At 42.9% G+C, this 57,671-nt stretch carries 43 protein-coding genes and 3 tRNA genes (1 of these 46 running past the window's edge); 35 read left to right on the forward strand and 11 right to left on the reverse strand.

Features of this window, described 5'->3' with window-relative positions:
- Nucleotides 1-189: 189 nt before the first annotated feature.
- A complete protein-coding gene (locus DKT75_RS04755; protein WP_109821425.1) occupies nt 190-501 on the reverse strand; it encodes a transposase in 312 nt (103 codons plus the stop codon).
- Nucleotides 502-571: 70 nt separating this feature from the next.
- Between DKT75_RS04755 and DKT75_RS04760 the strand changes: the two genes are divergently transcribed.
- The 13 genes from DKT75_RS04760 to DKT75_RS04820 all read left to right on the forward strand — a co-directional run bounded on the left by DKT75_RS04760 (nt 572) and on the right by DKT75_RS04820 (nt 11,858).
- Nucleotides 572-2,704: an ATP-binding protein gene (locus DKT75_RS04760; protein WP_109822295.1), complete on the forward strand. Its 2,133-nt coding sequence runs from the start codon at nt 572-574 to the stop codon at nt 2,702-2,704.
- Between the two features lies 1 nt (nt 2,705).
- A complete protein-coding gene (locus DKT75_RS04765) occupies nt 2,706-3,344 on the forward strand; it encodes a condensin complex protein MksE (protein WP_109822296.1) in 639 nt (212 codons plus the stop codon).
- Complete coding sequence (locus DKT75_RS04770) at nt 3,334-4,551, forward strand: hypothetical protein (RefSeq protein ID WP_109822297.1); 1,218 nt, start codon at nt 3,334-3,336, stop codon at nt 4,549-4,551. The genes DKT75_RS04765 and DKT75_RS04770 overlap by 11 nt, the downstream gene beginning before the upstream one ends.
- A complete protein-coding gene (locus tag DKT75_RS04775) occupies nt 4,548-5,402 on the forward strand; it encodes a DUF7281 domain-containing protein (protein WP_109822298.1) in 855 nt (284 codons plus the stop codon). Before DKT75_RS04770 ends, DKT75_RS04775 begins: the two co-directional genes overlap by 4 nt.
- A gap of 184 nt (nt 5,403-5,586) precedes the next feature.
- Complete coding sequence (locus tag DKT75_RS04780) at nt 5,587-5,907, forward strand: VOC family protein (protein WP_109822299.1); 321 nt, start codon at nt 5,587-5,589, stop codon at nt 5,905-5,907.
- Between the two features lie 80 nt (nt 5,908-5,987).
- A complete protein-coding gene (locus DKT75_RS04785) occupies nt 5,988-6,350 on the forward strand; it encodes a hypothetical protein (protein ID WP_109822300.1) in 363 nt (120 codons plus the stop codon).
- Nucleotides 6,351-6,939: 589 nt separating this feature from the next.
- The gene (locus tag DKT75_RS04790) at nt 6,940-7,245 is read left to right on the forward strand and encodes a hypothetical protein (protein ID WP_146201321.1); all 306 of its coding nucleotides are present in this window, start codon (nt 6,940-6,942) and stop codon (nt 7,243-7,245) included.
- 397 nt (nt 7,246-7,642) lie between these two features.
- Nucleotides 7,643-9,028 (forward strand): TldD/PmbA family protein, encoded by a 1,386-nt coding sequence (locus tag DKT75_RS04795; protein ID WP_109822302.1) that lies wholly within the window; start codon nt 7,643-7,645, stop codon nt 9,026-9,028.
- Nucleotides 9,028-10,377, forward strand: a complete 1,350-nt coding sequence (locus DKT75_RS04800) for a TldD/PmbA family protein (protein ID WP_109822303.1) — start codon at nt 9,028-9,030, stop codon at nt 10,375-10,377. Before DKT75_RS04795 ends, DKT75_RS04800 begins: the two co-directional genes overlap by 1 nt.
- A 3-nt stretch (nt 10,378-10,380) precedes the next feature.
- Nucleotides 10,381-11,409, forward strand: a complete 1,029-nt coding sequence (locus tag DKT75_RS04805; protein ID WP_109822304.1) for a potassium channel family protein — start codon at nt 10,381-10,383, stop codon at nt 11,407-11,409.
- Between the two features lie 64 nt (nt 11,410-11,473).
- Nucleotides 11,474-11,550 (forward strand) — tRNA-Met (locus tag DKT75_RS04810).
- Between the two features lie 78 nt (nt 11,551-11,628).
- Nucleotides 11,629-11,705: transfer RNA gene (locus DKT75_RS04815), tRNA-Met, on the forward strand.
- A 76-nt stretch (nt 11,706-11,781) separates the two neighbouring features.
- Nucleotides 11,782-11,858, forward strand: a tRNA-Met gene (locus DKT75_RS04820).
- A 190-nt stretch (nt 11,859-12,048) separates the two neighbouring features.
- Here the strand turns inward: DKT75_RS04820 and DKT75_RS04825 are convergent.
- The 3 genes from DKT75_RS04825 to DKT75_RS04835 are packed head-to-tail and all read right to left on the reverse strand — an operon-like array spanning nt 12,049 to nt 19,936.
- A complete protein-coding gene (locus DKT75_RS04825) occupies nt 12,049-17,439 on the reverse strand; it encodes a DNA repair ATPase (RefSeq protein ID WP_109822305.1) in 5,391 nt (1,796 codons plus the stop codon).
- Between the two features lie 20 nt (nt 17,440-17,459).
- The gene (locus DKT75_RS04830; protein WP_211665169.1) at nt 17,460-19,280 is read right to left on the reverse strand and encodes a flotillin family protein; all 1,821 of its coding nucleotides are present in this window, start codon (nt 19,278-19,280) and stop codon (nt 17,460-17,462) included.
- A 26-nt stretch (nt 19,281-19,306) separates the two neighbouring features.
- On the reverse strand, nt 19,307-19,936 hold the full coding sequence (locus DKT75_RS04835) for a hypothetical protein (RefSeq protein WP_109822307.1): 630 nt from the start codon (nt 19,934-19,936) through the stop codon (nt 19,307-19,309).
- Between the two features lie 549 nt (nt 19,937-20,485).
- Between DKT75_RS04835 and DKT75_RS04840 the strand changes: the two genes are divergently transcribed.
- From DKT75_RS04840 to DKT75_RS04855, 4 genes are all read left to right on the forward strand, one after another.
- Nucleotides 20,486-22,405: a PrkA family serine protein kinase gene (locus tag DKT75_RS04840; RefSeq protein WP_109822308.1), complete on the forward strand. Its 1,920-nt coding sequence runs from the start codon at nt 20,486-20,488 to the stop codon at nt 22,403-22,405.
- 55 nt (nt 22,406-22,460) lie between these two features.
- The gene (locus DKT75_RS04845; protein ID WP_109822309.1) at nt 22,461-23,738 is read left to right on the forward strand and encodes a YeaH/YhbH family protein; all 1,278 of its coding nucleotides are present in this window, start codon (nt 22,461-22,463) and stop codon (nt 23,736-23,738) included.
- The gene (locus tag DKT75_RS04850; protein WP_109822310.1) at nt 23,735-25,228 is read left to right on the forward strand and encodes a SpoVR family protein; all 1,494 of its coding nucleotides are present in this window, start codon (nt 23,735-23,737) and stop codon (nt 25,226-25,228) included. The genes DKT75_RS04845 and DKT75_RS04850 overlap by 4 nt, the downstream gene beginning before the upstream one ends.
- 168 nt (nt 25,229-25,396) lie before the next feature.
- Nucleotides 25,397-27,529, forward strand: coding sequence for an FAD-dependent oxidoreductase (locus DKT75_RS04855; protein ID WP_109822311.1), 2,133 nt, complete (start codon nt 25,397-25,399; stop codon nt 27,527-27,529).
- 46 nt (nt 27,530-27,575) lie between these two features.
- Here DKT75_RS04855 and DKT75_RS04860 read toward each other — a convergent pair whose 3' ends face one another.
- From DKT75_RS04860 to map, 3 genes are all read right to left on the reverse strand, one after another.
- Nucleotides 27,576-29,006 (reverse strand): tetratricopeptide repeat protein, encoded by a 1,431-nt coding sequence (locus DKT75_RS04860; RefSeq protein WP_109822312.1) that lies wholly within the window; start codon nt 29,004-29,006, stop codon nt 27,576-27,578.
- 28 nt (nt 29,007-29,034) lie between these two features.
- Nucleotides 29,035-30,753: a DEAD/DEAH box helicase gene (locus tag DKT75_RS04865; RefSeq protein ID WP_245923084.1), complete on the reverse strand. Its 1,719-nt coding sequence runs from the start codon at nt 30,751-30,753 to the stop codon at nt 29,035-29,037.
- Nucleotides 30,754-31,201: 448 nt separating this feature from the next.
- Nucleotides 31,202-31,996: a type I methionyl aminopeptidase gene (map, locus tag DKT75_RS04870; protein ID WP_109822353.1), complete on the reverse strand. Its 795-nt coding sequence runs from the start codon at nt 31,994-31,996 to the stop codon at nt 31,202-31,204.
- Between the two features lie 196 nt (nt 31,997-32,192).
- On the opposite strand from map, the gene rpsB reads away from it, so the two are divergent.
- The 18 genes from rpsB to DKT75_RS04960 all read left to right on the forward strand — a co-directional run bounded on the left by rpsB (nt 32,193) and on the right by DKT75_RS04960 (nt 52,328).
- On the forward strand, nt 32,193-33,002 hold the full coding sequence (gene rpsB / locus DKT75_RS04875; protein ID WP_109822313.1) for a 30S ribosomal protein S2: 810 nt from the start codon (nt 32,193-32,195) through the stop codon (nt 33,000-33,002).
- A 47-nt stretch (nt 33,003-33,049) separates the two neighbouring features.
- Nucleotides 33,050-33,937, forward strand: a complete 888-nt coding sequence (gene tsf, locus DKT75_RS04880; protein WP_109822314.1) for a translation elongation factor Ts — start codon at nt 33,050-33,052, stop codon at nt 33,935-33,937.
- A 146-nt stretch (nt 33,938-34,083) separates the two neighbouring features.
- Nucleotides 34,084-34,812, forward strand: coding sequence for a UMP kinase (gene pyrH / locus DKT75_RS04885; RefSeq protein WP_109822315.1), 729 nt, complete (start codon nt 34,084-34,086; stop codon nt 34,810-34,812).
- Nucleotides 34,812-35,369 carry a ribosome recycling factor gene (gene frr, locus DKT75_RS04890; protein ID WP_109822316.1) on the forward strand — a complete coding sequence of 186 codons (558 nt, stop codon included), beginning with the start codon at nt 34,812-34,814 and terminating at the stop codon, nt 35,367-35,369. The genes pyrH and frr overlap by 1 nt, the downstream gene beginning before the upstream one ends.
- Nucleotides 35,370-35,416: 47 nt before the next feature.
- A complete protein-coding gene (uppS, locus tag DKT75_RS04895) occupies nt 35,417-36,142 on the forward strand; it encodes a polyprenyl diphosphate synthase (protein ID WP_109822317.1) in 726 nt (241 codons plus the stop codon).
- Nucleotides 36,135-36,947: a phosphatidate cytidylyltransferase gene (locus DKT75_RS04900; protein WP_109822318.1), complete on the forward strand. Its 813-nt coding sequence runs from the start codon at nt 36,135-36,137 to the stop codon at nt 36,945-36,947. The genes uppS and DKT75_RS04900 overlap by 8 nt, the downstream gene beginning before the upstream one ends.
- 1 nt (nt 36,948) lies before the next feature.
- A complete protein-coding gene (ispC, locus tag DKT75_RS04905) occupies nt 36,949-38,139 on the forward strand; it encodes a 1-deoxy-D-xylulose-5-phosphate reductoisomerase (protein WP_109822319.1) in 1,191 nt (396 codons plus the stop codon).
- Nucleotides 38,140-38,150: 11 nt separating this feature from the next.
- Nucleotides 38,151-39,521 carry an RIP metalloprotease RseP gene (gene rseP / locus DKT75_RS04910; protein WP_109822320.1) on the forward strand — a complete coding sequence of 457 codons (1,371 nt, stop codon included), beginning with the start codon at nt 38,151-38,153 and terminating at the stop codon, nt 39,519-39,521.
- A gap of 2 nt (nt 39,522-39,523) precedes the next feature.
- Nucleotides 39,524-41,791 (forward strand): outer membrane protein assembly factor BamA, encoded by a 2,268-nt coding sequence (gene bamA, locus DKT75_RS04915; protein WP_109822321.1) that lies wholly within the window; start codon nt 39,524-39,526, stop codon nt 41,789-41,791.
- A gap of 121 nt (nt 41,792-41,912) precedes the next feature.
- Nucleotides 41,913-42,470 (forward strand): OmpH/Skp family outer membrane protein, encoded by a 558-nt coding sequence (locus DKT75_RS04920; RefSeq protein ID WP_109822322.1) that lies wholly within the window; start codon nt 41,913-41,915, stop codon nt 42,468-42,470.
- A gap of 1 nt (nt 42,471) precedes the next feature.
- Nucleotides 42,472-43,503 (forward strand): UDP-3-O-(3-hydroxymyristoyl)glucosamine N-acyltransferase, encoded by a 1,032-nt coding sequence (gene lpxD / locus DKT75_RS04925; RefSeq protein WP_109822323.1) that lies wholly within the window; start codon nt 42,472-42,474, stop codon nt 43,501-43,503.
- 10 nt (nt 43,504-43,513) lie between these two features.
- Nucleotides 43,514-43,966 (forward strand): 3-hydroxyacyl-ACP dehydratase FabZ, encoded by a 453-nt coding sequence (gene fabZ, locus DKT75_RS04930; RefSeq protein WP_109822324.1) that lies wholly within the window; start codon nt 43,514-43,516, stop codon nt 43,964-43,966.
- Nucleotides 43,963-44,733 (forward strand): acyl-ACP--UDP-N-acetylglucosamine O-acyltransferase, encoded by a 771-nt coding sequence (gene lpxA, locus DKT75_RS04935; protein ID WP_109822325.1) that lies wholly within the window; start codon nt 43,963-43,965, stop codon nt 44,731-44,733. Before fabZ ends, lpxA begins: the two co-directional genes overlap by 4 nt.
- A 2-nt stretch (nt 44,734-44,735) precedes the next feature.
- Nucleotides 44,736-45,881, forward strand: a complete 1,146-nt coding sequence (lpxB, locus tag DKT75_RS04940) for a lipid-A-disaccharide synthase (RefSeq protein WP_109822326.1) — start codon at nt 44,736-44,738, stop codon at nt 45,879-45,881.
- 3 nt (nt 45,882-45,884) lie between these two features.
- Nucleotides 45,885-46,460, forward strand: coding sequence for a ribonuclease HII (gene rnhB, locus DKT75_RS04945; RefSeq protein ID WP_109822327.1), 576 nt, complete (start codon nt 45,885-45,887; stop codon nt 46,458-46,460).
- Nucleotides 46,457-49,921 (forward strand): DNA polymerase III subunit alpha, encoded by a 3,465-nt coding sequence (gene dnaE, locus DKT75_RS04950; protein ID WP_109822328.1) that lies wholly within the window; start codon nt 46,457-46,459, stop codon nt 49,919-49,921. The genes rnhB and dnaE overlap by 4 nt, the downstream gene beginning before the upstream one ends.
- 53 nt (nt 49,922-49,974) lie before the next feature.
- Nucleotides 49,975-50,724, forward strand: coding sequence for an HNH endonuclease (locus DKT75_RS04955; RefSeq protein WP_211665176.1), 750 nt, complete (start codon nt 49,975-49,977; stop codon nt 50,722-50,724).
- A 482-nt stretch (nt 50,725-51,206) separates the two neighbouring features.
- The gene (locus DKT75_RS04960; RefSeq protein WP_109822330.1) at nt 51,207-52,328 is read left to right on the forward strand and encodes a M14 family metallopeptidase; all 1,122 of its coding nucleotides are present in this window, start codon (nt 51,207-51,209) and stop codon (nt 52,326-52,328) included.
- A gap of 237 nt (nt 52,329-52,565) precedes the next feature.
- On the opposite strand, the gene DKT75_RS04965 is transcribed toward DKT75_RS04960, so the two are convergent.
- The 4 genes from DKT75_RS04965 to DKT75_RS04980 all read right to left on the reverse strand — a co-directional run.
- On the reverse strand, nt 52,566-53,750 hold the full coding sequence (locus DKT75_RS04965; protein ID WP_109822331.1) for a hypothetical protein: 1,185 nt from the start codon (nt 53,748-53,750) through the stop codon (nt 52,566-52,568).
- A gap of 18 nt (nt 53,751-53,768) precedes the next feature.
- Complete coding sequence (locus tag DKT75_RS04970) at nt 53,769-54,554, reverse strand: outer membrane lipoprotein-sorting protein (protein WP_109822332.1); 786 nt, start codon at nt 54,552-54,554, stop codon at nt 53,769-53,771.
- Between the two features lie 78 nt (nt 54,555-54,632).
- Nucleotides 54,633-57,005: an efflux RND transporter permease subunit gene (locus DKT75_RS04975; protein ID WP_109822333.1), complete on the reverse strand. Its 2,373-nt coding sequence runs from the start codon at nt 57,003-57,005 to the stop codon at nt 54,633-54,635.
- Between the two features lie 8 nt (nt 57,006-57,013).
- Nucleotides 57,014-57,671 carry the 3' portion of a TetR/AcrR family transcriptional regulator gene (locus tag DKT75_RS04980; protein WP_109822334.1) on the reverse strand. The gene runs 35 nt beyond the window's last position, so 658 of the gene's 693 nt are visible here — the last part of the coding sequence; its start codon lies beyond the right edge, outside the window — the gene reads right to left on this strand; it ends in the stop codon at nt 57,014-57,016.

Here is a 57,671-nt window from a genome sequence, read left to right on the forward strand (position 1 = left end):
GTGTAACTAAGCTTCGCTGACCTGCTGACCCTCCACTTAGGCCAAACCAGCGCTTGAGCTCCGCGATCAGTTTAAGGCGTTGTGGTGAAACAGTTTTAGATGGTTTGCACCAGTAACGGTAACTACTTCGGTTGACCGCCAATACTCGACATAAACGGCTGACACTGTGGCTCTCTTGCTGCTGACGGATCAGCGCAAACCTTTGATTGAGTCCTGCATCAAGAGAGCTGAAGCCTTTTTTAGGATGTCGTTATCGCCTTCCAACCGTTTGATTTTACGTTCAAGCTCACGAATTTTAAGTTGATCAGAGGTCAGTGGTGCAGCGCTAGAAAGCTGACCGTTACGCGCTTGTTTAAGCTGTCTTGCCCATTTATCGACCGTCGATTTTCCTAATCCTAAACTCTCTGAGACGTCCTTAACATTGCGCCCTTTATCGACGACCTCTTGAGCAACTTCAAGGCGGAACTCGGGTGAGTAGGTTGGTCTGGTTCGTTTTGTCATATTTACACCTGCTTAGTTAAAGTGAGTTTATCACCTCTAATCAGGTGGCCAAATTTAGTGTGCCACTACAATTAAGGCCAATGACTTTGAGCGTGAAAAGCGTGGGTTAGATGCTGAGCTTGAGCAGTTGAAGCGATTGAATAGTCCAGAAAAGAATAACCTACTTAGCTTTTTAAGGGAAAACAACAAGAACTGGACAGCTAATATTGCAAGGGTTTTGCCTGAAGAGTTACTCCTTAGAACCGATCTATCTCCAGAAATAAGCACGCCGAATGATTCCCTTTATGGTGTAAAGATTGACCTTTCTGTGATTGAAACAACTCGAGCTGCTGATGAATCGTTATTACGACAAAAAATGCTTCTGGTGAATGATGAGCTGGCTAAGAAAGAAGTGCAGATTAATGAAACGAGCGATGAAGCTAAGCAGCTACAGGGACATTCAAAAATATTCGAAGTAGCTATTCTTGAGGCAGAAAATAGCAAGCAAAAGCATAACAATTCAATATTAGAGACTCAAGAGCAGCTTCAAATCTATCAATCACAAATCGAAGTAGCAGTAGCCCGTATAAAAACAGATACCGAAAGTAAAATATTGGGTTATGAGAAGCGTTTGGCAATAGAGGAATCGAGGATTGAAGAGCTTCGCCAATGCTATGACATGACAAAAAAATCGATACATCATACGTTTAGGGAAAGTAAGGCAAGACTTGAGCAAGAACTACAGAAGGAAAAAGATTCTGTTTCCCAGCAAAAAGTAGATGCAAAAACTAATTACGATCAAGAGATAACCGAGCTATCTGAGCAAAAGGTATTAGCTTTAGTTGAGCAAGGTGTTGATCCTAAACACCTTGAGTCGTTGAATACTCAACTAAAGGAAGAAAGCCAAAAACTAAAAATTGCCGAAGAAAGTCAGCCTTTAGTTGAAAAATACGAGGCTTGGTTGAGAACTGAATGGATTGATTATCAGGACTTGCAGACAAAATTTCGTCGCCTAAATGAAGAGCTCAATCAATGTGTTGAAGATTGGAAGCTTGAAGAAGAAGATCTCAAAGTAAGAGAAAAAGAGCTTGAGGCAATCTGGGAGCAAGAAAAGAAAAAGTGCGAGCGTATTAATAATGAAATAGCTCATGTTAAACGGCTGCTCGAAAACTTCAAAAACAATGGAGAGCTGTCTGATGATGAAGCTCAGTTGATAGATAGTTTGACAAATATTTCATTAATAGAGAGTCGATGGGAAGGTGCTATCAAAGAACATCGCGATTGTGAGAATGAGGGAGGAAAAGCATATAACAGAGTTAGAAAGAGTATAAGTACTTTCAGAGATAGCCCTCCCCAGAAATACCTAGAAATGATAACAGCTGATTTCACTCACAAATCACAGTATTTCCAAAACGAATGGTTATTTGCTGCGGCTAGTCTGTCTGATTACATGCGTCAAAGTCATCAGGAACATTTGAGCCTTTTACAAAATAATGCTCGTCTACTTGGGCAGCAGATAAGCGATCACCACACCGCTTTATCTCAAACTCACAAAGAAATTAACCAACTTGGGAGAAAGGTCTCCAAGCATTCACAATCCGTAATTGCTGACTTTTCTGCTGTAGAAAACTTAACCATTACCGTTAAATCAAAATTGGATAAGCTTGAATTCTGGAGTGCTTTAGATAAATTTTCTCTAAGCCACCAGTCATGGATGGCTCGGACGGGGCATGAGCTGCCGGATGACGATTATATTGAGAAGCTGAAACTAGTAGCTGCACTTTTCGAAAGGTCAGGTACAGACATTAAGCTATCAAAGAGCTTTGAGACAAGCTTTAGCATTAGTGAACAAGGTGTTTCTAAAGTAGCTAGAACAGACAAAGAGTTAGATGGCATTAGCAGTAACGGAATCTCATATTTGGTGATTATTTCAGTTTACACTGCTTTGGTTAACATGCTTCGAGGTAATTCTGGGGCAGTAATGATCTGGCCAGTCGACGAACTCAGAAATTTCTCAGCAAACAATACTGTTAAGCTAATGAACTCATTGGAGCAACAAAACGTTTATTTGTTTTCAGCCTTCCCTGATCCAGATCCTGAGCTTCTAAAGCACTACACAAATCGTTATATGATTAAGGCTGGACGTACATTGGTTGAGTATCCCGATGATTTTACGGGTAGCTCTGATTATCTTGATTCACTTTTAGCTAGCACGGAGCTTTAAAATGGAATTAAGGAATATGCTGGAAACTTTGCTTGCAGGTGTATTTATCTGTCAGGTGAGCAATTCAAAGCTATATCAGCAGTTACAAAATGAGGAGACCAGATCTAAAGTGAATGAGACTTTGGCAGAGCTTGGGAGGCATTTATGTCATACCGAGCATTACGAAGTTTATTATTGTGCTTACACTGACCTCTCTCAAGTTCAGGATGCTAAGAGAGTACGTAATCAGTTTGAAGCCATTCGTGACCAAATAGCGCCAGTTCTTAGTTTTATCACTTTACAGATGAGGGCGGAGGGCAGAGATGCCGTTCTAATTTCAGGTGATACAGTTAAATTTCATGATTTGCTATCTAATATTGAGCAGGAACAAGCTCATCTTAACGACTTAAAACAGCTTGGTAGATACGAACTATTCAAAAAAATACGACCTAAAACTGCATCCCAGGAGCGTTTAATCACAGTTTTGGAAACACTGGAAAAAGAAGGCTACATTGTTCTCACAAACAAGGAGTCGAGTATTTATCAGGTTTCAGGGAAAATTGAGTATTTTTATAGTTGTCTCAACTTCATCAGAGATCATGAGCAGATCCCCCTTGAAGAGGAAGACGAAGTACAACGAGGATTAGAGCTTGATAACTGAGCAATGGAAAAAACTTGGTCAAGCTATAACAAAAAATGCTGATGAACTTGAGCAAATTTATTATCACCTAGAAGATGAACTGGACCTACTGCAAATAAATCCAGGCTGGGAGTTTCTAGTCGAGCACGGTTTGGTTTTTGGAAATCCACATTCTGGTTATTCCGCATCGTCCTTGCTTTTGCAATTAGGTGATATTTTGGCGCTTGCTAAGCAGCAACAAGTTCAAGCACCTGATATTAGCGAGTGGCAGGAAAATATTAAGCGACTAATTAAGCGTTATCATCTTGCGAAGAGTGAGAGTGATGAAGTTGGTTTGCTTTCAGCAAGAAGGGAAATCCATACTAATGTGTTAGTGATGCAAAATACATTGGATGCAGAAGTTAGGCAGCTTGAGTATTTTGTTGATAACAAGTTTGGCCATGTGAGTTCATTGAAAGCTAAACAACAAGAGAATGAATATTGCATTGAACGAGCTAGTCGTTCAGCTAAAAAGCTCACACTTATCAATGACGCTGAAATCAATCGCCTTTGTGGCGATGATTTTGAGTTGATGAAGGTCTTTCATCGAAAACTACTTCCTTCGGTAAAGGAAAACCGCGAGCGACTATTAGCGACCATTCCTAGATTAAAAAGTATTCTATGGGAATATCGTCGGACAAATCAGCGCACTCAGTTAGTTCAGATAATGCACAATTATCTACAAATGGGCCGATCCATTTCTGATGAATTACTCAGTACACAAACGCTGGGAATATCACCTTTTAATTCTGTTTTTGAACTGCCAATAGAAAACTCTGTGGATATGGAAAACAGCGCTATTAATAGTGATTTGATTGATATCGTTAAGTCAATGCGGGAAAAGAAATATGATACTCCTATTGATGAGAGCATTGATCTTCCTGATGGTGGCTTGGTTGATCGAGAGGGCAACAAGATGCAAGAGCTTCCTGAGCCGCTGCTTCGCCCTTATCTCACTGAATTTATTCGGGCAGTTAAAGTCAGCCCCCAGTCAGCAAGAAAATTTTGGTTGTCACGGTACGAAGAAGTTGTCCCTGTAGGTATTTGGATTTGGTGGTTGCACATGGTGCTACAGCAAAGTCGTGATTCTAGGTTATCAGTTGTCCCTCAGTTTGAACTGGCATCAGATTTCTCTGCGAACAGTGTTGTTGAGGATCTAATAGTTAATTATCAGGTTAGGGATGAATGAACATATTTCCGTCTATGCAGGTTTTTAAGCTGGTTGTGGCTGCGGTGCAAGAGAGTAAGACTGTGGTGCCATTTAATAAAACTTGGCAATACTTGCATGCTGAGCTTGGTATCGGCTCAGTATTCAAAAAAACGCTAAATTTGACAGCATCAGATCGCCAGCACTTAGCTCAGTTGCTAGCCAAGGAAACTGGTGCAGATATTACGACTGTCGATTTAGCAGGTCTATCTGAATTGAGTCGCACAGATATTACCAAAACTGTGATAAATGAGAAATGGTCACAACGAAAGGTTAGGGAAGATATTATTTACCTGAAATCACTTGATGATGAAGTGATGTTAGAAAAAACTCATTCTACTCCTAAGGGTGGATATCTTGGGGTGCCATGGCAACAAGCCGTAAATCATCAGCATCAAGTTATCGTTGCGATTGAGAACCTTGAGGTGTTTCTCAATGCTGATATTGTGAAGTGGCCTATTGAAGTGTTTTCTTCAACTCCACTTTTCGTGTATAGAGGAGATGCTGAGGCTACACCATCAGCCTTTAAGAAGTTCATCGAGTCAACAGCTCAAAAGTACTACGTGTTTTTTGATTACGACCCTGCTGGATTCATGATGGCACTAACTCAGCCTCGCTTGCCGTCAATCATTATTCCAGATGTATCAACTGAAGTCTTGAAGAAATGCACAAAGGAAACGGCCTACGATAAGCAGTATAAAGCAGTGGACTACTTAAAGAAGACCATCTCAAAAGCCCAAAATCACATTGAAATTATTACCTCCCATCAGTTAGCTGTGATGCAAGAAAAAATGCTTAGCTCTCAAATGCCACTGAAAATGATTGATATTTAAATAAATTATTATTTTTCTTTTATATATTGAGACATACTATTAAAAATGGAAACAAACCACTTAGTCAAGTTGACTGTCATGAATAGAATGACATCCGCTTTCATTCTACGCTGATTTCGCAGGATCGAGTTGGGTTATAACAAATTTAGTTAAGCGACAAGCGTTATAGCCTATTGGAGATAAAGTGAAAATTTCACTCTTAGTCATCAGATGCCAAGATATAGAAGTCAGTAAAAACTTTTATCAATTACTAGGGTTGTCCTTTGTTAAAGAGAAATATGGAACTGGACCAACGCATTTTTCATGTGAGCATGATGGCTGTGTATTTGAACTTTACCCAAATAAAGGTGAGTCTCCACAGGATAATAATCGCTTAGGATTTAAAGTTTCAGGTCTAGCAGACATAATAAAAAATGTAGCTGTCACTGATTCATATGAGTTTGCAGGCAATACAATTAATGTAATCACAGATCCTGATGGTCGTAAGATAGAGATCAGTGAGTAAAACTATAACAAGCAGGCACACGACCTCCGGCAATTAGCACCGGTTGTGGTGCTGCCGGGCGTTATAACTTTGGAGAGAACATGGCGTTAGTGATTAGATTATTGGCATTTACATTCATTTTCTTGTCGTTAGCTAGTAATGCAGAAGAGGTCTCAAATATCGAGTCAGGAATGGAGTTACAAATTTCAATCCAAGCATCTGGTGGTGTTCTACTGGGTGGGGTGGCTGTCAAACCTAGCGAATTGATTACAGCTTTAGATAAAGCACAAAAAATCAAAGGTAGTGTTTGGTATTACCGTGAAAACCCAGAAACTGAACCACCTCCATCTGCTAGCCAAGTTATTCAAATGATAATTGAGCGAAAGTTACCTATTACTATGTCGACAAAACCTGATTTTTCTAACTATGTTGATGAAAACGGTAATGTGCACCCCAGAAAATAGCTATAACAAGTCCAGTCATAATCGCCCTTCGAGTTGGGCGTTAAACAACCGTGTTACCCACAAACTGTAGACACTCTGTACAGTTAGATTTAACCACTACGAAGGTATCACTTTGTAAATGAAAACTGATTGTCCGCATTGCGCAAAGAGAGGAATTAGTTACTTTTCTAAGTGGTGGTCTGGTTCTACAACTCCTGCACTGTGTAATCAATGTAATAACTTTAGTTATGTTAATAATGGTACTCGGCACTATTCTTTCCCTACAGTAATCAATATTATCATTGCTGCTTTTGGGATTATTGGGTTTATACTCACTCAAAAGTATTTTTTATTATGGCTGTTACCATTAGGCTACCTAATATCACAAATCTATTTGGTATTATATTCGCCAATGTTGAAATCAACAAAAAAGCAAATAGATAACAACAAAAGAGTCGGTAACTTTATTTTATTGTTTCTATTTAGTGGTTTACTAATTTATACAATAATTGATTTTGTTACTTAAATTTAAACATAGCATAACAAGTGTATTCATATTTGTACTGCTGGCTGGGAGACAATAAATGATCAGAGAGCAGGGGCATCAGGAATGGCACTAAGACGCTGGATAGGGGTGGCTCTAATGCTTACTGGAATGATCTTTCAGCCTATTGGTTGGATGCATATACTTTGGGTTCAGGGCTTGTCACTTTTACTTGTCTTTGTTGGCGTGTTTCTGTTGGTTAAACCAAAGAATATAGATCAATCAGTAGAAAAAGAAGGTTCTCACCCAACTAGCCGCAGACTTATGCCTGGTGATCTTCATGACCATAGCGGCTGGGGTAAAGGAGGTCGCAGTGAAAGTTGGAACCGTGAGCATGGCAGTGGTTCAGGTGGAGAAGGAGGTGGTGATTAACCCCTCACAGAGTATACGAGTCACCCAACATAATTAGGCACTGAACTACTTTGTTGCTACATTAATTAGAGACTTTCTCAGAGTCCGCGTCATCATTTTTAGAAGCACGTAATAGGCTTTAAAACTCTCATTGAAAATAGATTTTGTGATTCTGTATTGTATGCGGACGATAATATGCGCAAGTTTCGGACCTTGCTGTCACGTAAGCGAAGCAAGTTTGATACATCTACTTCTCTAGCCATTGAGGACTGACATCTCCGTCAGCGTTCAGTGAAACCATTCTTAAATAAAATTCATCTTTAATGCCTTGGTTCGGTCAGCTTATAGTTGTTTATTGTACTTATATGCATATTATAGAGTATTAAATATAACTAAAAATTGAGAGGAGTCTGTCAGGATGCTTAACCCTATAGTTGCACAATCGGTTATAGACCACGCGCTTTCCCTCGGCGCTGATTTCGCAGAGTTGTTTATTGAGAAGCACCGTACTGCTTCGGTAAACACGTTAAGTGCAACGGTCGAGTCAGTAAACTCTGGTATCGACTTCGGCATAGGCCTGCGCATTGTCTTTGGTGGCAAGGTGCTTTATGGCTATACCAATCAAACAGACGAAGAATTATTAAAGCGTATTGCCTCTAATCTGGCAGCACGTGACCGTCGCGACCGTGTGAATTTATTCACCAACTTTGACTTTTCAGTCATGCCAGACAAGCACCCATCTCGTATCATTTTGAGTAAAGACGCAGCCATTGATAGCAAGGTTGCCTTCTTGGTGAAAGCAGATGGCGTCGCGAGAGCGGTGAGTGAAAGCATTAGCCAAACACGTGGTTATTGTATGCAGCGTGAGCAAGATATTGAAATCTTCAACAGTGAAGGTTTGCACACGACAGATACGCGTAACTACATTCGTGCAGGTATTACCTCAATCGCAACTGACGGCACTGAACAATCGGTGGGTGGTTGGAATGATGGTGGTTTGTTGGGCTGGGAGCTTAGCGAGTCAATGGATGCGGTGATAGCAGGTGAAGAAGCTTCGCGTCAGGCACTGGTTAATTTGACTGCAAAGCCATGTCCATCAGGTCGTATGCCGGTGGTTATTGGTAACGGGTTCGGTGGCGTTATCTTCCATGAAGCGTGTGGTCACTTACTTGAAACGACCTCGGTTGCTAAAAAGGCCTCTGTATTCCACGACAAGATGGGCGAGATGATTGCTAACCCTGTGGTCAATGCAGTTGATGATGGGACCATGGCTAACGAGTGGGGCTCGATCAATATCGATGATGAAGGTATGGCAACACAGCGTACTCAATTAATCAAAGATGGCAAGTTGACGAATTTCTTGGTTGACCGTGTGGGTGGTGAGAAAACAGGTTTCCCTCGCAGTGGTTCTGGCCGTCGTGAAAACTACCGCTATGCACCAACATCACGTATGCGTAACACCTTCATTGAAGCGGGTGATAGCAACTTAGATGAGATGATTGCATCGATTGATAAAGGTATTTTTGCTTCGCACATGGGCGGTGGTTCTGTGCAGCCGGGTACGGGCGAGTTTAACTTTGCAGTTAACGAAGGTTACTACGTTGAAAACGGCAAGATTCTATACCCTATTAAGTCAGCAACCTTGATCAGTACTGGTCCTGCAGTGCTTAAAGAGATCAGTATGGTCGGCCAAGATTTTGCATTAGCGTGTGGCATGTGTGGTTCTTCAAGTGGCTCTGTTCCAACAACGGTAGGACAACCTGCGATTAAAGTGGATGATATCTTAGTTGGAGGTAACGCCTAATGGATCAGCGCATTAGTGACAAGCTAAACACAGCGAGCAACCAAGTCTTTGACCGTGCCAGAGCTGCAGGCGCAGAGGCAGATCTTATTGTTTCAGAAGCTGACTCACTGTCGTTACAAGCCTTAAATGGTGAGTTGGATAAGCATACAGTGAGTAGTACACAGAGTTTTGGTGTACGTGTGGTCAAAGACGAAAAAGTCGGCATTGCTTACAGTGAAGCCAGTGATGAAGAGTCGTTAAACTGGATGGTTGATCAAGCATTGCAAAATGCAACGTACTCAAAATCAGAGCCGCACGAAAAGATTTTAGATAACAAACAGCACTTAACGAGCGATGACTCGATCTTTTACTTAGATGATGTCGCGACCGTTGATGAGCAGATTGCGTTGGTGTTGCAGCTAGAAAAGGGACTGCTAGAAAAGGACCTTGTGAAAAACGTCCCTTACAATGGTTTGGGGCAAGGGACGAGTAGTCGTTACCTTTTCTCAAGCGCAGGTCTTCAAGCCGCCAGTCGATCGCGTGCTGTTCACGCTTACGCTTATGCGTTGGCGGAAGATGGTGAGAAAAACGCTATGGAAGGAACAGGGCAGGTTCAGCGTTTAACGAGCAGTTTAGATATTCCAAAACTGATTGAAGATGCGGCCAGCCTAAGTTTGGATCTATTAGACGGTAAGCCAATTGCTTCAAACAAATACGACGTGATTTTTGATAATGAATGTCAGGTGCAGATGTTTGGTGTATTCACCATGGTGTTGTCTGGTAAAGCGGCGAAAGAGGGCATAAACCCTTGGGCTAATAAAGTGGGTAAGTCTGTGACCGATAGCCGTTTACAGATTTTGGATAAGCCTTTGTTTGTCGATGGCTTTGGTTACGCTTTGTTTGACGATGAAGGTACGGCAACGGCAGATACGGCATTTGTGACCGATGGTGTGTTGCAGACGTTTATGCATAACAGTGTCACGGCCAGTCACTTTGGTTTAGAGACAACAGGTCACGCGTCACGCGGTACTAAGTCAACGCTTGGGGTTGGATATCACCAGCTCATGCTTGGTTTAGGAGAAGCGAATGATGCTGAGCTGAAAGCAGGTGAGTATCTAGAAGTGACTAGCATGGCGGGCTTGCACTCAGGTGCTAACCCTATCTCAGGCGACTTTAGTTTTGGTGCGTCTGGTTTCTTGTGTCGTGACGGTGTGCGTGTGCAGCCTGTTCGCGGTATCACAGTCGCGGGCAACTTCTACAAAATGTTGAATAAGATCCAATGTATTGGTGACAACGCGCATTGGAACTGGGAGCGCTCATCACTGATGCCTTCTGTTCGTTTTGCTGACCTAGCTATCTCGGGCGATTAATTAATGTTTTATTTTTTGGATACGTTTAAACGTATACGAACCATGAGAGTGCTTAGGGAAAATAAATGGCTGATGTTGTTTTTCCTAGGCATATCGCTGGTGTTCGCACTGTATATGAACTTGGTTGAGGGCTTTACGCCGCTCGATACCTACTATTTTCTAGTGACCACTGCGACGACGGTTGGTTACGGTGACATGTCGCCTCAAACTGATCTGGGTAAGATCTTTGTCACTATATATATGGTGGTAGGCATTGCGCTGCTAGGTTTGTTTTTGGGTAAAGTCACCGAAGTAATGGTTGATATCAGCTCTCGTCGTAAGAAAGGATTTATAAGTATGAAAGGTCAGGTTGATTTGATCATTGCGGGTTACCCGAGTGATGACAAGGTTCAAAACATTGTTGATGAGTTGCGTAACGATGCTCGTTTTGAGCATTCTAAAATTGTTTGCTTAAATAATCGTATCGATGAAAAGCCTTCGTGGATGACGAAGTTAGAAGTGGATTTTGTGAAAGGTCTGCCTTCAGATAGTGCGTCGCTAAAGGCCGCTGGTATTGATACGGCGACTACTATGCTTATTCTAGCGAATGACGCTGCTTTGATTGAGTCTGATGACTTGTCTACGTCAGTCTGTGCGGTGGTTGAGAGGCTTCGGCCAGAAGTACGTACGATTGCAGAAAAAGTACGTAAAGACACATTAGTATTTGAGGTGGTGAATGCGGATACGGTTGTTGATGTTGCAGCGGCGAGTGTATTGGCTCAGGAGATTTTAGACCCTGGCGCGATTGAATTGCAGAATGCTATTTTCTCGACACATACCGCGGGCACTCAGTACAATTTAGCTTATAACGGTGAAGACAAAACGTGGTCTGAAATTGCTATGGCTATACTGAAAAATGATGCTATTCCGGAAGGGTTTAAGTCGCCAGATATGACAGAGTTTAATTTATTACCTAAGCAAGATGTTGTGGTGAAAAAAGGTGCTTTGATTAAGTATCGTGGTACTGAACTATTGATTGATCTGACGTTTTAGATATAAATGTAAATGAGTGCTTGCGCATATGGGGGGGCGTCCCTATACTGCGCTCTCTTTCTGGTGCGGGGTGGAGCAGTCAGGCAGCTCGTCGGGCTCATAACCCGAAGGTCGTAGGTTCGAATCCTACCCCCGCTACCAATTAAGAAAGAAAATATTTAGTTGTTATTTATAATAATTAAATAAGCCTGAGTTACAAGATGTACCGTTCATTACTGGTGCGGGGTGGAGCAGTCAGGCAGCTCGTCGGGCTCATAACCCGAAGGTCGTAGGTTCGAATCCTACCCCCGCTACCAATTTTAGAATAAATATTTAGTCGTTATTTATAACCATTGAATATGCCTGAGTTACAAGATACACGTTCGTTACTGGTGCGGGGTGGAGCAGTCAGGCAGCTCGTCGGGCTCATAACCCGAAGGTCGTAGGTTCGAATCCTACCCCCGCTACCAACTTTAACTAAAGATTTACAGCCATCTTTGGCAACCTCGTAAGTCTTCATAAATATCTCTTGTTAGTTCTCTATAGTACCAAAACCTTATTTTTATTATATCTATGCTGTTTTAATAGTTGCTTTAGCGCCTATGGCTTATGCGATACATAAACCATAGAAGCGCGTCATCCATCATTATTTAGCAAACGTTAGCTCTTCTTTTTAAGGTTAGTCAGCCAGCTCAAGCGTTGCTTTGCAGTATCTGAAACAGCTGATAACTCGCGTCCCATAAACTGTACGCCTTGAGTGATTTCTTTAAGTTGCTCAGCGACATCCGTTTGACTGCTATTACTATCGACACTACCTTTAAGCTGCTGAAGCTGATCCGAAATATTGCTTAGCTGTGGAAGTAAGGCGGCTTCAATACGTGGTTGTGCTAACGTATGGCTTAGGTCTTTACCTAAAGCACCAAGGCCTTTCGATATTTGATTCATTTGCTCAATTAGGGCAGTGTTCTTGCTACTCTCTGTCACTGATGTACCAATCAAGTGTAGCTGCTTCACAACGTGCTTAATCACTGTCTCAAGCTGAGCTTGACCAGAAACAAGTACCTCGTCTGAGTGTTGGAATGCAGCGCTAATTTCGCCGAGCTTGCCAGCGATTTGCAGACCTGTTTCAGCTTCGGTACTCTTAGTGCTGTTACTAAACTTGAATGCTTCAGTAATTTCACCCAGTTTTTCTGCAATCTGTAGGCCGATTTCGGCTTCGGCATTTTCAGAGGTATTTTTAAGCTGGAAAGCTTCAGTAATTTCTAACCAGCGCGCTTTTTCAACGACGGTCATATTGCCACGCAGTTCAGCAAGCTTTAATAAGTTTTCTTCTGCACCACCCGTTAGCAGCTGTGCTTCACCTTGATAATGATCTTCGATCATCTGCATTAGTTCTTCATCGTTCATAGCAGCAGATACCTTTTCTGCCATCTTATTCATGTTTCGATAACTACCTTGCAGCTTAAACGGCGGCTCAGTTCGATACTCATCATTTTGAGCGGCAGAGTGAATGTATTGCTGGTTAACTTTCAGTACAACTTCTTGGACAGTTAGTAATTTCTTAAATACATCATTGATCTCGTTTAACTCGGCGCCACCATACGCGTGACTTAAGTCGCTAGTACTTACTTCGCGTCCTTTAGCCATATCGATCAAGGTGTAGATGTCACTCATTTCACGGGTTGCTAACGGTGCAAGTACCTTGTTAGAGGTCAAACCGTTTTCTAAATAGCTCAGCGCGAAGATGTCTTGCTTATCGCCCAGCACTTCACCGAGGTTATAAATATCAGCTCGGTTAGCGAGCATGTCAGGGATTTTGAAGACTTCGCCCGACTCTGTATAAGGGTTACCCGCCATAATAATGCAGAAGCGCTTACCACGCATATCATAGGTTTTAGTTTCACCTTTCCAGACACCGTCAACTCGTCGCGTGCCATCGGTTAGGGAGATAAACTTCTGCAAAAACTCAGGGTGAGTGTGCTGAATATCATCAAGATACAGCATCACGTTATTACTCATTTCTAGCGCGAGGTTGATCTTGTTTAGCTCTTGCGCTGCCGTTGCATCGGGTGCTTGTGCAGGGTCTAGTGACACCACGTGATGGCCTAACGATGGGCAATTGATCTTCATGAAGATCAGTCCTAAACGACTCGCAACATATTCCATTAGGGTTGTCTTACCGTAACCTGGTGGAGAGATAAGCATCAACAGACCCATTAGGTCGGTACGCTTGTCATCACCGACGGTACCCATTTGCTTGGCAAGGTTGTCACCAATTAAGGGTAGGTAGGATTCATTAAGGAGTTTGTTGCGCACGAATGAAGACAGTGGTCTTGGTTTAAATGAGTCTAACCTGAAGGCCTTTCGCTGTTCATCAATAATCGAATTACGCAGTTGTAAATAGCGTTGGTAGCGAGCAACAACATAGTGCTTATGGTGGTTATAGCGTGTTAAAAACTGATCGAAAGAGACACTTAGTAAACGTTCATTTTCATCACTTTTAATTAATGGATGATCACCTAGTAGCGTGGTGATTTTCATTTCTAATGGCGCGTTTACAGTCTCACCAGATAAGCTATCGCCTAGACTAATGAGCGCAATAGCTTCTGGAATATAGTGTTTGAATTTGTCGTCTTTTTTACTCAGCAGTGCGTGCAACCAAGCACTAATAAACTGCCAGCGTTGTCCTGCCTGGCCTTTTAGTTTGTCTAGCGCAGCATCAAAGCTTTCTTGTGAGTGTGCTAATTTCAAACTACGCATTAGTTCTTGTGATAGGTCTTTTGCGTATTGGCTAAAGGAGAATTTAAGCTCTGTTTGAGATAGCTCTTCGACAAGGTAGCGTGAGGCTTGGTCTAGTGTAACGTCTGACTCAAGCGTGCTAGTTAATGCGATTGATTCGATAAACGCAGATAAGCTGGCTTTTACTTCTTCAGTGAGTTGCTCAAGTGCGGTGCTGTCAGAAAACACACGACGCATTTCAGTAGCTGACAATGCACGATCTGGCCATGTTAGCGCTTGTGCTTGAGTTTGAATGTCTGCCCAAAAAATCAGAGCGATACCACGCGCCATCGGATCAAAACGTAGCAATCCTGCTTTGGCTTTTGTAGTTAGTAGTTGCTCAAGAATGAGTGTTGCATCGTGATCATGAATACCTTTTTCATAGCCTTCTTTATAAAGCGGTGCAGCAAAGTCGCGTACCGTCTTTAATAGGTCTTGATCGGGCTCTATTTCGTTGCGTTCAATGGCTTCTAATAACTGCCCAGCAAGGTATTCTGCACGGTAAAATTCAGGCGTTTCTGACTCTAGGTTTTGCTCCCAAAAGCTACGTAAACTCTCAAGCTCAGGCGCGTCTACTTGCTCAAAGAAGTCAGTACCACTTAAGTGAATGTATTGGTGGTCGCCTCGTGGTAACAGCGTGAGGTCAAGCTCTTGAGTAGTCACACTAAAGCGATGGGTTGGACCTAGTTTAATGACGTTGCCGCCTTCTTCATAGATCTCTTGTTTGTCGCGCAAGCCACGAATAGCCTGTTCTTTGTGACCTTTGAGACTACTCTCAAGATCATCCGCTTTAACACTGTCATCAAGCTCTCGTAATTGGTCAGAGATATCTCTAACCTTGATTACTAACGGGTCAGCAGCGTAGAAGGTATTTAGTTCATCCATTTCGGTGAACTTGGCAGTACGACGTTGAATCGAGCTAATGATTCGTTGAGCCGCATCCATGAGGTTTTGGGCGCGTCGCTGACGTTCGTTTATCAGTGTTTGTTTGTGCGCTTCAAAGGATTCATAAACCTCTTCACGCTTGCTGATTATGTCTGTTAGGAACTCGTCATGATCACTAAACTGGCTTTCTAATTCTTCTATTTGAACCAATAAGCGACTGAGTTGCTCATCACATTTATTCGGTGTTGCAGCAAGGTTTAGCGCGTTAGTCACACTTTGGCTAAATAGCTTAAATTGAACGCCAAATTGCGCTGTGGCTTCACTTTTGCCGGTGTCTTTTTTCTTATGTTGAGTACGTGCACGAGACTGGTTTAATTTGGCATAAATCTCAGAAATGTCGTCAACAACACGGATACGTACCGTCGCATCATCCACTCTCAAACTCGCCATCAACTCAGATAATAAGTCGAGATCAGCCGCCATTTTCTCTTGAGTATCGAGTGCGGCTTCAAGCTTTACTAAGGTGTCTGCTTGCTCTAATTCTTCGCCGATGGTGTCCAGTTTTTCACGGTAAGGCACTAAGGCTTGCTCACTCGCTAGAAAATGAACCGTGTCAGAACCCAAAGAGTCCTGCGTTTCAAGTAACTCGGCTTCAAGCTCTGCAATACGTGACTTATCTATGTAGCGATACTCGCGAATTGTCATCAGGTGGCCGCGTTGATGACGTACCTGATTTAACGCTTCTACAAAATTCTCGGTATGATCCCAAGAGTCTGTGCGTATTGAGCTAAGTATTTTCTTCTGCTCAGCTTCCGCTTCTTGCATCGCTGATTCAGCTTGCAAGCGAATGCTTTCAACTTTCTCAAATTCATCCAGTACTTTTTCAGAAGTATTGCTAATGTCATGGACAACACTTTTAACCTCGGCAAGCTCTGGGCTTTCAAACCAATAATAAGACTCAAAAAGGCGACCACTATCTTTAATCAGTTGGTTATAGTGTGAAATTGAAACTTCAGGCTTTTGCACACTTCGAATAACGCTATACAGGTCTGAAATACCGCGAACCAATTCTGCATTTCCAATGCGCCCATAGAAACTGTCGCTGGGTGGTTGTTGGCTGGCGAACTCATCCGAAATAAATGGTGTTTGCCATATTTGCATCGGGTGAATACGAGTAGGCTCATCACTTTCAGAGCTAAACAACACCATTTGACCATTTTCAGCAATCGCATAGCCATGCCCGAAAATAGGATTATTCAGACTCTTTTCGATAAGGTTATAAGAAAATAGGGCGTAGGTGCCTGCCGAGGGCTCGTAGAAAAGGTAAAGAACATCTTCACCATTGGGTGAGCGAATCATTCGCTTAAAGCGCATGTTACTTACATCACTTTCAAAGCGTCGTATTTCACCGTTTTGCAGATAGATTCCACCAGGGAAAATGACCCCATGATCTTCCGGTAGTTGAATGCATGATTGACCAATTTCATCAATCCTATCAACTGTATTTGTGAGGCGGTTAAACACTAGGTAACGCCAAACTTCTTCACGGTACGGTAGTATTTTTAACAGGATTAGCTGACCAACTTCAGCATAGAATATCTTCGCATCATCTAGCGCTTGAGTCTTGTCGCTGACGACTTCGTTGTGTATGCCTAAACCGCTGTCAGTGTTGTTTTCAACTTTGACTGTTAGGTCGCCACCAATCGTTTCAACAAACAGAGTGTCTAGGATATTAAGATGTGGGTGTGAGCCTTGTACCGCAAAGTCACGGCCTGCCGCTTGCCATTCGAAATCAGTGGGAGAGGGCGGTTTAACGTCTCGCTCGCCACGGTTATCAATATAGGTTAGCTCACCAGACGGCATCATTTCCCAGCGAAATACCCGCAAGTCATTAATGCGTTCGCCAATCTGAAAGGCAGCTAGTAACTTGCCATTTCTCACCATTAACTGAATAAGGCGAGCATGTTTGTAGTACGCGTAAAGCTCTCTAAAGTCACTGGTAAAAGAAGGCTGAGAGAGAAAGCTACCCTCTATAGGTACTGACTTTAGTTCAAACTGGTTATTATCTTCAACAAGGCTATAAAGGGTAAAAACGTCTTCGATCAGTGTTTCTTTTTTAAGACCAATAAAGACGTTATAACCAAATAGCAGTTGGTCGCCCACTTGCACAATGTCACGTGCAACACAGTTGTTTTCTGTGCGCACACGTAGACGGCCTGTGACTTCCATAGCGGCACTTTGAAACTCACCAAGGCGCTCTTTGTTAAGCGTCTCAGTGAGTGTTTCTAGTGACTTACCTTGTTTCTCAAGGCGACTGCGAATAATTTCGTAAGCATTACTCTCGGCAATCGCGCGATCAGTTATCGAGCTTTCTTCTTGCGTAGACATTGTCTGCTCCAGAGGTTGTTTTAGGAGTCAGATGACTTGTCGTCTAGTACTTTGTCTAACGTTGTATTGCCTGACAAAAACTTTTGGATTAAGTCATTGGCGGTAGGGCTTTTACCAACAACGCCTTCGATAGATTTACCTAAAGACAGTGAACGAGCGAAGGACTTAAAGAAGTCACCATCGCCACCTACAATATCGATCTTTGCTTTAGCCAATGCTGTTGCCATTGATTTAGCTTGCTCGATGGATACCTTTTCGTTAGCTTCGATTTCTGCCATTGCACGTTCAAATTCCTTCTCAATTTTGAGGCGGAACTCTTCATGCTCTCTAGCGGTATCAGACATATTACCTAATGCTTCCATCTTGTCAGTCAGGCCTTCTGCCTCTGCTTTAAAGCGAGCGGTGATGACCTTAGCCTCTGCAAAACCTTTCTTCTCCATGGCATCGGCTTCCGCTTCTTGAACTTGCACATCGGCCAGTCCTTCTGCGGCTAGTTCTGCCTGAACACCTTCGGCCAGTATCTTCTTCGCATCCGCTTGCTTGTTTGACGCTTCAAGTTCTGCGATCGCTAGGGTATTCATTTCCTTCGCTTTAAAGACCGACTTTTGCTCGTCAGCTTCGGCTTGTCTTACTTGCTTAACCAGTGACTCTTGAGCATTGGCTTCCGCCTGAAGGATTGAAACCTGCTTATTACGCTCAGCTTCAGACACTTCACGCACTTCATTGATCTTCTCTTCTTCTTGAGCGACTGACTTCTCAACAATGATCCGTTCACGGATCGTGTCAGCAATTTCAGTTTTCTTAATTTCTAGCGCTTTTTCTTTATCAATACGCTGCAACTCAACTTCACGCTCACGAGAAACCATCTCAAGCTCACGGGCACGAATTACTTTTTCTTCTTCGATAGCGACTGCGCGTTGGCGGTTATTAGAGGCCACTTCAACTTCACGTTGACGGTTCTGCTCAAGAATATCAACTCGTTCATCAGTAGAGATTCTAGCTTCTTCAGAGCGTAAACGTTCCTCTGAGCAAACCTTCGCTGTTTCAGCTTCTTCACGTGCTTGAATACTTTCAATCTCTCGTTTCTGACGAGCCTCCGCGTCTGCTTCTTGGCGCTCTAGCGCCAGCATCGCTTCACGCGTCTCAACGTCTTTCTTTTTCATAGCCATTTGCTGGTCACGTTCCAGCTCATTGGTTCTTACGTTATGCGTTGCGGTAAGCTCAGTGATCTTACGAATACCCTCAGCATCCAAAATGTTACTTGAGTCCAGTGCAGACTTAGGAGTTTGCTCAAGGTAATCAATCGCCACATCTTCTAGTGCATAACCATTTAAGTCATCACCGATCACTTCTACGATTTTGTCACGGAAGCCAATTCGGTCATCAAATAGTTCTACGAAGTCCATTTGCTTACCCACTGTTTTAAGGGCTTCTGCAAACTTTGCGTTAAACAGCTCGTTGACTGCTGCTTTATCTGAGGCACGATCAACACCAATAGCTTTCGCAACTTTCAATACATCGTCTTGTGTTTCGTTGACACGTAAGTAAAAAGCAACGCTAATGTCTGCGCGGATATTATCTTTACAGATCAAGCCGTCTTTATTTTTACGGTCAATTTCTAAGGTAATTAAAGAGACTTTCATTAGCTCTTTTTTATTGATGACAGGCCACACGATACCACCAGTAAACTTAACTTTCGGCGTACTACTCATATCATTGATAATCAATGCCCAGCCTTGTGGGACTTTGACGTAAAGCTTTGTTACGGCCACTAAAATGGCGATGATAATAAGTGCAATGATGCCGACAACAACCAGCGTCATAATTGAAAGTGTAGCCATAGTAATGCCTCAGAATATTTAAGATATTATTTGTGTGTGATTTGGTAGGTGTGTGTCACTTGGTCAAAGCTAAATAGTTTGACTGAGTCGCCCCGTTTAATTTCATTTTCTTCTGGGCAACGAATTTTTAGTATTAAGCCCGCACCGCCGTCATGAAAAACAGCTTCCCCAACAGTCGCAGTGACTTTACCACTACGAACGGTGACGTATTGACCAACGAGATCAACGGCACGTTTTTCTGGTGTTTTCTTAAAGATAGGCTTTAAGGGCTGGAGTAGTGGGGAAACAATTGTTGCTGAAAGCACGGGTACAAGAAGTAAAATCCAAAAGCCTACAGCAATTTGTATCCAGCCTTGCGGTATGACAGGGTAAATAAAATACACGGCTAAAAAGCTGAGAACCCAAGAGGCTAATATGATAAATGACAGACTGATCGTTATAGGAATGCCATCAAGTCTGAATTTTGAGAGGAGGTTGGCAATACTAAATGAGGTGTCACTGACGTCCAGGTCAGTATCAAGGGCAACGTCACCTTCTGCAGTTTCAAAGCTCGAGACACCAAGCACTGCTGTTAACCAATAAAAAAGGACTAAGACTAGTAGACCGCTAAAAAATACGGTTGGAAATGTGAATATTCCAGTGATGAACTCGCTCACTCATTGTTCCTTTTTTATTAGTAATTGACTTTAGTTTAGCAGTAAGTCTTTAAACCTGTATATGGTTTGAGTTTTTTAACCGAAACTTCATAGCCAAACAAGATATTTACTTGTGCGGTCAAGTAACTCCGGTTATCGTAAAAATGATACATATACGGTATGTTAATTAGACGAGCTTAAAAAATACGCTATACTGACCCTGTATTATCTTTTTTAACTTACATTCTCGTAAGATTTTTGTTTTGACACTGTACGAAACCTATTTCGTCTTCCTAGGTCACAACTTATAACAAGGTGATTTTTAGATTAACCTTGGCTTAAAAGCATACTAATACAGAACCGTTAATCTGTTTTTGATTGTTTTTTGTACGTCTTTAGCGCTATATGAATATTAAGATTTATCTAACTCTGTGTGAACAAGCACTACTTTAAGATTACAAACACAGACCTGCTCTAATCGCAATTTGCACCATGACGGCCTTTCCCTTTCGATCGGTATGTCCGAGGCCATATATAAAAAATTAAGTTAACAATTGGGTGGTATAAAGCATGAGTATATTTGATCATTATCAATCACGTTATGAGTCATTCAAAGAAGAAGAGTATTCTCTACAAGACTACTTAGCACTTTGTAAGAGTGACCCTCTAACCTATGCCACAGCCGCTGAGCGCATGTTAAAAGCGATCGGTGAGCCAGAAGTAGTTGATACGGCAACGGATCCACGCCTTAGTCGTATCTTTATGAATAAAGTCATCCAGCGCTATCCTGCGTTCTCCGACTTCTATGGAATGGAGGACAGTATTGAGCAAATCGTTGCTTTCTTCCGTCATGCCTCTCAAGGTTTAGAGGAAAGTAAGCAGGTTCTATATCTACTAGGACCTGTTGGTGGCGGTAAGTCATCTTTAGCCGAAGCGCTCAAAGCACTCATGGAAAAACAGCCCATCTTTTGTATCAAAGGCTCACCTATTAATGAGTCACCTTTGGGGTTGTTTGGCCGTGAAGACGCTGTGATTTTGGAAGAAGATTACGGCATTCCTAAGCGTTACCTAAATACCATTATGTCGCCTTGGGCTGTTAAGCGCCTAAAGGAGTTTGGTGGGGATATTAGTCAGTTTAAAGTGGTCAAGCGCCATCCTTCTATCTTGAATCAAACGGCAATTTCTAAGACTGAGCCAGGTGATGAGAACAACCAAGATATTTCATCGTTGGTGGGTAAGGTTGATATTCGGAAGCTTGAAGATTTCCCTCAGCACGATACTGATGCTTACAGCTACTCCGGTGGTTTGAGTATGGCTAACCAAGGTCTGATGGAGTTCGTGGAGATGTTTAAAGCACCGATCAAGGTGTTACATCCATTACTTACCGCGACTCAAGAGGGGAATTACAACGGTACAGAAAGTATCGGTGCTATCCCGTTTAATGGTGTGATCTTGGCTCACTCAAATGAGTCAGAGTGGCAGACATTTAAAAATGATCGTAATAATGAAGCGTTTATTGACCGTGTTTCAATCGTCAAAGTCCCTTATTGTCTGCGTTTGAGTGAAGAAATTAAGATTTATGAGAAATTGATGCAGCATAGCTCTTTGTTTCAAGCGCCATGCGCGCCAGATACATTGAAAATGCTGGCTGAGTTCTCGGTGTTGTCTCGTTTGAAAGAACCTGAAAATTCTAGCGTTTATTCTAAAATGCGCATTTATGATGGTGAGACATTAAAAGATATCGACCCTAAAGCGAAAACGATGCAGGAGTATCGTGATGCGGCAGGTGTTGATGAAGGTATGGATGGTATTTCAACACGTTTTGCGTTCAAAATCCTGTCTAAAGTATTTAACTTTGATAGTACTGAGATCGCAGCTAATCCTGTTCACTTGATGTACGTGTTAGAGCGCCAGATTGAGCGTGAGCAATTCAGTGATGAGGTGCATGATCGTTACATGGGCTATATCAAAGAGTACCTAAGCCCGCGCTATGTTCAGTTCATTGGTAAGGAAATTCAAACCGCATACTTAGAGTCTTACTCTGAATACGGGCAGAATTTGTTTGATCGGTATGTCACTTATGCTGACTTCTGGATTCAAGATCAAGAGTACCGCGATCCTGAAACGGGTGAGCTGTTAGATCGTAATGCCTTGAATGGCGATCTTGAGAAGATTGAGAAAGCGGCGGGTATTAGTAACCCTAAAGACTTCCGTCATGAAGTGGTGAACTTTGTTCTGCGTGCACGTGCTAATCATGGTGGTAAAAACCCTGATTGGACCAGTTACGAGAAGTTACGTCGTGTAATTGAGAAGAAAATGTTCTCTAGTACTGAAGAGTTACTTCCTGTTATTTCGTTTAGTGCTAAGTCATCTACAGATGAGCAACGTAAGCACGATAATTTTGTAAACCGCATGGTATCTCGTGGCTATACAGATAAGCAGGTTCGCTTGTTAGCAGAGTGGTATTTACGTGTGCGCAAGTCGCAGTAAGTCAGGCTTTTTGTAAAGGAATAGCGTATCTGATTAACCTGCGGATGAGGGGCTTATGCCATATATAATAGATCGACGTCTTAATAGTAAGAATAAAAACACGGTCAATCGCCAACGTTTTTTGCGGCGTTATCGCAAGCAAATAAAGAAGGCGGTCTCAGAGGCAATTGGTAAACGTAGCATCACCGATATGGATCGCGGGGAGAACGTTAGTATTCCCCGTGACGATGTCACTGAGCCTGTTTTTGGGCACGGTGCTGGCGGTGCGAAAAAGTTTGTATTAACCGGTAATAAAGAGTTTGTTACCGGTGACCGAATCCAGCGTCCGCCATCGCAACAAGGTGGTGGCGCGGGAGAAGGTGAAGCATCTGACTCCGGTGAGGGTGATGATGACTTTGCGTTTCAAATTTCTCAGGAAGAGTTTTTGGAATTCATGTTTGAAGACTTGGCTTTGCCTAATATGGTGAAGCGTCAACTTGCTGATAGTAGTGAGTTTAAGACTGTGCGTGCTGGCTTTAGTGAGGCGGGTAGTCCAAGTCAGTTGAATGTAGTACGTTCATTGCGCAGCGCATACGCTCGAAAAATAGCGTTGGGTGGTAAGAGTCGACGTAAGCGCCGTGAGTTACGCATGGAGCTTGAGGCTTTAGTTGAGCCATTGTCGGATACTGAAGTGCTTCGCAAAAAAGAGTTACTGGAAGAGATAGAAGTTCTTTCACGCAAGCTTGCAGCCATTCCTTATATCGATGAATTTGATCTGAAGTACAACCTGACTGTCAAACTACCACAGCCTGCACCTAAGGCGGTGATGTTCTGTTTGATGGATGTGTCTGGCTCTATGACAGAGGAGATTAAGGACACGGCGAAGCGCTTTTATTTCCTGCTCTATTTATTTTTAAAGCGGAATTACGAAAAGATCGAGTTAGTGTTTATTCGTCATCATAACACCGCTTCCGAAGTGAATGAGCATGATTTTTTCTACTCACGAGAAACGGGTGGAACGGTTGTTTCTAGTGCGCTAACACTGATGGATGAAATTATCCAAGAGCGCTATTCACCAAGTCAGTGGAATATCTATGGTGCGCAAGCGTCAGATGGTGATAACTGGCAGGGTGATACTGAAAAATGTGTGGATATATTAACCAATAAAATATTGCCGTGCGTGCAACATTTTTCTTATATCGAAATAGGAAAGCGTCCACCGCAAGAGCTTTGGTATAGCTATAAGGATATCCAAACGGGTGTTTTTAATGATCGTTTTGATTTGAAAGCGGTACAAGACAATGCTCATATTTACCCAGTATTCCGTCAACTATTTGAGCGAGGTGTGGCATGAGCAAACGCGAACCCATTTCAACCGGACCTGATTGGACGTTTGAGTTGCTGGAGAAGTACGACAAAGAAATAGCGCGTATTGCCAAAGAAAAATTTAAGCTCGACACCTATCCAAACCAGATTGAGGTTATTCGCTCGGATCAAATGATGGATGCGTATGCGTCGGTAGGTATGCCGGTGAGTTATCATCATTGGACTTACGGTAAAAAGTACGTTTCTACGGAGCAGAACTACAGTCGTGGTCGCATGGGTTTGGCGTATGAAATCGTTATTAACTCTGATCCGTGTATTGCTTATTTGATGGAAGAGAACACCATGACTATGCAAGCGTTGGTTATTGCACATGCTTGTTATGGTCATAACTCATTCTTCAAAGGTAATTATCTGTTCCGTACATGGACGGATGCTGAGGCAATCATTGATTACTTGGTGTTTGCGAAGAAATATATCGCGGACTGCGAGGAGCGTTATGGTTTAGATGCAGTGGAGTCTACTTTGGACTCTTGCCATGCGCTCATGAACTATGGTGTCGACCGTTATAAGCGTCCTGTGCCAATCTCTGCAGAAGAGGAGAAAATTCGACAAAAAGAGCGTGAACATTATGTTCAAACACATTTGAATGATTTATGGCGAACGCTTCCAGAAACAGCAAAACCTGTCGATGAGCCTGAGCGAATTACTTTCCCAGAAGATCCTCAGGAAAATATTTTGTACTTCCTTGAGAAAAACTCTCCAAATATGGCGCCTTGGCAGCGTGAGGTAGTACGTATTGTGCGTAAGATGGCACAGTACTTTTACCCGCAACGCCAAACTCAAGTGATGAATGAAGGTTGGGCAACGTTCTGGCATTACACCATTCTGAATGAGATGTATGACGAAGGCTTAGTGACGGATGCCTTTATGATGGAGTTTTTAACGTCTCATACTAATGTGGTGATGCAGCCTGAGTTTGATAGTCCTTATTATTCAGGGATTAACCCTTATGCTTTGGGTTTCGCAATGATGACGGATATTCGTCGTATTTGTGAAGATCCAACCGAGGAAGATCTGCGTTGGTTTCCTAATATAGCGGGTTCTGATTGGTTGGAAACGCTGCATTATGCGATGAAAAACTATCGTGATGAGAGCTTCATAGAGCAGTATTTATCACCGACGGTTATTCGTAAGTTTCGCTTCTTTGCACTTGAAGATGACGAGCAAAATGCAACGATTGATGTGATGGCGATACATGACGACGATGGTTATAAGCGAGTAAGGCAAGTTCTGGCTCAGCAATATAATTTGAGTAGTAATGAGCCGGACATTCAGGTGTATAACGTTAATATTCGTGGAGATCGGTCGCTGACATTAAGGCATTACCAACATAATAAGCGTCCTCTAAATGATGATACTGCGGAAGTGCTTAAGCATATGCGCCGACTTTGGGGTTATGATGTTCGGTTAGAGTCTGTTGGTGATAATGAGCAAACTGAGATGTTTGATACAGTATAGACTTATAAATAATGTAAAAAAGGCAGCTGACTTCCCGTTGGCTGTCTTTTTTATTATCTAATCATCAAGTAATGCATTTAAAAGAGTATCCATTAAGATCTGGATTTGTTGATGCTACGTATAATGATCTAACTACGAATTATTTAAGCATTAGCACTAAGGGTTTATATGAATAAGAAAGTCATCGTTGTTGGGGTAATCGCATTACTCATGGCAGCATTTTTTCTCTTTGATTTGCAGCAGTACCTCTCACTAGATTTTATAAAATCAAAGCAACAGGCATTCAATAGTTATTACGACAATAATGTCGTGTTAACTCTGGTTATTTTCTTTTTAGTCTACGTCATAATGGCCGCATTATCGCTTCCGGGGGCAGTTATTTTGACTGTTTTAGCGGGTGCTTTATTTGGCCTATTTACAGGTCTGATTGTTGTCTCATTTGCAAGTACGATAGGTGCAACACTTGCATTTTTAGTAGCCCGTTACTTGTTACGTGACACTTTGCAGTCTCGTTATTCAGAAAAGCTAAAAGTAATTAATGAAGGTGTTGAGAAAGAAGGTCCGTTGTACTTATTTGCTATGCGCTTAGTACCACTATTTCCATTCTTCTTAGTTAATATATTAATGAGTCTGACGTCCATAAAAACGAAGACCTTTGCATGGGTAAGTCAGATTGGCATGTTGGCAGGTACAGCTGTATTTGTTTATGCGGGTACACAATTGGCACAAATAGATTCTCTATCAAGTATCTTATCGCCAGGTTTAATTATAGCGTTTGGTTTATTAGGGGTGTTTCCAGTGATTGCAAAGAAGGTAATGGATAAAATTCGCGGTAATAAGATTTTAAAGGCTTACGATAAGCCAGCAAGTTTTGATTATAACTTATTGGTTGTTGGTGCTGGTTCAGGTGGTTTGGTATCGGCTTATATCGCGGCAGCGGTTAAAGCAAAAGTTGGTTTGATCGAAAAGCACAAGATGGGCGGCGACTGCCTAAATACGGGTTGTGTGCCAAGTAAAGCGCTTATCCGTACTGCTAAAGCTGTTCATGAAGCACAGCATGCTGAAAAGTATGGCTTAGATAATATGACACCAACGTTTGACTTTAAAACAGTTATGGATCGTGTACATAACGTCATTAAAGAGATCGAGCCGCATGACTCTGTTGAGCGTTATACCGAGCTTGGTGTTGAAGTCATCACGGGTGAAGCAAAGATTCTTGATCCATACCGTATTGAAGTAAATGGTAAGGTGCTTACAACTAAGAACATTATTATTGCAACAGGTGCGCGTCCATTAGTGCCTGGTATTAAAGGTTTGGATAAAGTTGATTACCTAACCAGTGATAATTTGTGGGAGCTTGAAGATCAGCCTGAGCGCCTAGTTGTATTAGGTGGTGGCCCGATTGGTTCTGAGTTGGCTCAGTCATTTAATCGTCTTGGTACGAAAGTAACATTGGTTGAGCGTGCACCAACAATCATGGGACGTGAAGACGATGATGTTGCTGCGTTAATGCAAGCTCGCTTCATCGAAGAAGGTGTTGATGTATTATCTTCTCATACAGCAAAAGAATTTATTGTAGAGGGTGGTGAGAACTACTTGTTATGTGATTCTGATGGTGTTGAAAAGCGCGTACCATTTGACCGTGTATTACTAGCATTGGGTCGTACACCTAATGTCACAGGCTTTGGTCTAGAAGAGTTGGGTGTTGAGCTAAGCAATCGTGGAACAGTTCAAACGGATGGTTTCTTAACGACTAACTTCCCGAATATTTATGCAGTGGGTGATGTTGCTGGCCCATACCAGTTTACTCACGTTGCAGCACATCAGGCTTGGTACGCAAGTGTGAATGCCTTATTCGGTAGCGTGAAGCGTTTCCGTGTTGATTATCGTGTTATTCCTTGGGCGACGTTTACTGATCCTGAAGTTGCACGTGTCGGCTTGAATGAAAAAGACGCTAAAGAAAAGAATATCCCTTACGAGATCACTACCTATGGTATTGATGATCTAGATCGTGCAATTGCTGATAGCAGTAATGAAGGTAGTGTTAAGATTTTAACAGTGCCGGGTAAAGATAAGATATTGGGTGTGACTATTGTAGGTAAGGGCGCAGGCGATCTCATTCCTGAGTTTATCTTGGCGATGAAGTATAACCTTGGTCTTAATAAGATACTCGGTACTATTCATATCTACCCAACAATGTCTGAGTCAAACAAGTATGCAGCAGGTAACTGGAAGCGTGCCCATGCACCTGAAAAGTTACTGAGTTATGTTGAGAAATATCATACTTGGAGAAGAGGGTAATTAAGTACTGATTAGTGCACGTTACTTTGCAAAAAAGGATGAAAGCTTAGCTTTTCATCCTTTTTTCGTTGTGAAGATTAACTATTTTTTCAGTCGATGGTGTGGGTGTCGGACAGTCTTTTTCAACGATAGCTGTGACTCTGGCTCGTCTAGCTACATTAGTGTCACCAGTAAGCCCTGAGAGGCTCTTAGTCCAGTATTCACAAGCACTTTGCTGCTTATCCCACGCGGTATATAGAAAGCCTAAGTTGGTATACTGGGTGGTAATAGCGTTTTGGTTGTTTTCTGCTTGGTATAATTCTATCGCTTTTAAATGTAGTGATTCACTGGTTTCAAATTGCTTCTTATTACGCGCAAGAATCGCTAAATTACTGTATTGATTAGCAATGCCATGCACTTGCTCAAGTGTTTCATAAAGGCTTAATGACTGCTTGAAGTAACCTTCCGCCTTTTCTAGCTCATTACTTTGTTGCGCCAATATACCCATGTTGCTGTAGAGGCTAGCGCTAAACTTAGCATCTTCATTAGCTGCATTTAATTGTAATGCTTTTTCATATTCAATCAGTGCAAGTTCAGTTTTTTGCTGACTTTGATAAAGACTGCCAAGCGCAGCGTGCGTCTCTACCTGTTTTAGTGTTTGTCCATTTTTCAGGTAGATTTTAAATGCCTGTTGATAATGAAACTCTGCTTTTTCAGCATCATTTTGAGCGCGATATAAACCTGCAAGATTTTCACTGTTAGACGCAATACCTGAGTCGTTATCGAGTTCTATATTAGTACTTAGTGCCTGTTCGAAAGCGTCGATTGCTTCGGGGAAATTAAGTTGTGTTTGATACAATAAACCGAAGTTCGCCCATGAAAGCGCTTGGTTTAGAGTGTCTTTCTTAGATAGACGAGTCACATTTTGATATGCGATTTCAGCAAGATCAAATTGTTTATTTTGTCGCTCTAAGTGGCCGATACGATTCCACGCATTGATATTATCAGCATCCAGTGTCACTGACTTTTGATAAGCCTTTATCGCTTTCTCGTGTGACGTTAGATTCTCAAGATTACCGACATCCACCCACAGTTTTGCTGCTTCGCGTTTATCATTAGTATCTAGAGCAAGAGTTTTAAGTGTCGTTATGGCACCCATCAGTTGCCCATCATCTAAGAGTTCTAGTGTTTCATTGGCGAGGGTGTTTTGTTTGCTTTGTAGGTTTGTCAGCGTATTGCTGATCGCCCTTAAGTCTTCGGTACGTGATGCTTTATTAGTGCTTAAAAAGGATGTCGCAAGCTGCTGCTCAATGCTTTTTAAATCACGAACACTAAAGGTTTTATTTATTTTGGTGGGTAGTTCTTGTGTCGGTGTCTCAACGGCTTGTCTTGTCATAACCGTGTAAGCAACCGCACCGATAGCACCAAGAAGCGTCAAGACGGCAAGACTAACGAGTAAGCCTTGTCCGCGCTGTTTAGTTAAATGCGCTGTATGCATAAGGGGCTCCACATCAAGCAATGACTAATTAGGCATCTGTTTGAGGGTCGTCCTTTAGCAAAGTACGTTTCTTTGCTTTATGACGTATAACAACGCGCTTTTCTTTAGTTGGTTTATTATTTTCTGCGATTGCTTTATCCCAACCAGAGTCTGACATTGCAGCCGGTTGGTTACTTTTAGTTCCTGTCGTACTCACGCCGCCAAAGTCACTACGCTTTCTTTGTGCGCCACCATTAAGTCGACCATAAGGTCCTTTACGCTGACGTCTTTGATCTTTATCGTCAGATGATGGTGCTGTGCGAGTAGTATTGGTACGAGCCGTGCTAGGTTTACTTCGTTTAGTGTCTGTAGCCTTACCTTTAACGGGTGCTTTTCTAGCCGTTGCTGGTTTGTTGCGCGTATTTTTGCTTGGAGCTGCTTTTGCTTTGTTAGGTGCTGGCTTTCTGCCGGTGTTTGGTTTCTTAGCAGTGCTAGGCTTGCTACCGCGAGTATTCGCCTGTTTACGAGAATTACTAGGTAGCGTGCTTTTGAAAGGGTTTAGCGGTTCAAGTCCCGGAGCGATATGTTGCTCAATCGGTTCACCTACTGCCTTTTCAATTCTTCGAAGTGCATCGTAGTCATTACCATCTGCAAGGATAATCATCGCAGATTCACGGCTATCATCATGTGATGATAAGCGGTTTTGGTAGTTGTCTAATTTGAATGGCAAGTCAAAGTGAATGATGTTCTTATCAGTATCAGCAGGGAGTGACACTTGTTTCTGGTCGCAAACGATCAGTGTCGGAGTATCAGTTGCTGATATTTCTTCAGGCTTCAGTTCGCTAGCTAGTTCTGCAACATGACCATGGTTAGCCATATTATCTTGTAGCGTCGATGCTGCTTTATGAGTTGCTGTGTAGATGACTGTTGACTCACCTGCGAACTCATCAAGGAAATGATCCATGAGTGCGATTTTGTGAGTGTAATCATCAGCGACGTAAGTATGTTGCTTGTGTGTAGGGAAGGTCTTTACTGGTGCTTCCACTACAGGTGCTTTTGTTTGTATGATATTAATATTATTGTCTAAGTTATTGGGTAGTTCTTCGTTTTCTTCTTCGACGCCTTCGATTTCTACAGCATCTGGCATGATTTCATGCACTAATTTTCTTACTTCGTCGTCATGGCGTACAAATGCGACGATTGGGCACGGGTTTTTAACTTGATCAATTATCTTACTGATCAGACCGTGCATGTTCTTTTGGTAAATGGTGGTCATATCATCAATGATCAACATTTCCAGTTGCGAGAAGTCCGCTTTATTATTGTCGACTAAGTCGTTTAATCTGCCTGGTGTTGCAACCATCATGTCTAGCGGGCGACGCATTAAGCGCATTTGAGGCTGGTAAGGACGTCCACTAACAATGAAACCAAAACGCATGTCATGTTCACGTGTTAGGCGTTTCAATGTGTAGTTTATTTGGCTTACGCGGTCTCGACGAGATGTCAGGATAAGTATCCTTGCACCACGTTTTTCCTCTAAGGGATTGGCCAATATGTAGTTGATCGCAGGGATTAGGAATGCGCCGGTTTTACCCGCAGCAGATTGACTCCAAACGACAGTACTTTTTCTTTCTCCAATAAGAGGAATCAGTCGTGACTGAAGCTCGGTAGGAGAAAGATAGCCTGCAGATTCGATAGACTTAACGAAACTGTCTTGTAAATTTAAGTTTGCAAATGACAAATTAAAACCTAGCAGGTGCGTCAACACGTGCTGTCCCTAATCAAAGTTTAGAATAATGAAATGCCCAAGGCATTGTAGATAGTCCGACGCCTAACCCCCGTATTATATAATTCGTATGTGGGCGTCTTTTTGCATCTTTATGATAGATACATAAATTGAGTAACCTGTTGATACTTAGTTGCTCTTTTTAACGAAGGTATAGTAATCAATTAGCTGAGTCAAGTGTTTGAATATAAAGGGTGTGTTTAATTTACAACACTTTTCTTATAAGTGTCTCGGTTTTAAGACATATTGTGCTTGTTATAAGTTTAATTATTTTTAAGTATCTGTTTTATATTGTTATTTAAATAACGAGTAAGTCGTCACATAAGTTAATCAAAAAGACAAGTGGTAGTTAAGTGTTACTAGTGTCAGAGCCGCCCTAGAGTGTTTTATTATTCTAGAGCGGTCGTTCCTATATATATGTATAGGGCGATTAACTAGGAAGAAGTGATTTCCAGTTCTCCTCTTCACCGCGTAACGTCAGTATTTCATAACCTGTTTCAGTAACTAAAATAGTGTGCTCCCACTGAGCTGATAAAGAGCGATCTTTTGTAACGACAGTCCAGTGATCTCCAAGAAGGCGAGTTTCGCGCTTACCAAGGTTGATCATTGGCTCGATAGTGAATGTCATGCCGGCTTTTAGTTCAAGGCCAGTGTTTGGTTTGCCATAATGAAGGACTTGTGGTTCTTCGTGAAATACTGCGCCGATACCGTGACCGCAGTATTCTCGAACCACTGAGGTATGATTGGCTTCAGCGTAAGTTTGTATCGCATGACCGATGTCACCAAGCTTAGTACCAGGCTTTACCATGTCTATGCCTATATACATGGCAACTTGAGCGATGTGGCTAAGACGTGCCGTAGGTGCTGCAACATCACCGACATGGTACATGCGGCTAGTGTCTCCGTGATAACCATCTTTAATAATGGTTACATCTATATTAACGGCATCACCTTTCTTTAACTTCTTGTCGCTCGGAATGCCGTGACATATCACAGCGTTCACTGAAGTGCAGACAGATTTAGGGAAGGGAGGGTTGCCATAGTTAAGGGGGGCTGGAATAGAATCTATTTCATTCACTATATAATTATGGCAAAGCTCATTTAGTTCATTGGTAGTAACACCAGCAACGACGTGTGGCTTAATCATGTCTAGAACTTGCGATGCAAGTTTGCCGGCAACACGCATTTTTTCTATTTCTTCGGCAGTTTTGATAGTGACAGGCATAAGGTTTATATTACCAATAGTTGTATTCAACAAAACAAACATGGTATAAAGCGCGCGCGTTTTACGCAAATTAAATTTTTTTGGGCGATCTTGCCCCTAATACTCACACAGATCGACACATCATGCAGGGTGCTAAAACATTGTTTTGGTTGTCTGATGGGGTTTGTGGAGGCTTAACCCTTACAAGGAATATATAATGGCTAAAGTTACAATGCGCCAAATGTTAGAAGCTGGTGTTCATTTCGGTCACCAAACTCGTTACTGGAACCCAAAAATGGGTCAGTACATTTTCGGCGAAAGAAACAAAATTCATATCATCAACTTAGAGAAAACTCTACCTATGTTCAACGACGCGTTGAACTTCACTGGTAAGCTTGCTGCTCGTGGCGGTAAAGTTCTCTTTGTTGGTACTAAGCGTGCAGCTCAGAACACAGTTCGTGAAGAAGCTGACCGTTGCAAGATGCCTTACGTTAATCACCGTTGGTTAGGTGGTATGTTGACTAACTTTAAAACGGTTAAGCAGTCTATCCGTCGTTTACACGAATTGGATAAGATGATCGCTGACGGTTCTATGCAGACTCGTGGTAAGAAAGAGATTCTTACACTGACACGTGAGCTAGAGAAGTTAGAAAAGAGTCTTGGTGGTATCAAAGACATGCGTTCACTTCCTGACGCACTTTTCATCATTGACGTAGGTCATGAAGATATCGCTGTTAAAGAAGCGGTTACTCTAGGTATTCCAGTTATCGGAATCGTTGATACTAACAACGGTCTTCAGGGTGTTGATTACCCAATCCCTGGAAATGATGACGCGATTCGTGCGATTCAGTTATATGCATCAGCAATGGCTGACAATATCATTGAAGGTCACTTAAGTTCTGCAAAGACTGCTGCTGATATGGCTGCTGCTACTGCCGCTCCAGTTGCTGATGCTGCTGAGCCACAAGCTGTTGAAGCTGCTCCTGTTGCTGAAGCAGCTGTTACTCCAGCACCAGCTGCTGAGTAAGTACGGTTTAGAACAACTTAAGTAATCAAGGTTTTAGGATTAGAATTATGGCTATTTCAGCTGCACAAGTAAAAGAGTTACGCCAGCGCACAGGCGCAGGCATGATGGATTGTAAAAAGATGCTCACCGAGACTGATGGTGACATGGAAGCTGCTATTGACTTGATGCGTAAGTCAGGCGCTGCTAAAGCAGACAAAAAAGCAGGTCGTATTGCTGCAGAAGGTCGTGTTGTTATCGTTCTTAGCGATGATAAGAAAGAAGGCGCCATTGTTGAAGTAAACAGTGAAACTGATTTTGTTGCTAAAGACTCTAACTTCATTGAGTTCGCAGAAGAAGTCGCGGCTACTACTTTGGCTGATAAGCCTGCTGACGTTGCGGCACTTTCTGAGTTGCCTCTTGCGTCTGGTGAGACTATTACTGAAGTACGTACTACACTTGTTGGTAAAATCGGTGAGAACATCAAAGTTCGCCGTTTTGAATTGCTAGCTGCTGACGCTGATTCAGAAATTAGCTTCTACCAGCACGGTGAGAAGATCGGTGTTGCTGTTGTACTTAAGAATGGTAACGATGCGCTAGGCAAAGATATTGCTATGCATATCGCTGCAAGTCGTCCTGTATGTGTTTCTGAAGCAGAAGTTCCTGCTGAAGTACTAGAGAGAGAAAAGGCTATCCTTATCGCTCAAGCACAGGAAAGTGGCAAGCCAATGGAAATCATTGAGAAGATGATCCAGGGTCGTCTACGTAAGTACTTAGCAGAAATCACACTACTAGGTCAGGCATTTGTTAAAGATGCAGACCAAACAGTTGAGCAGTTGCTTAAAGCTTCTGGTGCTGAAGTAACTAGCTTCGTACGTTTTGAAGTTGGTGAAGGTATCGAGAAAGTTGAGGAAGATTTTGCTGCTGAAGTTATGGCGCAAGTTAACCAAGCTGGCTAATTAAAGCATACAAATTGTATAGCTTTAGAAAAAGGGACGTAGCAACGTCCCTTTTTTTTATGTACGCTAAGCGTGTTTTACGGTTAGCGATATTGGCCCACGGTGGTCAATGTACATGATTAATTCCTATTCAGGTACTCACAGCAATGTCAGACAATAAGTCACAGCGTCCTAAACGTATTTTATTAAAGCTCAGTGGTGAAGCACTAATGGGCGAAATGGATTTTGGTTTAGATCCAGAAATCCTTAAGCAAACAGCTTCGCAAATCGTTGAGCAGCAGCAACTTGGAACAGAAGTCGCTCTTGTGATCGGTGGCGGGAACATTTTCCGCGGTGAAGGTCTTGTTAAGGGTGGTATTAACAAGGTTAGTGCTGATCAAATGGGTATGCTGGCTACTGTTATGAATGCACTTGCGATGCAAGATGCGTTACATAAGCAGGGTGTTAGTTGCCGTGTAATGACAGCGATGTCTATTGACTCTCTTGGTGAAAGCTTCTCGGCTGACAAAGCACGTCGTTATTTAAGTAATGGCGAAATCGTTATTTTTGCTGCTGGAACGGGCAACCCTTGTTTTACAACAGACAGTGCTGCTAGTTTACGTGCTATCGAGATCGAGGCAGATTTACTGCTTAAAGCAACTAAGGTTGACGGTGTTTATAACGCTGACCCGAAGAAAGACCCAGCTGCTGTACGATACGACACACTTAACTTTGATGATGCAATAGATCAACGCCTTGCTGTTATGGATATGACAGCGATGGTATTATGTCGCGAGAATAATATGCCAATGCGCGTATTTAATATGTTTGATGCCGGCGCTTTGGCTGCCATTATGGATGGCCAGCAGATCGGTACTTTAGTAGAGGTAGCATAATGTTAAACGAAATTCAAAAAGATGCACAAGTCCGTATGGACAAAACGATTGAGTCACTTAAAAATGAGTTGGCAAAAGTGCGCACTGGTCGTGCTCATCCTTCAATCTTGGATCATATCTCTGTAGATTCATATGGTAGTCGTGTACCTTTGAATCAAGTGGGTAATGTAGGTATTGAAGATGCTCGCACACTAACAATTACGCTTTGGGATGGCTCAATGGTAAGCGCTGTTGAGAAGGCAATTATGAGTTCTGATTTAGGCTTAAACCCTAACTCTGCTGGAACTGTAATTCGTGTACCAATGCCAGCGTTGACTGAAGAGCGTCGTAAAGACCTTGTTAAAGTTGTACGTGCTGCAGCTGAAGACTCACGTATTGCAATTCGAAATGTTCGTCGTGATGCAAATACTAGTTTGAAGACTTTGCAAAAAGATAAAGATATTTCTGAAGATGATGAGCGTCGTGGCGCGGATCAAGTGCAAAAGATTACAGACCAATTCATCAAGACAGTTGATCAAGTATTAGCTGATAAAGAAAAGGATTTGATGGCAATCTAAGATCAACATCTGAGGTCTACTTTTATGCCGATAACGAATAATAAAATATGACAAAAACCACGGTTATTCCTCGCCATATAGCTATCGTGATGGATGGCAATGGGCGTTGGGCGCAACAAAGAAAAAGACCTCGTCTGTTTGGTCATCATCGTGGTGCGGAAGCTGTCCGTACCGCGGTGAAAGTATGTGGCAAGCTAGGTGTTGAATGCTTAACGCTTTTTGCTTTTAGTAGTGAAAACTGGAAACGTCCTGCTGAGGAAGTTGAAGGATTGATGTCACTGTTAGCTACTGCTTTAGATCGTGAAGCTAAGTCATTGATGAAGCACGGTGTTCGCCTCAAGTTTATTGGTGATACGAGTGCTTTTTCTCAGAAGCTTCAAGACAAAATTACCAAAGTAGAGTTAATGACTGCTGATGGCGATGGTTTGTTACTACAAATCGCTGCAAATTACGGTGGCCGATGGGATATTGTACAAGCTGTACAGCACTTGGTTAACGATAATCAAGGTAGCCCCATTACCGAAGAGTCTATTTCCAAGTACGTCTCTACTACTGATGTACCCGATCCAGATTTGTTTATCCGAACTGGAGGCGAGCGAAGAATCAGTAACTTCTTACTGTGGCAGCTTGCTTATTCTGAGTTGTACTTTACCGATTTGCTCTGGCCTGATTTTGATGAGGCTGCTTTAATGGATGCAATCGAAGACTTTTCTGGCCGACAGCGACGCTTCGGTATGACAGGAGAGCAAATCAAGGACGAAAATCATGCTTAAACAGCGTTTAGTTACAGCTGTAATACTTGCCATTGCTACATTGCTTTTTGTATTACTTCTTTCTCCAAAACTCTTTGCAATAGTGTCACTCATTGCTTTTATGAGTATCGGAGGTTGGGAGTGGGCTCGGTTGCTTGGGCTTAAGGATATGGAGAGAGCATGGGCTGTTATTGCGCTTATCACTATTGGTTTGTTCTTTCATCTGACAGGTTTAGCTTGGTATGCGATTTCTGTTGGTGTCGTTTGGTGGGTAACTATCTTGGGTTTATTAGTTATATACCGTCAAAACAGTATATTTTACTCAAGCCGTCCTTGGTTGTTACGTCTTTCTGGCGTGTTAATTCTTGTTCCTGCATGGCTCGCTATCGTTCGACTACAAGCTCATGATCCGCAGTTGGTGTTGTACCTGATCTTTTTGGTCGCAAGTATGGATACTGGTGCTTACTTTGTCGGCAAAGCGGTTGGTAGTAATAAATTAGCCCCACACCTTAGTCCTGGTAAAACGCTTGAAGGCGCTAAAGGTGGCTTAGCAGCCGCATTAGTATTTGCTTTTTTGGGTGCAATCTATTTTGGCTTTAGCGGTGCATCTTGGCTCTACTTCCTAATTCTGTCATTGCTCGTGGCCGCTTTGTCTGTCGCTGGCGATCTCTTTGAGAGTTTGGTTAAGCGTGAAGCAGGTCAAAAAGATAGCGGGACGATACTTCCGGGGCATGGTGGCATCTTAGACCGTGTAGACGGCTTGCTAGCGGCTTTACCTGTCTTTGTGCTTGGTTTGTCTGTCAGTATCATCGAGCAGGGTATCTAGCATGACTCAGTCATCAGGTGTCCCTAGTAAAGGTATTACTATTCTAGGTGCGACGGGTTCTATCGGTGTGAGTACACTCGATGTGATTTCTCGTCACCCTGATAGATATCATGTTATTGCATTAACGGCTAATATTCAGACAGATGTTCTTTTTGAGCAATGTCGCCAGTTTAAACCTAAATATGCTGTAATGGTGGATGAGGCCTGTGCCGATGTATTATGTGCTCGGCTAAAGGAATACGGTTCTGATACTGTTGTACTGTCAGGAGCAGCGGCACTTGAAAGAGTGTCAGCACTTGATGAAACTGACTATGTCATGGCTGCCATTGTAGGCGCTGCTGGACTGTTGCCCTCGTTAGCGGCTGCTAATGCGGGTAAACGCGTATTGCTTGCGAATAAAGAAGCGCTGGTTATGTCCGGCAAACTCTTTATGGATGCTGTTAAAAAAAACGGTGCAGAGCTGTTACCTATTGATAGCGAACATAATGCTATTTTTCAAAGCATGCCCGTTAATGGTAAGACCGGTGTTAAAAAGATTTTACTGACAGGATCGGGTGGGCCATTTAGGTCTAGAGCTATTGATACTTTAAGTGCGGTGACGCCTGAAGAGGCGGTTGCTCATCCAAATTGGTCAATGGGGCAAAAGATCTCAGTTGATTCTGCGACGATGATGAATAAAGGTTTAGAAGTCATCGAAGCATGTTGGTTATTTGATGTGCCAGCGTCTGATGTGCAGGTGGTTGTTCATCCGCAAAGTACCATACATTCTATGGTTTCTTATGTTGATGGCTCGGTGATTGCTCAAATGGGTAATCCAGATATGCGTACACCCATCGCATATTCTTTAGCTTGGCCGGACCGTATTGATTCTGGTGTTGCAGATTTAGATTTTTTTGATGTGGCTCAGTTAGATTTTGAAAAACCAAATTTTTCCCGTTTCCCGTGCCTTAAGTTTGCATATGACGCGCATGAAACAGGTGGTTATGCGAGCATTGCGTTAAATGCTGCCAATGAAGTGGCAGTTGCAAGCTTCCTTAGTAAACAAATTAACTTCACGGAGATACCGCAACTTATTGAGTTTGCCCTTGAGCGAGCCCGAAGTGGTACGCCGCTTGTCTTAGATGAGATCCTTGTTCAGGATAGAGACAGTCGGGAACATGCACGCTTGTGGATAAAAAACAATAAGAAGTAGACAACCGTCTTATGAATATCATAATTACAATTGCAGCGTTTTTGGCCACTATCGGATTGCTTGTTGCTGTCCATGAATTTGGTCACTACTGGGTTGCGCGTAAACTCGGCGTCAAAGTTCTACGATTCTCAATCGGCTTTGGTAAGCGTATCTGGACCAAGAATGGTAAAGATGAAGATAAAGTAGAATATGCTTTATCACTCATACCATTAGGTGGATATGTAAAAATGCTTGATGAGCGAGAAGGGGATGTTGATCCTTCAGAGCGACATCGTGCATTCAATGTGCAGCCAGTGTGGAAACGTTTCGCAATTGTGCTGGCGGGCCCCCTATTTAACTTTATCTTTGCTATCTTTGCATTCTCAGTCACCTACATGGTGGGTATTGACTCTGTGCGTCCCTATCTCGGTGATCCATTACCTAATACTGCAGCGGCTAGTAGCGGCTTTGTGTCGGGTGAGAAAATCGTTGGTATTAACGGTACTGAGGTTGAAACAGTTAACCAGGTTCGCCTTAATCTACTTCAAAGTTACTTGTCTGATAAGAAGATCAGCGTAGAGACGGAGCAGGGTGATGGCGTGAAAGCCACACGTGTTTTAGATCTAACGGCAGTTGATTTACTTGAAGAGGAAAATGATCATTTCCGTACAATCGGCTTTAACTTAGAAACGGCAGAAAATATTCCTGTAGTGACCGAGGTAATGGCAGGTTCTGCAGCTGAGTTAGTGGGTTTACAAGCTGAAGATCGTATTGTTGCACTTGATGGCGTAAAGGTTGTTTCAACGCGTGCCTTTTCAGAGTATGTAAGTCAGCGTGCAGATAAAACTATTAGTCTAGGTGTATTGCGAGATGGCAATCAGATAACGGTAGATATTACACCTAAGCCTTCTGAGCGAGACGGAAAGACGGTTGGTTTAATTGGTATCGCAATGGCGTATGAAATTACCGGTGATGCTAAAGAAAAATTATTATTTACCCGACATGCTAGTTTAGGCGAAGCATTAAAAATGGGGGCGGTTGAAACTTGGGATTTATCGATCATGACATTGCGTGTCATGGGGCGACTAATTACAGGTGAAGCTTCAATTAAGAATATTAGTGGTCCGATCACGATTGCTAACTACGCAGGCAAAAGCGCCGTGATTGGCTTTTCAGTCTTCATGAGCTTTTTAGCGATAGTGAGTTTAAGTTTAGGTGTTCTAAACTTACTGCCTGTCCCTATGTTAGATGGCGGTCATCTAATGTATTACCTGATTGAAATAGTCAAAGGAAGCCCAGTATCAGAGAAATTTGAAATGATGGGCCAACGTGTTGGCATGGCAATGGTCGGTGTGCTCATGGTACTGGCAATCTATAACGATATAACGCGATTAGTGAGTTAATTATGAAAAAACAAACACTACAGCTTTCATTTGCGAGCTGCTTATTTGCCATCAGTCAAGGTGTGTGGGCGGACAGCTTCGTACTCCAAGACATCCAAGTTAATGGCTTAAGTCGCATTAGCGCAGGCACAGTACTTAGCAACGTGCCAGTGCGCGTTGGTCAAACCTTTGATGATCGTATGACTGGGGATATCGTTAAATCGCTTTACGGTACAGGTTTATTTGAAGACGTGGCGTTAAGCCGACGTGGAAATATACTTATCGTTAAAGTCCAAGAGCGTCTAGCGATTGGAAGCCTTGATATTGAAGGTAACAAAACGATCGAGACCAAAGTTTTAACCGATGCTTTACGTGGTGGTGGAATAGCGCCAGGTCGTCCTTTAGATAAAGCAGCTTTGGCACAGTTTGAAAAAGAACTACAGAAGCAGTACGTCGCTCGAGGCAACTACACTGCGAAGGTATCATCCAAAGTAACACCGCTTAAAGACGGTCGTGCTGGGGTTAAAATTGATATTCAGGAAGGTACGACGGCTAAAATTCGTAATGTAAAAATTACGGGTAATAAGGCATTTCCTGAAGCCGTTTTACAAAAATTACTAGAGTCTGGGCCAAAAAGTAAATTGGCTGTTTGGAGCTCTAAAGACGAATATTCAAAAGCGAAGTTAAGAGGGGATTTAGATAACCTTTCTTCGTTTTACCGTGACCGTGGTTTCTTGAGATTTGAAGTAGTGTCTTCTCAAGTTTCTCTATCAGACGATAAGCGCTTTGTTAATGTGAATATTAACGTTAAAGAAGGTGATCAATATCGCGTTGGGACAGTAAACGTAACAGGTACAAAGTCCTTAGCCATCCAGAAAATGGTGAGTGTCAAGCAAGGGCAGGTTTTCTCTCAGTCCAAGCTGCGCGAGACACAAAAGAACTTTTCCTCAGAAATGGGTAAGTACGGTTACGCATTTGCTAAGGTAAATGTTGTTCCTAGATTTGATGAGATTAACAAAAAGGTTGATCTAACATTTGACCTTAAACAGGGCCAAAGAACATACGTTCGACGCATTAACGTACGTGGTAACTACCGTACTAAAGATGTTGTGTTTCGTAGAGAGATGCGTCAGCTAGAAAGCTCATTCTATTCTAAAGAGTCTGTTGAAAATTCACGTCGTCGTATTCAGCGTCTATCATTTGTTGAGTCTGTAAAAATTCAGACATCACCTGTCGCAGGCACTACTGACCAAGTTGATTTGGATGTGACAGTTGTAGAGCAGTCATCAAATCAGTTCACAGCAGGTGTGGGTTATTCTCAAAGTGCAGGTGTTTTGTTTAATCTAGGCTTGAGTCAAAACAACTTCATGGGTACGGGTAAGCAATTATCTGTAGCCGGTGCTAAGAGTGAGTCAGAAAGTAGTTTTAACCTGAGTTATAACAACCCTTACTACACAGAGTCTGGTATTGGTCGTGGCTTCAAGGTTTATTACGATGAAACAGATGCGACAGATGATGATACATCTGACTACTTAAGTGATAAGTATGGCGCAAGTGTTAACTTTTCTTTTCCACTAGGTGAGGATGACTCTCTACGCTTTAGTTTAGGTGCTGAACAGCGTTCCATTGAAACGACTGATTCTAGTCCTGATGAAGTTACTGAGTTTATTGACGCAAATGGTAATGATTACACGCAATTAATCAGTACGCTTAGCTATGTTAAGGATACGCGTGATCGCACGGTATTTCCTTCTGAAGGGCAGCGACACAGCATTGGTATTGAATTAGGTATTCCTGGAAGTGATTTAGAGTACTATAAACTTAAATACACTGGTTCTGCTTACTTCCCTATTAGTGAGAACGTCACTAGTGTGTTTAAAGGTGGTGTTTCTTACGGTGATGGGTTTGGTGATGATGACCTTCCTTTCTTTGAGAACTTCTACTCAGGTGGTATTCGTACCGTTCGAGGGTTTGAGCAAAGTTCATTAGGACCCGACGACTCATCAGGTGATGCTGCAGGTGGTAATTTGTCTGTGAATGCTACCGCTGAAATTCGTTTCCCTGTGCCAATGCTATCTGATGTTAAAGGCTTGAAAGCAAGTGTGTTTGTTGATGCTGGTAACGTCTTTGACGATGAATTTGATGCTGATGAAGTACGCTACAGTGCTGGTGTTGGTTTGACATGGGTATCACCTTTAGGTCCATTGTCATTAAGCTATGCTAAGCCGTTGAACGCTGAAGATGATGATGATGTTCAAGAGCTACAATTCTCTGTTGGTGCTAACTTCTAAGTTATCAGTACATTAGTTCTTAAAAAGGCTCTGTCATTTGATAGGGCCTTTTTTAATTGTTTCACTAGTGTGTGAGGCGTAAACTGTATTGACGATAAATGACTGCAAAGCCACTCGCCGTATGAAAAATATTTTATTAGCAGCTATCACGCTTTTGTTGGGTTTCTCTAGTGTCAACGCTTACTCTGACGACGAAGCCGTTATTAGTATCGCTGTCGTTAACGTCACCTATCTTCTTAAAAATGCGCCTGAGGCAGAACTAGCCAGTCAGTTTTTAAAAGACCGTTTCTCTCCTAGAGAAAAAACATTGGCGGAAGAACAAGATAAAATAAAGAAGCTAGAAGAAGCGTTAGATGCAAACAAAGCAAGCTGGGATGCAGAGGAAGTATTACTTCGTACTCGTGAACTGCGTGCTCTCACGCGTGAACGTACGCGTGCGTTAGAAGACTTCCGCGAAGAGCTTCGTTTTGCGAGAGATAGTGCTTTGGATGATGTTCAAAAGGGTGTGTTCCAAGCGATAGAAGAAGTCCGTGTTGAACGTAAAATTGATATCATTATCCAAGAGTATGTTGCTGCTAGTCAGCGGGTAGATCTAACGCCATTCGTACTTGACTATCTACAGGAAAAGCTTGATTCTGAGACCGAACAAGATACCGATAATAATAAAAAAGGGGAATAAGATGACCGCTATGTTATTAGCTGATTTAGCAAAGTCGATTGGTGCTAAATTAGAGGGGAATGGTAATGTAAGTGTTACAAAAGTTGCTCCTTTCGAACTGGCCGAGCAAGGTGATTTAACCTTCACCACACATGCTAAGTACCTATCTAAGCTACCTGATTGCAATGCATCTATTTTGATTGCATCGCCAAAGATGGATTTGTCAGGTTTCGACGGTGATATTTTATTTCATGAAAATCCTTACCTAGCGTATGCGAAGGCTGTTCAATTACTTTATCCTGAGCCTCAGCAAGCACACGAAATTCATGCCAGTGCGGTTATATCTGACAATGTTACCCTTGGAAAAGACGTACGTATCGGCGCTAACGTGGTCATCGAAGACGGTGTTGTATTAGGCGATCGCGTATCGATTGGCGCTAACTCCGTTATTGGACTCAATAGTCAGTTAGACGATGATGTGAGGCTAATGCCAAATGTGACGATCTATCATGGTGTCACCATCGGAAAGCGGACTCGGATACACTCAGGTGTAGTCATTGGCGCCGATGGTTTTGGTTATGCACCAGATAACGGTGTATGGAATAAGATACCTCAAGTAGGTGGCGTTCGTGTCGGTGATGATGTTGAAATCGGCGCTAATACAACCATTGACAGAGGTGCGTTAACCGACACTATCATCGGTAATGGTGTCATTCTCGATAACCAAATTCAAATAGGTCACAATGTAGTTGTTGGCGATCATACTGCGATGGCAGGGGCTGTAGCCGTGGGTGGTAGCGCTATTATTGGTAAACATTGCCAAATTGGTGGTGGAGCCGGTATTGCTGGCCACATAAACATCGTAGACAATGTTATTATTATGGGGATGGGGATGGTCACTGGCTCTGTTAAAAAACCAGGTTTGTATTCTTCTGGAACAGGTTTGTCAGATACCAGTATTTGGCGTCGTAACGCGGTACGTTTTAATCAATTAGACGATTTGTTTAAAAGCGTGCGTGAGCTGAAAAAATTAATTCAATTAAAAGATAAATAGGATTCACTGAATGAAAGTAATGGACGTTGTAGAAATCAGAAAATTTCTGGCTCACCGCTATCCGTTTTTGCTAGTTGATCGTGTATTAGATTACGAAGAAGGCAAACACCTTACGGCTATCAAAAATGTCTCGATTAATGAGCCATATTTCAATGGTCATTTTCCTGATCAGCCGATCATGCCGGGTGTCCTACTGATTGAAGCAATGGCACAGGCGACAGGTTTGCTTGGTTTTCTTACGATGGGCACAGAGCCTCAAGAAAACACGCTATACATTCTTGTCGGTGTTAATAAAGTGAAGTTCCGTAAGCAGGTTGTTCCGGGTGATCAAGTTGAGCTATATGCTGAATTGATCAAGCGCAAAGGCAATATGTGGATCTTTAAGACAGTCGCTAAAGTTGACGGCAAGATGGTGACATCAGCTGAGCTAATGTGTGCGGCAGTAACAGGGGAAGATGCTTGATTCATCCAACAGCTGTCATAGATTCAAATGCACAAATAGCTGAGAACGTTAGCATTGGTGCGTTTACCGTTATTGGCCCAGATGTCAGTATCGGTGCTGGCAGCAAGATAGGGCCTCATGTTGTTGTTGAAGGCCCTACAACGATTGGTGAAGACAACGAAATCTTCCAATTTGCATCCGTCGGTGCAGCCCCGCAGGATAAAAAATATGCAGGCGAGCCAACAACATTAGTTATTGGTGACCGTAACGTTATTCGTGAAAGTTGCACACTAAACCGTGGAACGGCGCAAGACATCGGTACTACCATCATAGGTAATGATAATTGGATCATGGCTTATGTTCATATCGCGCATGACTGTGTGGTGGGTAATAACACGATTTTTGCGAATAACGCGACCTTAGCGGGTCATGTTAATGTGCATGATCATGCAATCTTGGGTGGCTTTACGCTAGTTCATCAGTTCTGTCAGGTGGGTACTTACTCATTCACAGGAATGGGGACAGCATTGGGTAAAGACTTACCGCCATATGTGATGGCACACGGCGCTCCAGCAATGCCTCGTGGCATTAACCGTGAAGGCTTGAAGCGTAATGGTTTTGATACAGCCAGTATGGCAAGAATCAAAGACTGTTACCGCATGTTGTACCGTCAGGATATGCAGTTTCAGCAAGCGTTAGCGAAGATAGATGAGTTGTACTCTGAGTTTGAAGATACTGCGCTATTGAGCAGCTTCTGTAAGCAAAGTGAACGCGGCATTATTCGTTAAGTATGAAGATTGCAATTGTAGCGGGTGAAGTATCGGGTGATATTCTTGGGGCGAGGCTAATTGCTTCACTGAAAGAATATTACCCAGACGCAGAGTTTGAAGGTATTGCAGGCCCTGAAATGCAGGCGCAAGGTTGTGAGTCTTTATTCGAGATGGAACGCCTATCGGTCATGGGTTTTACCGAAGTCATAGGGCGTTTAGGTGAGCTGTTAAAAATTCGCAAATCGTTATTGCAACGTTGGACTGACACCCCGCCCGATGTGTTTATCGGTATTGATGCACCTGATTTTAATATCTGGCTTGAGAAGCGTTTACACGCGCAATCAACACCCAGTGTTCACTATGTTAGTCCGTCAATCTGGGCATGGCGTCAAAGCCGTGTGAAGAAGTTTGTGGGTAACTTAGACTTGATGCTGGCACTATTTCCTTTCGAAGTAGACTTCTATAAAACACATAACGTTAACGCTGCTTTTGTTGGCCACCCGCTAGCGGATGAAGTCCCTCTGGAAAATGATAAATTGGTTGCCAGAGAAACGATCGGTTTAGCTGCTGAGCCATTTACGTTGGCTGTGTTGCCGGGTAGTCGTGGTGGTGAAATAAACCTTATTGGCCCTGACTTTTTAAAAGCATTAGTAGTGCTTCATGCAAATCATCCTGACTGGGTGTTTGTCACGCCACTGGTTAATGTGCGCATTACGGAACAATTCAAAGCGTTACATAAAGAGTTTGCCCCCAATGTACCTATTCACTGGGTAGAAGGGCAGTCACGTACGGTCATGGCTGCGGCAGACCAAATACTGATGGCTTCCGGTACAGCGGTATTGGAAGGTATGTTAGTTGGTCGGCACATGGTGGCCGCGTACCGAGTAGCGCCAGTAACAGGTTGGGTTATTCAAACACTGGGAATGATAAAGTCCCCGTTTTTTACGTTGCCCAATAACCTCTCCGGTGAAAACTTGGTGCCTGAGTTAATTCAACAAGAGTTGACGCCAGAAGCCGTGATTGAAGCGGTAGAAAATCAATTTAATGAGAGTGACGAGCAAAAGAAGTATCGTATCGGTCGCTTTAAAGATATTCATATTCAACTTAAGCAGAGCGCGAGTGACCAGTCCGCCGCTGCGATTCATCAATTACTAGAGCAGAGGTAAGCCGTGTCACAGTTAATCGCAGGCGTCGATGAGGTTGGGCGAGGCCCGTTAGCAGGTGCGGTCGTTGCGGCAGCCGTTATTCTAGATCCTAATAATCCTATCGAAGGGTTAACTGACTCTAAAAAACTCACTGAAAAGCGACGTGAAGCGTTGACTATCGAGATCAAAGAGAAGGCAATTGCTTGGAGTTATGGGCGTGCTGAAGTTGAAGAAATTGATGAGCTCAATATACTCTGGGCGAGTATGTTAGCGATGAAACGTGCGGTTGAGGGGCTATCTGTCACACCGACGTTTGTTAAAATTGATGGCAACCGTTGTCCTGATTTAGAGATGCCGTCAGAAGCGATTGTTAAAGGTGATTTAACCGAGGCTGAGATCAGTGCAGCGTCTATTATTGCCAAAGTTTGTCGTGATCATGAAATGGTTGAGATGGATGCCAAATACCCCGGTTACGGCTTTGCCAAGCATAAAGGCTACCCTACCAAACAACATCGCGAAGCATTGATCGAACAGGGCGCTTGTCCTATTCACCGTTTAAGTTTTAAGCCAGTACAAAACATCATAAGGAATATGGGATGAGTTTCGTTCACTTACGCCTACATACGGAATTTTCGTTAGTCGACAGTACATTACGTATCAAGCAATTGATGCCTGCTGTTGAAGCGGGCAACATGCCTGCAATCGCGATGACCGACCAAAATAACCTGTTTGCGATGGTAAAGTTTTACCGTGCAGCGATGGGGCAAGGTTTAAAACCTATCTTTGGTGTGGACGTACTACTACAAGACGAAGGTGATCAAGGCTTGATGTATCACATGATCTTGTTATGTCAAAACAATGAAGGTTATTTGAATGTTTCAAAGCTGATTTCACGTGCCTATCAAGAAGGTCAAATCTTGGGTGTGCCCCGTGTGCAGCGTGAATGGGTGAAAGAGTTAAGCGGCGGTATCATTGCCTTGTCAGGTGGTAAGTCGGGTGACGTGGGTTACTCGTTGATGGCGGATAATGCTGAAGAAGCAGAGAAGCGTTTGCTAGAGTGGAAAGCTATTTTCCCTGACCGTTATTACATCGAGCTACAACGTACTGAGCGAGTAGGTGATGAGCGTTACTTGCAGTCTGCGGTTGCGCTAGCGGTAAAGCATGATATTCCTGTTGTCGCGACCAATGACGTGCGCTTCCTTACCGAAGATGCTTTTGCGTCGCACGAAGCACGTGTGTGTATTCACGATGGCTTTACACTGGCAGACAAGCGCCGTGAGAAAAAATACAGTAATCAACAGTACCTAAAAAGTGCTGATGAAATGAAGGAACTGTTTAAGGATATTCCTTCAGCAATTGAGAACACGGTTGAGATTGCTAAACGTTGTACGGTTGAGCTAACACTCGGTAAAAACTACCTTCCTGCATTCCCGATTCCAGATGGAATGACTGAGGCAGAGTACTTCTGCAAACTATCTCAAGAGGGAATGGAAGAGCGTTTCCCAACGTTCTTTGATGTCAAGTCAGAAGAGTTTTTAGAGCAACGTAAAGCCTACGACGAACGTCTGCAAATCGAGCTAGATGTTATCAATGGCATGGGGTTCCCCGGTTACTTCCTGATCGTTGCCGACTTCATTCAGTGGGGAAAGGATAACGATGTGCCAGTTGGGCCAGGTCGTGGTTCTGGTGCGGGGTCATTGGTGGCATACGCACTGAAAATTACTGATATTGACCCGCTAAAATATGACCTGCTGTTTGAGCGATTTCTAAACCCTGAACGTGTCTCCATGCCCGATTTTGATATCGATTTCTGTATGGATAAACGTGAAATGGTGATCGACTACGTAGCGGAAACCTACGGTCGTGACAAAGTTTCTCAGATCATCACTTACGGTTCGATGGCGGCTAAAGCGGTAGTGCGTGACGTAGGTCGTATCCTTGCTCACCCTTACGGTTTTGTAGACCGCATCGCAAAATTGATCCCTTTTGAAATCAAGATGACCTTGACCAAGGCCTTGGTTGATTCACCTGATTTGAAAGAGCTTTATGATGAAGATGAGGAAGTTAAAGGCCTTATCGACCTCGCATTATCGTTAGAAGGTTTAACGCGTAACGTTGGTAAACATGCTGGTGGTGTATTGATTTCACCCTCTGCACTGGTCGATTTTACCCCGCTTTATTGTGAAGAAGGTGGGGGAAGTCTTGTATCTCAATTCGATAAAGATGATGTTGAAGCCGTCGGCTTGGTTAAGTTTGACTTCTTGGGTCTACGTAACTTAACCATCATCGATTGGGCAGTGAAAATCATCAATGGTATGCGTACTGAGAAGGGTGAAGAACTTCTCGATATTACGCAAATCGAACTTGATGATAAAAAGTCATTTGAGCTACTGCGCTCCGCGAAAACAACGGCGATATTCCAGCTAGAGTCGCGCGGAATGAAGGAGTTGATTAGTCGATTAGAGCCGGATGTTTTTGAAGATCTCATTGCACTGGTAGCACTGTATCGTCCGGGGCCATTGCAGTCGGGCATGGTAGACGACTTCGTAAACCGTAAGAAAGGTATTGCGGCTGTTGAGTACCCTCATCCTGATCTTGAGCCAGTACTTAACACCACTTACGGGGTTATCGTTTACCAAGAGCAGGTAATGCAGATCGCACAGATACTAGCGGGTTACTCGCTAGGTGGTGCCGACATGCTACGTCGTGCGATGGGTAAGAAAAAGCCTGAGGAAATGGCGAAACAGCGTGAAATCTTCATGGAAGGTTCGGGCAAGCTAGACGTTGACGCTGCTCAAGCAACGGCGATCTTTGACCTTATGGAGAAGTTCGCGGAGTACGGATTTAACAAATCTCACTCGGCCGCTTACGCACTAGTATCGTTCCAAACGATCTGGTTGAAAGCACATTATCCAGCGGCCTTTATGGCAGCGGTATTGTCATCGGATATGGATAACACTGAGAAAGTCGTGACCTTTGTTGATGAATGTCGTCAGCTTGGTTTGGATGTAATTCCACCTGATGTGAATCGTTCTAGTTACCGCTTTAGTACTGAACATGAAGGTAATGTGGTGTTTGGCTTGGGCGCTATCAAAGGCGCTGGTGAGAGTGCACTTAGCGTTATTTTGGCAGAGCGTGAAGCTAATGGGCCGTTTGAGTCCATGGCGGATGTTTGTAGGCGTGTTAAATCTAATAAACTCAGCAAGCGTGTACTTGAAACACTTATCAATGCGGGTGTGTTTGATAGCTTAGGTAAAAACCGTCAATCGATGTCGGCTCACTTGCCAGAAGTCATTCGTATGGCAAACCAGTTGCACAAAGACGAAGACGTCGGGCAGAGTGATTTGTTTGGTGGCTCGATGGTTGTGGAACAAGATATAAAGCTTGCGCCAGACTTACCCGAGTGGGAAGAACGTGAACGTCTTCGAATGGAGAAAAAGGCGTTAGGCCTTTATCTAACCGGCCACCCAATTAATGAATATGAAGCTGAAATTAAGCAAATACGTTCGATGCGTTTGGCTGATATGGAAGAAGACAGCACGCAAAAGTATCAGAAGCATCCAGTCGTATTAGCCGGTCTTGTATCCGCTATTCGTACGCAAAATACGGAGAAGGGCAAGCGTGCCTTTGTTCAGTTGGATGATAAAACGGCTTACTACGAAGTGTTTATCTTCAGTAATGTATTTGAAGAGTATGAACACTTAGTGGCGATGGAAGAGGTGTTGATTATCAGTGGTACGTTGAATACGGAGTATCACACAGGTAATACTCGCCTGCGTATTGATGCGCTTTACAATATGGAAGAAGCACGAAAAATCTATGCGCGAAGCTTGAAAATCAATGTTGATCAGGCGCAAGCGCAGAATGGTTTTGTGGACCAGCTGAAGGCTGTGATGCCGGCCGAAGGTGAAAGTGAGTGTCCTATATTGTTGAGCTATGAGACAGATCAGGCAACAGCTCAGATACGTTTTGGGGCTGACTATAAAGCACCGCTGGATAATGAGTCGTTGAAGACGTTACGGGCTTATTTAGGCGCTGATAATGTGGTTATAAACTACTGAAGTTAGTTTGCTGATTCGCTATTTAGAATATGGTAAGAAACAAAAAGCAGGCTATGAATAAGAATCAGGCAATTGCATTAGTTAATAGAAAGTATGAGCAGCTTTCCCTGACGGGGAATAATACTCATTGGGCGAACCTCTCTGTATATAGTGGCAAAGATGGTTGGTGGTTAAATGTACCCTTCAACAAGTTTGAAAAAGACCTGTTCTTTGTTCTAAACAATGAGCAGTTTGGGCAAATGCTTTTTATTAATATCCCCTCAAGCTCAATACCTGATCCTTACTCGAGATTTCGTAATAAAGAAGATACTGCAGATATTTTTATCTCTGCAGTAAACACTAAAAACCTAAGTAATACAGATCCTTTGATAGATACTCAGTCAAATGGAACAGAGCATGATTTTTCGTCATATCATGTTGATGTCATACAACATTCCAATGGCTTTGAAAATTTAGACAGTCTCTATCCTGAGGAAGTTTCGGCTACACTCAAGGAAGGAAGTAAAAAAACTATTACAGTCAATTCCTATGAGCGCAACTCAAAGGCTAGAGCTGAATGCATCACCCAATATGGCGTAAGCTGCACAGTATGCGGGTTTCACTTTGAAAGCATCTATGGCAAAAGAGGCAAAGGCTTTATTCACGTCCATCACTTAATCCCTGTATCGGATATTGGTGATGAATACGAGATCAACCCAATAACTGACCTACGGCCAGTCTGCCCAAACTGTCATGCTATGCTTCACCGAAAAGGGAACATCAGTATTGAAGAGCTAATAAGTGAAATTAAATCTAACAAGTAGCTCCACAGGACAAAATACTCGCTGCGCTCGCATTTTCCCCGTGAGCTAGGAGTTATACCTCAATGTTATTCTTAAACAGGCAGTAAAAAGATATGATGCAAACCTTGGTGGGCATTAACAGTAATCAACTTACTGCTGCTTACACCTCTAGCTTTAGCCGTGACCTTATAATGACGAACTGGCAACAGAAACTTTTTAGACCTCAAACCTGAGGCCTACTGCACATTTACACCATTAGTTTTTTGAACATAAAAATTAGCATTTACTGGACGTCTGCCACGTTGTGTCGATGCTGATAAATGTACAACTCCCGTTCTCTCTGCTGGTGTGGCAGGTCGATGGGGCTAGGGAGCGCTATTACTTAGCAGTGTAGTAAAGAAAATCGGAGCTTTCTGGAAGTTATGGGCTCTTTTAACACTAACAGTTAACACATTTCTGTTAGCTGCTTATAATGATGACATATAAGCAAAAAGGAGCTAACCATGCCACTAATCTCATACACCTTTGATGCCGCCAATATAGAAGTCGTAGACGCAAGCTCTGCTTCAAATATCCAACTAAACATCAAACCAGATCACAACTCTGAGTTCTTCCAGTGGTTCTACTACCGTGTTTCAAACATCGCTGGTGAGTCACTAAAAATGTCGATTCTAAATGCTAACGAAGCGGCTTACGTTGAGGGTTGGGATGGTTACCAAGCCGTTGCTTCATATGACCAAGAGTATTGGTTTCGAGTACCGACAAGCTACCAAGACGGCAAGTTAGTTATTGAACATGATCCTGAAGAAGACTCTGTTTATTACGCTTACTTCACGCCTTACACTTTAGAGCGTCATCAACAGTTTATTGCACAGCTACAGTGTCAAGATGCTTGTCAGTTGTCTGTTATCGGTCAGTCGATTCAAGGGCGAGATTTAGACCTGCTATGTATCGGTGACGACGATGGCACTAAAAAGCGAGTTTGGGTTAGCGCAAGACAGCACCCTGGTGAGTCAATGGCAGAGTGGTTTACAGAAGGTTTGTTGCTTCGCTTACTCGATAAGGATGATGCAATTTCAGAGGCGCTACTTGATAAGCTAGTGTTTTATGTTGTACCTAACATGAATCCAGATGGCAGTACCTTAGGCCACTTGCGCACCAATGCGGCAGGGGTGAACCTAAACCGTGTATGGGGTAAGGCAGACGTTGAAACGAGTCCTGAGGTTTACTACTTCCAGAAAGCAATTGAAGAAAAAGGCTGTGATCTGTTTTTAGATATTCACGGGGATGAGACATTACCGTGGAACTTCATCGCAGGGCAGGCAGGCTTACCGATTGATGACTTTATATTGTCACAAGAGTTGGACTTCAAAAATTACTTCGCACAGATCTCGCCAGACTTTCAAACAGAGCATGGTTATCCAGAAAAGAAGTTTGGCGACGAGTCTTTAAGCTTAGCAAGCAACTGGGCAGGCAACCGATTTGGTATTGCGTCCATGACACTAGAAATGCCATTTAAAGATAATGCATCTCGACCAAACCCAATATGCGGTTGGTCAGCAGAACGCAGCATGCAGCTAGGCGCATCTATTCTCTACCCAATAGCAAAGCACTTCAAAATCTAAGCTTCCACGCTTAAGCGAAAGCAAAAAAATAGCCCAGTACAAAACGCACTGGGCTATTCATTCTTAAAAGTCCAAACAAAGCGACTCACAAACCCCAGCACCAAAGTTCTTAAAATGCAAAGCACCCAGCAAAACCCCAACACAAGGTCTATCAGTTATTTGCCACACGAAGACCTTCCGAGCAAAGCGAGGGGCGTAGTGTGGTAAATAACTGATAGACCGCCCACAAAGTAAGCATCAAAAGAACTTCTGCAACTCCACCTGTATGTAGTCATCTTCAGCAAAGCTATTCAGCGGATCATTATCATCCACATTAGTCATCACCTGCGCTTCAATATTCAACTTCATGCCTTCACCAACGCGACGGCTACCTTCAAGACGAATACTCGTGGTGCCATTATCCAAGTCATAAAATGCACCTGCCAGTAACTCACTACTCGCTTCGTCATTTAACGCATAACGCGTAGCAAGGAAAAGATCATTTTGCATAGGCGAGAAAGCTGTTTCACCACGAGAATCATTATGGTACTCACCCAATAAACTCATTTCTGCACCAGACTCAAAGGCAGGTAGCGAGTGTTCAAAACCACCCACCGCAGCAGAGTACTTATCCGTGTGACTTTTACGATGAATCGCTTCCAGCTTCCAGATGGTACTTTCACCCGTATACTGAAGATCAAGACCCGCTTGCTGGATCAATTCATAGTAAGGGTTAAGCATGCCTGTAGTGTCATCAAGCGTAAATGATGGGTCACGAGAGGTGCCATCAAAATAGCTTAATCCAATGTCATACTCATCTTTAGAGGTCGTCCAGCGAACAGCAAAATCAACGTGCTTTTCATCACTATCCGACTCGTATTCTGCGGCATCAGTATCTACCACAAAACCACTACGGAAACGCCCATCGATACCTGCTGCAGTACGCTCACGGAAGTAAGGCAATACAAAGAAATCCAATGCACCATTTTCTAGTAAGCGAGTCGCACGAATCATTGGTTGACCCAGTTTATCTTCACCATCAAAACCTTCAACGGCATCCGTTTGGTTGATGATGTCGACAAGGTGAGATGACTCAGTCACACCCCAGAACTTCTTACTCAGGCCGGCTTGGTATTCCCAATCGCCTTTGCTATAGAGGTAATCCAATTGGCGAATGTCACCGTGACTACGCTCTTCATCCTTATCATCCCAGCGGTAAAAAGGAGTGAAGGTAAACTGCTGATCGTCGTTATCCCAAGTGTGCTTAAACTCAGGCTGCGCACTAATGGAAAAACCACCATTTTCTTGCTGACCAGCAAAGGCTGCGTCATTTGGAAAATAACGACCTTCCAAGGCAACATTACCCGAAAAATCAACAGCGCTACTCAGTACAGGCGTCGCTAATAATGCAAGCGCAATGCAACTCGCTAATCTAGTATGCATATCAATAGTCCTGTCTGTTTATCGCTTCAGCGAGTTTTTGTTAAAGTCACGTGACGACAAGCCCGTCTTAAACTTATAGTTTGAGAACTGCAGAGTGGTGCTCTTACCCGACTGATGATTAATCATACTCATCAAACTTGGACGCCAGTACTTACCCAAAAACTGCTTATAGCCTGTCGATGTTAATGTCTTTAGTAGTGCATTTTTACGGTCATAAAAAACGACCTTAGGCACTCGGTAGCCAACAGTATCAACCCATGCTACTTGTTTTGTGTAACCTGAGTACTGGTAAGCAGGCTTACGCTCGATAACATGACACTTTAGTTTATTACCTTCGCCACATGCTTCTTCGCGCAAAAATGTGTAAGTGAACTTCTCAACTTCTTGTGAGCCAAGGTCTTCAAAAGAAAACTCACTGCCCATAAATGGGCCAGACTTGTTACGAGAGTTGATTCGCTTTACACGTTTAAGCGCAGGTAAGAATAACCACTGATCATCAGGCTTTAGGCCGTGAGAGAAGGTCAGCATTTTCGTGCCTTTTACATCAGCAGGTTCGTTAAATAGAGACAGTGACTTATCACCATCGCCTTTACCTTCTAGTGTTTTTGCGCTGATAACACGACGGCTTGTTTTACCCGTACGGTTTTTAAGTGTCATGGTCATGTCAGACGTTGAGTCAACGAAACCATCATCGTAAGCATTACCTTCTTGAGCAATGCGTAAACCTTTTTCTGCTGGTGTTTCTGCCATTGCAGCACCAGAAATGGATAACAGTAGTAGGCTAGCTAGTAGTGTCTTTTTCATAATATTGTCCATAAGTAATATGATTTTTTTAGATTTCCCTGCACGAATAATGTTTCGAGAAGGGTATTTAATTAATGGTTACGTTGTTTGAGCCGTCGCTTCTATCTTAGGTTCCGTTGAATTCTTCTTTTCAGCATTTAACCAAGGGTCAAGCTTGATCAGAAGAGGCGGTAGGAATAAGAAGTCAACAATTAGCGCCAGAGCAATAACAATAGACGTCAATAGGCCCATGTCAGCGTTTAACTTAAATGATGATGTAGATAGCACCATAAAGCCTGCGATCAGTGCGATAGAGGTGACCCATAGCGCAATTCCAACCGTTGAAAATGCATAACGAACCGCATCTTCAGCGCTGAGGCCTTTCTCGCGTCGAGCACGTAAGTACTTACTTAAAAAGTGAATGGTGTCATCAACCACGATACCCAGTGTCATTGCGGTTACAACAGACAGACCAAGGCCAATCTCACCACTAATGAATGCCCAGATACCAAACGCCATACCTGCGGGTACAAGGTTAGGGATTAAACTCAGCAAGCCGTAACGTAGAGACTTAAGTGCAACGATTAGGATTAGCGATATAAGCACCAATGCGATAGTCGTACCACTTAACATACTAATGATATTGCTCATACCGATGTGAGCGAAGATAACACTTGGACTAACACCCGGTGCTCTAAGCTCTGGCATATTAGCAACCATCCATGCATCAACACGCTCGTTGTAATCGAGTATCTGCTGCGTTGAAATAGTCTTTAGCGTGGCAGTGATACGAGTACTTTTCTTATCAATGTCGATTTGGTTGTTTAAGTCCAAACCATAAGGCAATGACATTTCATAGAGCAGTAAGTACTGAGCTGCTAACTCGCGTGAGTCAGGTAACTTATTGAAGCTTTCATCATCCCCATGCATGTTTTTATTCAAGCGAGTGAAGATGTCAGTCACGGTATTTACATGAATAACTTCAGGTTGTGTTTCTAACCACGTCGTGAATGTTTCGATATTAGCTAAGACATCAGGGTTGGCGATAGCGCCAGACTCTTTAGCGTCAATCGAGTAGTCAACGAAGTAAATACCCGTTAGGTTTTTAACAACAAAGTCCGTGTCTGTTCTGAACTCAATGCGTTCGTCAAAGTAGTTTACAAAGACGTCGTTTAGCTCATTACGTGGCACCATCGCAATCAAGAAAATACCAATACCGCCCATGACGATGAGTAGCAGTTTCTGTTTTGAGATAACCCAGTTTGCTAGCGAAACCATCGCAGAGGAGGCTTTTGTTTTACCTTGCTTCACTTTGACCGGTAGGATCACAGCTAGCGCAGGAAGCAGCACAATCGACAAGAAGAACGCCGCTAGCACACCAATCGCAGAAATATTACCAAGGTCATTAAACGGAGGTGACTCACTGGTGTTTAGTGATAAGAAACCAATCGCTGTCGTTAGTGAAGTTAAGAATACAGGCATAAAATTAACGCGAATACTCTCCTTCATTGCCGTGACTTTATCTTTGCCTGAGCGCATCTCACTGATCCACGTCGAGAGCATGTGAACACAGTCAGCCACCGCGAGGGTTAAGATAATAATAGGCGCAGACATCACGGGAGAAGTCAGCTCGATATGCATCCATCCAGCCGCGCCGAAAGCGATTAGCACTGAGAAAATAACAACGAAGAAGGTAATAATCGTTGCTGAAACACTTCTCAGTAGTAGGAATACAGTGATTAAAATTAACAATACTGCCAATGGCAACAGGTGAGACATATCGTAGATAGACGCTTCACCAAAGGCATTGTTCATCATGACCGTACCGGTTAGGTAGACATCATGATTTGGGTATTTTTCAAGAACGTAAGCTTTTAGCTCTTTAGCGTAAGCACCCACATCAGCACTGAGTATAGTGGCATCTGCACGAACTTCTTCACCTGCTTCATTGGTAAGAGTCTTTGGAAACTCCAATGTAATGTTGATGGAGGTAAGATCTGCTTTTTCCGAAATCAAACGGTGGACTAGTAAAGGCTCGCCTAATGCGACTGTTTTTACCGACTCAATATCACTAGCTGTTAACTCACCAGCTTCTTCAAATAAGTTAGCAACTGACAGGTCATCTTCAATAGACGTGGTGTGCTGGTAGTTAGCTAAGGAGTCAACGCGCGTGGAGTGAGGCGTTTGCCAAGCTTTCTCAGTGATGTCTTCAATCACTGTCATCGTTTCTTGTTTAAACACCACACCATCTTTTGGTGCGATGACGAACAACACGTTATCGCTTTTGGTATAGGTATCTTGCAGATTATTAAATGCGACCAAGTGGGGATCTTCATCTGAAAAGAAGACACGGTAGTCACTATTGAAGAGAAGATTTTTGGCACCTGCTGCCATACCAAACACTACAACGAGTGACAGTATGATCGCGAGCCAACGCATACTGAGTAAGCGGTCTGAATATTTAGAAATCATGGTTAATCTTAAGTCTCAGAAGAAATGAATTTGGGGCGAAGTGATTCAACACGCTCTAAGAGTGCTTCACCACAACAAGTTAGGGTCGTTATACTTTGGGTCGTTTTAGCCATACCCATGCAGCCTTCAAGCGTTGCGACAAAGAACAATGCAAGTGATTTTGAATCTATTGATGGGTTAACGTTTCCAGCTTTTTTACCTTGTTCAAAAGCATTCTCAATTGCCTTTTGCCAGTCGGTATAGGCTTTAGAAATTCGCTCACGAAAGTCATCATCAATCGGTGACATTTCCTGGGCTAAGTTGTGTAAAGGGCAACCGCGACGGATATCGTCTTGAGTCGCCATCTCCGCATAATCAGTGAGTAATTCTTTAATGACGGTTATTGGGTCATCAATATTTTCTAACGGTCTTATCCATGAGTCCATATATGACTCGCAAACAACCTCATCTAGTACGGCGTAACCCAGCTCTTTTTTATTCTTAAAGTGATGGTATAAAGCGCCTTTGGTTGCTTCTGTGTTTTTGAGAATATTACTCAAGCTTGCGGCTTGGTAGCCGTGCTCGTAAATTTCCTCGAAAGCCGCAATAAGAATTTTCTCACGGGTTTCAATATGATCACTCTCTGGATTTTTATTGCAGGGTCTGCAATCCCATAAGTGCCATAAT

It is taken from the genome of Leucothrix arctica (genome assembly GCF_003172895.1).
GTDB classification, from domain to species: Bacteria; Pseudomonadota; Gammaproteobacteria; order Thiotrichales; family Thiotrichaceae; genus Leucothrix; species Leucothrix arctica.

Excerpts from the sequence above, each read along its gene's own strand:
- DKT75_RS04755 (WP_109821425.1), bottom strand. The coding sequence starts at position 501 with ATGACAAAACGAACCAGACCAACCTACTCACCCGAGTTCCGCCTTGAA.
- DKT75_RS04765 (WP_109822296.1), top strand. The coding sequence starts at position 2,706 with ATGGAATTAAGGAATATGCTGGAAACTTTGCTTGCAGGTGTATTTATC.
- DKT75_RS04775 (WP_109822298.1), top strand. The coding sequence starts at position 4,548 with ATGAACATATTTCCGTCTATGCAGGTTTTTAAGCTGGTTGTGGCTGCG.
- DKT75_RS04785 (WP_109822300.1), top strand. The coding sequence starts at position 5,988 with ATGGCGTTAGTGATTAGATTATTGGCATTTACATTCATTTTCTTGTCG.
- DKT75_RS04790 (WP_146201321.1), top strand. The coding sequence starts at position 6,940 with ATGGCACTAAGACGCTGGATAGGGGTGGCTCTAATGCTTACTGGAATG.
- DKT75_RS04795 (WP_109822302.1), top strand. The coding sequence starts at position 7,643 with ATGCTTAACCCTATAGTTGCACAATCGGTTATAGACCACGCGCTTTCC.
- DKT75_RS04800 (WP_109822303.1), top strand. The coding sequence starts at position 9,028 with ATGGATCAGCGCATTAGTGACAAGCTAAACACAGCGAGCAACCAAGTC.
- DKT75_RS04805 (WP_109822304.1), top strand. The coding sequence starts at position 10,381 with ATGTTTTATTTTTTGGATACGTTTAAACGTATACGAACCATGAGAGTG.
- DKT75_RS04825 (WP_109822305.1), bottom strand. The coding sequence starts at position 17,439 with ATGTCTACGCAAGAAGAAAGCTCGATAACTGATCGCGCGATTGCCGAG.
- DKT75_RS04830 (WP_211665169.1), bottom strand. The coding sequence starts at position 19,280 with ATGGCTACACTTTCAATTATGACGCTGGTTGTTGTCGGCATCATTGCA.
- DKT75_RS04840 (WP_109822308.1), top strand. The coding sequence starts at position 20,486 with ATGAGTATATTTGATCATTATCAATCACGTTATGAGTCATTCAAAGAA.
- DKT75_RS04845 (WP_109822309.1), top strand. The coding sequence starts at position 22,461 with ATGCCATATATAATAGATCGACGTCTTAATAGTAAGAATAAAAACACG.
- DKT75_RS04850 (WP_109822310.1), top strand. The coding sequence starts at position 23,735 with ATGAGCAAACGCGAACCCATTTCAACCGGACCTGATTGGACGTTTGAG.
- DKT75_RS04855 (WP_109822311.1), top strand. The coding sequence starts at position 25,397 with ATGAATAAGAAAGTCATCGTTGTTGGGGTAATCGCATTACTCATGGCA.
- DKT75_RS04860 (WP_109822312.1), bottom strand. The coding sequence starts at position 29,006 with ATGCATACAGCGCATTTAACTAAACAGCGCGGACAAGGCTTACTCGTT.
- map (WP_109822353.1), bottom strand. The coding sequence starts at position 31,996 with ATGCCTGTCACTATCAAAACTGCCGAAGAAATAGAAAAAATGCGTGTT.
- rpsB (WP_109822313.1), top strand. The coding sequence starts at position 32,193 with ATGGCTAAAGTTACAATGCGCCAAATGTTAGAAGCTGGTGTTCATTTC.
- tsf (WP_109822314.1), top strand. The coding sequence starts at position 33,050 with ATGGCTATTTCAGCTGCACAAGTAAAAGAGTTACGCCAGCGCACAGGC.
- pyrH (WP_109822315.1), top strand. The coding sequence starts at position 34,084 with ATGTCAGACAATAAGTCACAGCGTCCTAAACGTATTTTATTAAAGCTC.
- frr (WP_109822316.1), top strand. The coding sequence starts at position 34,812 with ATGTTAAACGAAATTCAAAAAGATGCACAAGTCCGTATGGACAAAACG.
- uppS (WP_109822317.1), top strand. The coding sequence starts at position 35,417 with ATGACAAAAACCACGGTTATTCCTCGCCATATAGCTATCGTGATGGAT.
- DKT75_RS04900 (WP_109822318.1), top strand. The coding sequence starts at position 36,135 with ATGCTTAAACAGCGTTTAGTTACAGCTGTAATACTTGCCATTGCTACA.
- ispC (WP_109822319.1), top strand. The coding sequence starts at position 36,949 with ATGACTCAGTCATCAGGTGTCCCTAGTAAAGGTATTACTATTCTAGGT.
- rseP (WP_109822320.1), top strand. The coding sequence starts at position 38,151 with ATGAATATCATAATTACAATTGCAGCGTTTTTGGCCACTATCGGATTG.
- bamA (WP_109822321.1), top strand. The coding sequence starts at position 39,524 with ATGAAAAAACAAACACTACAGCTTTCATTTGCGAGCTGCTTATTTGCC.
- DKT75_RS04920 (WP_109822322.1), top strand. The coding sequence starts at position 41,913 with ATGAAAAATATTTTATTAGCAGCTATCACGCTTTTGTTGGGTTTCTCT.
- lpxD (WP_109822323.1), top strand. The coding sequence starts at position 42,472 with ATGACCGCTATGTTATTAGCTGATTTAGCAAAGTCGATTGGTGCTAAA.
- fabZ (WP_109822324.1), top strand. The coding sequence starts at position 43,514 with ATGAAAGTAATGGACGTTGTAGAAATCAGAAAATTTCTGGCTCACCGC.
- lpxB (WP_109822326.1), top strand. The coding sequence starts at position 44,736 with ATGAAGATTGCAATTGTAGCGGGTGAAGTATCGGGTGATATTCTTGGG.
- dnaE (WP_109822328.1), top strand. The coding sequence starts at position 46,457 with ATGAGTTTCGTTCACTTACGCCTACATACGGAATTTTCGTTAGTCGAC.
- DKT75_RS04955 (WP_211665176.1), top strand. The coding sequence starts at position 49,975 with ATGAATAAGAATCAGGCAATTGCATTAGTTAATAGAAAGTATGAGCAG.
- DKT75_RS04960 (WP_109822330.1), top strand. The coding sequence starts at position 51,207 with ATGCCACTAATCTCATACACCTTTGATGCCGCCAATATAGAAGTCGTA.
- DKT75_RS04965 (WP_109822331.1), bottom strand. The coding sequence starts at position 53,750 with ATGCATACTAGATTAGCGAGTTGCATTGCGCTTGCATTATTAGCGACG.
- DKT75_RS04970 (WP_109822332.1), bottom strand. The coding sequence starts at position 54,554 with ATGAAAAAGACACTACTAGCTAGCCTACTACTGTTATCCATTTCTGGT.
- DKT75_RS04975 (WP_109822333.1), bottom strand. The coding sequence starts at position 57,005 with ATGATTTCTAAATATTCAGACCGCTTACTCAGTATGCGTTGGCTCGCG.